This window comes from Pseudomonas glycinis, assembly GCF_054871425.1.
Map to the genome: position 1 here is coordinate 1 of NZ_JBTYHF010000012.1, position 57,671 is coordinate 57,671.

General features: G+C 60.2%; 38 protein-coding genes (1 of these 38 running past the window's edge). 19 read left to right on the forward strand and 19 right to left on the reverse strand.

Going from position 1 to position 57,671, the window contains the following annotated elements; all coding sequences use genetic code 11:
* Positions 1–389: 389 nt before the first annotated feature.
* From ACYSTU_RS24710 to ACYSTU_RS24720, 3 genes are all read left to right on the forward strand, one after another.
* Positions 390–1,511: a beta-ketoacyl-ACP synthase III gene (locus ACYSTU_RS24710; protein ID WP_016771207.1), complete on the forward strand. Its 1,122-nt coding sequence runs from the start codon at positions 390–392 to the stop codon at positions 1,509–1,511.
* A 135-nt stretch (positions 1,512–1,646) separates the two neighbouring features.
* Entirely contained in the window at positions 1,647–2,258 is a 612-nt protein-coding gene (locus tag ACYSTU_RS24715; RefSeq protein WP_041478829.1) for an RNA polymerase sigma factor, read from the forward strand.
* Entirely contained in the window at positions 2,252–2,488 is a 237-nt protein-coding gene (locus ACYSTU_RS24720; protein WP_130900119.1) for an anti-sigma factor family protein, read from the forward strand. The genes ACYSTU_RS24715 and ACYSTU_RS24720 overlap by 7 nt, the downstream gene beginning before the upstream one ends.
* A 143-nt stretch (positions 2,489–2,631) precedes the next feature.
* Here ACYSTU_RS24720 and ACYSTU_RS24725 read toward each other — a convergent pair whose 3' ends face one another.
* Complete coding sequence (locus ACYSTU_RS24725) at positions 2,632–3,954, reverse strand: putative porin (RefSeq protein ID WP_016771204.1); 1,323 nt, start codon at positions 3,952–3,954, stop codon at positions 2,632–2,634.
* Positions 3,955–4,235: 281 nt separating this feature from the next.
* Here ACYSTU_RS24725 and ACYSTU_RS24730 point away from each other — a divergent pair, with 281 nt between their 5' ends.
* Positions 4,236–5,360 (forward strand): GNAT family N-acetyltransferase, encoded by a 1,125-nt coding sequence (locus ACYSTU_RS24730; protein ID WP_499002168.1) that lies wholly within the window; start codon positions 4,236–4,238, stop codon positions 5,358–5,360.
* A 117-nt stretch (positions 5,361–5,477) separates the two neighbouring features.
* Here ACYSTU_RS24730 and ACYSTU_RS24735 read toward each other — a convergent pair whose 3' ends face one another.
* The 4 genes from ACYSTU_RS24735 to ACYSTU_RS24750 form a co-directional block, all read right to left on the reverse strand.
* A complete protein-coding gene (locus ACYSTU_RS24735; protein WP_197892145.1) occupies positions 5,478–7,310 on the reverse strand; it encodes an ABC transporter ATP-binding protein in 1,833 nt (610 codons plus the stop codon).
* Positions 7,311–7,398: 88 nt separating this feature from the next.
* Positions 7,399–7,962 (reverse strand): peptidylprolyl isomerase, encoded by a 564-nt coding sequence (locus ACYSTU_RS24740; protein ID WP_016771201.1) that lies wholly within the window; start codon positions 7,960–7,962, stop codon positions 7,399–7,401.
* Positions 7,963–7,965: 3 nt separating this feature from the next.
* The gene (locus ACYSTU_RS24745; RefSeq protein ID WP_499002172.1) at positions 7,966–8,769 is read right to left on the reverse strand and encodes an alpha/beta fold hydrolase; all 804 of its coding nucleotides are present in this window, start codon (positions 8,767–8,769) and stop codon (positions 7,966–7,968) included.
* 14 nt (positions 8,770–8,783) lie between these two features.
* Positions 8,784–9,707 carry a PA3225 family LysR-type transcriptional regulator gene (locus ACYSTU_RS24750; protein WP_016771199.1) on the reverse strand — a complete coding sequence of 308 codons (924 nt, stop codon included), beginning with the start codon at positions 9,705–9,707 and terminating at the stop codon, positions 8,784–8,786.
* Between the two features lie 49 nt (positions 9,708–9,756).
* On the opposite strand from ACYSTU_RS24750, the gene ACYSTU_RS24755 reads away from it, so the two are divergent.
* From ACYSTU_RS24755 to ACYSTU_RS24765, 3 genes are all read left to right on the forward strand, one after another.
* Positions 9,757–10,071 carry a hypothetical protein gene (locus ACYSTU_RS24755; RefSeq protein WP_016771198.1) on the forward strand — a complete coding sequence of 105 codons (315 nt, stop codon included), beginning with the start codon at positions 9,757–9,759 and terminating at the stop codon, positions 10,069–10,071.
* Between the two features lie 232 nt (positions 10,072–10,303).
* Positions 10,304–10,903: an FMN-dependent NADH-azoreductase gene (locus ACYSTU_RS24760; protein WP_024012038.1), complete on the forward strand. Its 600-nt coding sequence runs from the start codon at positions 10,304–10,306 to the stop codon at positions 10,901–10,903.
* 361 nt (positions 10,904–11,264) lie between these two features.
* Complete coding sequence (locus ACYSTU_RS24765) at positions 11,265–12,131, forward strand: carboxylate/amino acid/amine transporter (protein WP_136492163.1); 867 nt, start codon at positions 11,265–11,267, stop codon at positions 12,129–12,131.
* A 106-nt stretch (positions 12,132–12,237) separates the two neighbouring features.
* Here the strand turns inward: ACYSTU_RS24765 and ACYSTU_RS24770 are convergent, their stop codons facing one another.
* Positions 12,238–13,536: a mechanosensitive ion channel family protein gene (locus ACYSTU_RS24770; RefSeq protein ID WP_499002177.1), complete on the reverse strand. Its 1,299-nt coding sequence runs from the start codon at positions 13,534–13,536 to the stop codon at positions 12,238–12,240.
* Positions 13,537–13,727: 191 nt separating this feature from the next.
* Between ACYSTU_RS24770 and ACYSTU_RS24775 the strand changes: the two genes are divergently transcribed.
* The gene (locus tag ACYSTU_RS24775) at positions 13,728–15,068 is read left to right on the forward strand and encodes a DEAD/DEAH box helicase (RefSeq protein WP_024012040.1); all 1,341 of its coding nucleotides are present in this window, start codon (positions 13,728–13,730) and stop codon (positions 15,066–15,068) included.
* A gap of 50 nt (positions 15,069–15,118) precedes the next feature.
* Here ACYSTU_RS24775 and ACYSTU_RS24780 read toward each other — a convergent pair whose 3' ends face one another.
* Positions 15,119–15,394, reverse strand: a complete 276-nt coding sequence (locus ACYSTU_RS24780) for a hypothetical protein (RefSeq protein ID WP_016771162.1) — start codon at positions 15,392–15,394, stop codon at positions 15,119–15,121.
* A gap of 432 nt (positions 15,395–15,826) precedes the next feature.
* Here ACYSTU_RS24780 and ACYSTU_RS24785 point away from each other — a divergent pair, with 432 nt between their 5' ends.
* A complete protein-coding gene (locus ACYSTU_RS24785) occupies positions 15,827–26,626 on the forward strand; it encodes a two-partner secretion domain-containing protein (RefSeq protein WP_499002181.1) in 10,800 nt (3,599 codons plus the stop codon).
* A 64-nt stretch (positions 26,627–26,690) separates the two neighbouring features.
* Here the strand turns inward: ACYSTU_RS24785 and ACYSTU_RS24790 are convergent, their stop codons facing one another.
* Positions 26,691–27,425 carry a DUF899 domain-containing protein gene (locus ACYSTU_RS24790; RefSeq protein ID WP_499002183.1) on the reverse strand — a complete coding sequence of 245 codons (735 nt, stop codon included), beginning with the start codon at positions 27,423–27,425 and terminating at the stop codon, positions 26,691–26,693.
* Between the two features lie 172 nt (positions 27,426–27,597).
* Between ACYSTU_RS24790 and ACYSTU_RS24795 the strand changes: the two genes are divergently transcribed.
* Positions 27,598–27,990: a transcriptional regulator gene (locus tag ACYSTU_RS24795; RefSeq protein WP_422493497.1), complete on the forward strand. Its 393-nt coding sequence runs from the start codon at positions 27,598–27,600 to the stop codon at positions 27,988–27,990.
* A gap of 121 nt (positions 27,991–28,111) precedes the next feature.
* Here the strand turns inward: ACYSTU_RS24795 and ACYSTU_RS24800 are convergent, their stop codons facing one another.
* From ACYSTU_RS24800 to ACYSTU_RS24810, 3 genes are all read right to left on the reverse strand, one after another.
* Positions 28,112–28,981, reverse strand: a complete 870-nt coding sequence (locus ACYSTU_RS24800) for a DUF6279 family lipoprotein (RefSeq protein WP_499002187.1) — start codon at positions 28,979–28,981, stop codon at positions 28,112–28,114.
* 77 nt (positions 28,982–29,058) lie between these two features.
* The gene (locus ACYSTU_RS24805; RefSeq protein ID WP_016771158.1) at positions 29,059–29,775 is read right to left on the reverse strand and encodes a TorF family putative porin; all 717 of its coding nucleotides are present in this window, start codon (positions 29,773–29,775) and stop codon (positions 29,059–29,061) included.
* A gap of 203 nt (positions 29,776–29,978) precedes the next feature.
* Positions 29,979–30,167, reverse strand: coding sequence for a PFL_1563 family small protein (locus tag ACYSTU_RS24810; protein ID WP_016985943.1), 189 nt, complete (start codon positions 30,165–30,167; stop codon positions 29,979–29,981).
* A 339-nt stretch (positions 30,168–30,506) separates the two neighbouring features.
* On the opposite strand from ACYSTU_RS24810, the gene ACYSTU_RS24815 reads away from it, so the two are divergent.
* The 3 genes from ACYSTU_RS24815 to ACYSTU_RS24825 all read left to right on the forward strand — a co-directional run bounded on the left by ACYSTU_RS24815 (position 30,507) and on the right by ACYSTU_RS24825 (position 32,963).
* Entirely contained in the window at positions 30,507–31,343 is an 837-nt protein-coding gene (locus ACYSTU_RS24815; protein WP_016771157.1) for a CvfB family protein, read from the forward strand.
* A gap of 44 nt (positions 31,344–31,387) precedes the next feature.
* The gene (locus tag ACYSTU_RS24820; protein WP_024012046.1) at positions 31,388–31,780 is read left to right on the forward strand and encodes a DUF2177 family protein; all 393 of its coding nucleotides are present in this window, start codon (positions 31,388–31,390) and stop codon (positions 31,778–31,780) included.
* 253 nt (positions 31,781–32,033) lie between these two features.
* On the forward strand, positions 32,034–32,963 hold the full coding sequence (locus tag ACYSTU_RS24825) for a DMT family transporter (RefSeq protein ID WP_041478962.1): 930 nt from the start codon (positions 32,034–32,036) through the stop codon (positions 32,961–32,963).
* Here the strand turns inward: ACYSTU_RS24825 and ACYSTU_RS24830 are convergent.
* Positions 32,911–34,092 (reverse strand): MFS transporter, encoded by a 1,182-nt coding sequence (locus ACYSTU_RS24830; protein ID WP_499002190.1) that lies wholly within the window; start codon positions 34,090–34,092, stop codon positions 32,911–32,913. The genes ACYSTU_RS24825 and ACYSTU_RS24830 overlap by 53 nt on opposite strands.
* 103 nt (positions 34,093–34,195) lie before the next feature.
* On the opposite strand from ACYSTU_RS24830, the gene ptrR reads away from it, so the two are divergent.
* Positions 34,196–35,089, forward strand: a complete 894-nt coding sequence (gene ptrR, locus ACYSTU_RS24835) for a putrescine utilization regulator PtrR (RefSeq protein WP_336464561.1) — start codon at positions 34,196–34,198, stop codon at positions 35,087–35,089.
* Between the two features lie 142 nt (positions 35,090–35,231).
* Positions 35,232–35,360: a PA1414 family protein gene (locus ACYSTU_RS24840; protein WP_003184145.1), complete on the forward strand. Its 129-nt coding sequence runs from the start codon at positions 35,232–35,234 to the stop codon at positions 35,358–35,360.
* 161 nt (positions 35,361–35,521) lie between these two features.
* On the opposite strand, the gene ACYSTU_RS24845 is transcribed toward ACYSTU_RS24840, so the two are convergent.
* The 4 genes from ACYSTU_RS24845 to speB all read right to left on the reverse strand — a co-directional run bounded on the left by ACYSTU_RS24845 (position 35,522) and on the right by speB (position 39,998).
* A complete protein-coding gene (locus tag ACYSTU_RS24845) occupies positions 35,522–36,901 on the reverse strand; it encodes a sodium:solute symporter family protein (protein ID WP_110601986.1) in 1,380 nt (459 codons plus the stop codon).
* 159 nt (positions 36,902–37,060) lie between these two features.
* Positions 37,061–38,563 (reverse strand): purine-cytosine permease family protein, encoded by a 1,503-nt coding sequence (locus ACYSTU_RS24850; RefSeq protein WP_217879516.1) that lies wholly within the window; start codon positions 38,561–38,563, stop codon positions 37,061–37,063.
* Positions 38,564–38,614: 51 nt separating this feature from the next.
* Entirely contained in the window at positions 38,615–39,037 is a 423-nt protein-coding gene (locus tag ACYSTU_RS24855) for a YybH family protein (protein WP_217879517.1), read from the reverse strand.
* A 10-nt stretch (positions 39,038–39,047) separates the two neighbouring features.
* Positions 39,048–39,998 carry an agmatinase gene (gene speB / locus ACYSTU_RS24860; protein ID WP_039761035.1) on the reverse strand — a complete coding sequence of 317 codons (951 nt, stop codon included), beginning with the start codon at positions 39,996–39,998 and terminating at the stop codon, positions 39,048–39,050.
* Positions 39,999–40,341: 343 nt separating this feature from the next.
* Between speB and ACYSTU_RS24865 the strand changes: the two genes are divergently transcribed.
* Positions 40,342–41,235 (forward strand): LysR family transcriptional regulator, encoded by an 894-nt coding sequence (locus ACYSTU_RS24865; RefSeq protein WP_007956593.1) that lies wholly within the window; start codon positions 40,342–40,344, stop codon positions 41,233–41,235.
* A 6-nt stretch (positions 41,236–41,241) separates the two neighbouring features.
* Complete coding sequence (locus ACYSTU_RS24870; protein WP_499002194.1) at positions 41,242–41,838, forward strand: tRNA-uridine aminocarboxypropyltransferase; 597 nt, start codon at positions 41,242–41,244, stop codon at positions 41,836–41,838.
* Positions 41,839–41,952: 114 nt separating this feature from the next.
* Here ACYSTU_RS24870 and ACYSTU_RS24875 read toward each other — a convergent pair whose 3' ends face one another.
* From ACYSTU_RS24875 to ACYSTU_RS24885, 3 genes are all read right to left on the reverse strand, one after another.
* On the reverse strand, positions 41,953–43,314 hold the full coding sequence (locus ACYSTU_RS24875) for an HlyD family type I secretion periplasmic adaptor subunit (protein ID WP_499002196.1): 1,362 nt from the start codon (positions 43,312–43,314) through the stop codon (positions 41,953–41,955).
* A gap of 10 nt (positions 43,315–43,324) precedes the next feature.
* Positions 43,325–45,484, reverse strand: coding sequence for a type I secretion system permease/ATPase (locus ACYSTU_RS24880; protein ID WP_499002198.1), 2,160 nt, complete (start codon positions 45,482–45,484; stop codon positions 43,325–43,327).
* A gap of 161 nt (positions 45,485–45,645) precedes the next feature.
* Positions 45,646–47,004, reverse strand: coding sequence for a TolC family outer membrane protein (locus ACYSTU_RS24885; protein ID WP_016771146.1), 1,359 nt, complete (start codon positions 47,002–47,004; stop codon positions 45,646–45,648).
* A 532-nt stretch (positions 47,005–47,536) separates the two neighbouring features.
* On the opposite strand from ACYSTU_RS24885, the gene ACYSTU_RS24890 reads away from it, so the two are divergent.
* Entirely contained in the window at positions 47,537–55,384 is a 7,848-nt protein-coding gene (locus tag ACYSTU_RS24890) for a retention module-containing protein (RefSeq protein WP_499002201.1), read from the forward strand.
* A gap of 384 nt (positions 55,385–55,768) precedes the next feature.
* Positions 55,769–57,671, forward strand: the 5' portion of a protein-coding gene (locus ACYSTU_RS24895; RefSeq protein WP_499002204.1) for a hypothetical protein. Its footprint extends 32 nt past the window's final position; 1,903 of the gene's 1,935 nt are visible here — the first part of the coding sequence; it begins with the start codon at positions 55,769–55,771; its stop codon lies beyond the right edge, outside the window.

Sequence of the window (57,671 nt, forward strand, 5' to 3'; positions counted from 1 at the left end):
GACAATCCCCCTGTGGAAGCGGGCTTTGTGGCGAGGGGATTTATCCCCGTTGGGTGGCGAAGCCGCCCCAAAACCTGCAACCTCGGTTCATCAGATACCGAGCGTGGTGGGTTGGCGACTGCTTCGCAGTCGAACGGGAATAAATCCCCTCGCCACAGAGTTGAGTTCATGGAGTGAATGGCAGTTGTGCTTGAGAAAGGCGCCAAAACCTCGGGTTTATGGCAAACTTCGCCACCATAATCCGCCGTTTCGCGACCCAGAGCCTTCGGCCGTGTCGCGCTGCGGAATAAAACGATGCCAGGTTTGCGTCCCCCGGATGGGAATAGACCCTTTGCGTGTTGGTACGACGGTTCCAGCACTTTCTGCCTGAACAGATTAGAGAAACGACCATGCATAACGTCGTCATCAGCGGCACCGGCCTGTACACACCGGCCAACAGCATCTCCAACGAAGAGCTGGTGCAGTCTTTCAATACCTACGTCGCCCAGTTCAACGCCGATAACGCCGAGGCGATTGCCAGCGGTGAAGTCCAGGCCCTGACCGAATCCAGCGCCGCGTTCATCGAAAAGGCCTCGGGCATCAAGAGCCGCTTTGTCATGGACAAGGACGGCATCCTCGATCCGCAACGCATGGCCCCGCGCCTGCCCGAGCGTTCCAACGATGAATGGTCGGTGCTCTGCCAGATGGCCGTTGGCGCTGCCGAACAAGCCCTGCAACGAGCCGGCAAAACCGCCGCCGATATCGACGGCGTGATCGTTGCCTGCTCCAACCTGCAACGCGCTTACCCGGCCATCGCCATCGAAGTCCAGGAAGCGCTGGGCATTGAAGGTTTCGGTTTCGACATGAACGTGGCGTGTTCTTCGGCTACCTTCGGCATCCAGGCCGCCGCCAACAGCGTACAGCTTGGCCAGGCGCGGGCGATCCTGATGGTCAACCCGGAGGTCTGCACCGGGCACCTGAACTTCCGTGATCGCGACAGCCACTTCATCTTCGGCGATGCCGCGACTGCGGTGATCATCGAACGCGCGGATCTGGCGACCTCCCCGTACCAGTTCGACGTGGTCAGCACCAAATTGCTGACCAAGTTCTCCAACAACATCCGCAACAACTTCGGCTTCCTAAACCGCGCGGCGGAAGAGGGCATCGGTGCCCGCGACAAGCTGTTCGTGCAGGAAGGCCGCAAGGTGTTCAAGGATGTCTGCCCGATGGTCGCCGAGCTGATTGGCGAGCACCTGGAAGAGAACCAGCTCAACGTCGGCGACGTGAAGCGTTTCTGGCTGCACCAGGCCAACCTGAGCATGAATCACCTGATCGTGCGCAAGCTGCTCGGCCGCGAAGCTACCGAAGAAGAAGCCCCGGTGATTCTCGACAGCTACGCCAACACCAGCTCGGCCGGTTCGGTCATTGCCTTCCACAAATACCAGGATGATCTGGCCTCGGGTTCGCTGGCGGTGCTCAGTTCGTTTGGTGCCGGTTATTCGATCGGTAGCGTGTTGCTGCGCAAGCGCTGAAACAGGTTAATTTCCCCTTAATCGCGTCGATCTTTCCTACATTCGAAGCGGCTGAAACGCTGTAATTTTTCGGACGTCGCGGCAGGTGCACACCTGCCGCGTTCATTTTCGAAGTCCGGACAAGGGGATTGATGGATGGCGGCTGACGACACCCAACTGCTCACGCGCTTGCTGGCGGGGGAGCAAAAGGCTTTCAAGGAACTGGTCACCACCTATCAGAGCGCCATGCGCGCGGTGGCTTACGCGATTGTCGGCCAGCGTCATGTCGAGGAAGTGGTGCAGGATGCCTGGCTGTCGGTGGTGCGCCATCTGGCCAGCTTCGAAGGCCGCTCCAGCCTCAAGACCTGGTTGTTGACCATCACCGCCAATTCGGCCAAGAGTCGCTACAAGCTCAATCGCCGGGAAGTGTTGCTCGATGACTTGCCATCACCTCACGGCACCATCGGTGACGATCGATTTTCCTCGAGCGACGGTCATTGGCTGGTCGCGCCATTTGCCTGGCATCAGGACACCCCCGAAGCGCTACTCACCGAAAACGAACTGCGCGAATGCCTCGAACACACCTTGCTGAGTCTGTCCGAGTTGCAGAGCAGTGTCCTGCTGTTGCGCGAACGCCAGGGCCTGGAGCTGGAAGAGATCTGTAATCTTCTGGAGATTTCGCTCTCCAATGTCCGCGTGCTGCTGCACCGGGCACGTTTGAAGGTCTTTGCGACCGTGGAACATTTTGAGGAGACAGGAGAATGTTGACCTGCAAGGAGCAAGTGGCACGATCCAGCGATTATCTCGATGGCCAACTGAGCTTTCGCGAGACGCTGATGGTGCGTCATCACCTGTTGTTCTGCCGCAACTGCCGGCGCTTCATGCGGCAGATGCGCGTGATGCAGGCAACCCTGAAGGCGCTGCCGGAACAACCGGAAGAGGGAGTGGATGCTTTGGCTGAGCGTCTGGCGACGCAGAGGCGCGACGACAGTCCTTGAAAGAGTCAGCCCGGGGCAGCGTCAGCGAACGGATGATGGGGATCGCTGGCATTGCACCGGGCTGCAGGACATCAGCTTCGAACGACAAGTCGCAAGGGGAGCGGTGACTTGCAGCTTGTCGCTCGAAGCTTGTAGCTGTTTTCTTAGAACTTCGCTTCAGCATCCAGCTGCAGGGTGTTGGCGTCTGCATCGCGCTGGCTGCGGCTGGCGAAGTCGGCCTTGGTCAGGAAGTACGTGGCGCCGACGGCGAAGTTCTTGTCGATGTCGTAACCGACCTTGAACTTGTGCCCGCGCGAACCGGTGGTGCCGTTGGCGAAGTCGGAGTCGGTGAAGGCGCCGACCACGGCATTGCGCTGCACGTCGCGATAGTTGTAATCGAGGTTGAAGCCGAACACTTTCGACTTGGCGCCGAGCAACCATGCGGTGTCCTGATCGGTCACGGCATCGTTGTTCTTCACGTACTGGCCGTAGAACGACAGCGGCATTGGCAGGCCGCCGATGTCGATCTGGCTGAACCCTTCATACAGACGGAATTCGTTATCGGCCGAGTTGCCGTTGACTGCCAGCGCGCACGGTGTCGAGGTGCCGGTGCAGCGGCTGTCATCGTCGTTCTGGTAGGCGTAGACGCTGCCGCCGACGGTCATCTTCAGGTTGTCAGTGATGTTGAAACGGCTGCCCAACTGGCCAGCGGTCAGGCGCAGGTCGTGGCGGAATTGCACGCCGTCGCCGTCAACGTTGTCCTTGAGGTTGTAGTTACCCAGGCTGCCGAACAGTTCGGCGCTGCCGCCCAGTGGGTATTTGTAAGTAACGGCCAGACCTTCCGGGTTGATGTCGCTGTCCCAGATCACGTCGCCCATGCTTACCCATGGTTGCAGCATCTTGCCGCCGATCACGTGCAGGTTCTTGATCTGATCCGGGTGATAGTCGATGTAGCCGAGGTCGAGCCAGATCTGCTTCTTGTCGAAGTAGTTGTCCTGATCCTGGTTGGTCGAGCGCGCGTCGTCACCGCCGCCGGTGGCGATACGGATACCGGTGTCGACTTGCGGGTTGATCTCGGTATAGGCGCCCAGACGCGCACGGATGCGCTGGCGGTCCTTGTCGCGGCCGCCGTTGTTCGGCTCGCCGTCGATCTTGATGGTTTCCTGACGGATACGTACGTCGCCCTTGAACTGGGTCTTGGCCGCCCAGGCCAGTTTCTGATCGAACAGGCTCTGTTCGTTGGTCTTCTTCGCGACCGCCGCCACTTGTTCGTTGGTTTCCTGCTGCGCCTGTTGGGCGATTTGCTGAGCCTTCTGATCCTTGGCCAGTTCTGTTTGCAGCTCGATGTACTGCGCCTGGGAAATCGACCCGTTGGCCTTGAGCATGTCGAGCAGTTTGGCGTCGACTGCAGCACTGGCCGGAACGCTCATGGCCAGCAACAAGCCGCCGCACAGGGCCGCTGCAGTTTTCGTGGAAGCAAGACGCATAGCAATCTCCGAAGATGAAGGGGATGGCTGAACCATCCTGGGCACAACCGGCCTGAAGGCCGGAAAACTGTGTCCGGGTTAGAACCCGGCGCTCTAAAAACAGGCGCCAGTATCGCGATGGTTTATGACAGGGCGGTGGCACAGTGATGGCAGGTTGATGACGATGCGGATCAGGCGTGAACTATCGAGTTAGAGTGCTGTCGGCCGATTGAGCGTGTGCAACGGGGTCGCGATCAGCGATACTCCCCGGGCTTTGTCGCCAAGCTGTGGAGTGCCAGTGAATGCCGTTGCAACGCCTGCAAGACCTGTCAGAAATCGCCCCGGCAAGCTGGGATGCGCTGGTGCCGGACAACCAGCCGTTCCTGCGCCACGCCTTCCTCAGCGCGCTGGAAGACAGCGGCAGTGTCGGCCCGCATACAGGCTGGCAGCCCGAGCATTTGCTGCACATCGAAGATGATCGACTGATCGCCGCACTGCCCAGTTATCGCAAGTGGCATTCCTACGGCGAGTACGTCTTCGATCACGGCTGGGCCGACGCCTGCGCGCGTGCCGGCATCGATTACTACCCCAAACTGTTGACCGCCGTGCCCTTCAGCCCGGTCAGCGGCCCGCGCTTGCTGACGGCGAAAGTGGAGGACGGTTTCGAACTGCTGAAAAGCCTGCCCGGCTATTTGCAGATCGAAGAGCTGTCCAGCGCGCACATCAATTTCACTGATCCGTTTACCGATGCGGCGATGGCCGGGCAGCCGGGCTGGCTGCAGCGTATTGGCTGTCAATATCACTGGCAGAACCGTGAGTACCGCGACTTTCAGGACTTCCTCGACGCCCTCAGCTCTCGCAAGCGCAAGCAGATGCGCAAGGAGCGCGAGCAGGTGGCGGGGCAGGGCTTTGAGTTCGAGTGGTTGGAGGGGCGTGAGCTGGGCGAGGCGCAGTGGGATTTCGTGTACGCCTGCTATGCCAACACCTACGCGGTGCGGCGTCAGGCGCCATATCTGACGCGCGAGTTCTTCAGTCTGCTGGCTGAACGCATGCCCGAAGCGATTCGCGTGGTCTTGGCCAAACAGGGCTCACGGCCGGTGGCGATGGCGTTCAGCCTGGTCGGTGGCGACAGTTTCTACGGGCGGTATTGGGGTTGCCTGGCCGAGTTTGATCGGCTGCATTTCGAGACGTGTTTTTATCAGGGCATGGATTACGCGATCGCCCATGGCATCCAGCGTTTCGATGCCGGGGCTCAGGGCGAGCACAAGTTGATTCGCGGGTTTGAACCGGTGATCACCCATTCCTGGCACTACCTGCGCCATCCGGGGTTGAAAGCGGCGGTGAAGGATTTCCTCCAGCAAGAGCGCGCCGGGGTTCTGGCCTATGCCGAAGAGGCCCGGACAGCGTTGCCTTATCGCCAAACCTGACCATGATCGTTCCCACGCTCTGCGTGGGAATGCAGGCCGTGACGCTCCGCGTCACTGGACGCGGAGCGTCCCTTGAGGCATTCCCACGCGGAGCGTGGGAACGATCATATCGCGCGATCAATCGATACCGACAAACCCTCCGGTCTGGTGCGCCCACAACCGTGCATACAAACCACGATGGGCGAGCAGTTCGGCATGGGTGCCGCTCTCGGCGATCTTGCCGTTTTCCAGCACCACCAGACGGTCCATGCGCGCGATGGTCGAGAGGCGGTGGGCGATGGCGATCACGGTTTTGCCCTGCATCAAGGTCTCGAGGCTTTCCTGAATCGCCGCTTCGACTTCCGAATCCAGTGCCGAGGTCGCTTCGTCCATGATCAGGATCGGCGCGTCCTTGAGCAGTACCCGCGCAATCGCGATGCGCTGGCGCTGACCGCCCGACAATTTCACCCCGCGCTCGCCGACATGCGCATCGAAACCGGTACGGCCTTCAGCGTCGGACAGCAGCGGGATGAACTCATCGGCGCGAGCCTTGTGCACGGCCTCCCACAGCTCGGCATCGGTCGCATCCGGTTTGCCGTAGAGCAAGTTGTCGCGGATCGAGCGGTGCAGCAGAGAGGTGTCCTGCGTGATCATGCCGATCCGCGCACGCAGGCTTTCCTGGCCGACTTCGGCAATGTTCTGCCCATCGATCAGGATGCGCCCGCCCTCGACGTCGTACAGGCGCAGCAACAGGTTGACCAGGGTTGATTTGCCAGCGCCGGACGGGCCGATCAAACCGATTTTTTCCCCCGGTTTGATGTTCAGGTTGAGGTCGCCGATGATCCCGCGCTTCTTGCCGTAGTGAAAATCCACGTGCTCGAAACGCACTTCGCCCGAGGCCACGGCCAGCGGTTTGGCCTGCTCGCGGTCGGTGACGCTGACCGGTTGCGAGATGGTGCGCAGACCGTCCTGGACCATGCCGATGTTTTCGAAAATGCCGGTGACTACCCACATGATCCAGCCGGACATGTTGACGATACGAATCACCAGGCCGGTGGCCAGGGCGATCGCGCCGACGGTGATCAGCGACTGCGTCCACAGCCACAACGCCAGCGCCGTGGTGCCGACGATCAGCAGGCCGTTCATGGTGGTAATCGCCACGTCCATGCTGGTCACCACGCGACCGGCCATCTGCGCTTTGACGGTCTGTTCTTCGATGGCTTCCTTGGCGTAGTGCTGTTCGAAGTTGGTGTGGGCGAACAGTTTCAGCGTGGCGATGTTGGTGTAGCCGTCGACGATACGGCCCATCAGTTTCGAGCGCGCGTCGGAGGCTTCCACCGAGCGCTCCTTCACCCGCGGCACGAAGTAATACAGCGCGCCGATGTAAGCGACGATCCAGGTCAGCAACGGGATCATCAGGCGCCAGTCGGCCTCGGCGAACAGCACCAGCGAACTGATCGCATAGATCACCACGTGCCACAGCGCGTCGACCGCTTGCACGGCAGAATCGCGCAGTGAGTTGCCGGTCTGCATGATGCGCTGGGCGATGCGCCCGGCGAAGTCGTTCTGGAAGAAATTCAGGCTCTGCTTGAGCACGTAGCTGTGGTTCTGCCAGCGGATCATGCTGGTCATGCCGGGGCTCAGGGTCTGATGCACCAGCAGGTCGTGCAGGGCAAAGAAGATCGGTCGCAGCACCAGAGCGACCACCAGCATCCAGGTCAATTCGAGGGCGTGGTCGCTGAAGAAATTCGGGTTGGGCGTGCCTTGGGCCAGATCGATGATGCGGCTCAGGTAGCTGAACAACGCTACTTCGATCAACGAGGCAAACAGGCCGATGACGAGCAGGGCAGCGAAACTCGGCCAGACCTGCTTCAGGTAATAGACGTAGAAGGGCCAGACGCGGTCCGGCGGGGACGCCGTCGGGGCGTCGCGGAAGATATCGATCAGTTGTTCGAAACGGCGATAGAGCATCAGATAACCGCCCGGAATCCGGGCTCTCCTTTTATCAGTGCGAGCGGCGCAGGCTCAGCCCCACGCCGCTCGATATGCCCGGCGAAACTCAGTCGATGCGCTTGGCCGACTTGATGATCACAGGGTCGACAGGCACGTTCTGCATGCCTTGTTTGGTGGTGGTCTGCGAGTTGACGATGATGTCCACGACGTCCATGCCCTTGACCACTTTGGCGAACACCGCGTAACCGGCGTCGCGACCCGGGTCGAGGAACGCGTTGTCGGCGACGTTGATGAAGAACTGGCTGGTCGCCGAATCAGGGTTGGAAGTACGCGCCATCGACAGGGTGCCGCGAACGTTGTGCAGGCCATTGCTGGCCTCGTTCTTGATCGGCGCCTTGGTTTCTTTCTGTTGCATCTGCTGGGTGAAGCCGCCGCCCTGAGCCATGAAGCCCGGGATCACGCGGTGGAAAATGGTGTTGTTGTAGAAACCGCTGTCGACGTATTCAAGGAAGTTCTTCGTGCTGATCGGTGCCTTGACCGGGTCCAGTTCGATTTCGATCTGGCCGTTGGTGGTGTCCAGCAGCACGTGAGGCGCCTTGGCCGGGGTAGCAGCCATCAGGTTGGCGGCAAACAGTACGGAGCCGGCGGCGAGGGCGAGTTTTTTCAGCATGGGTCAGTGATCCTGAGAGTGAAGGTCGGCTGTGGCGAGAAAATCCAGCAGCGTGTGATTGAAGCGTTCGGGTTGATCGAGCGGGGTGGCATGGCGCGAGTCGTCAATGACCACCAGCCGCGCATCCGGCAACAGTTTTACATAGGTTTCCTTTAACGCCACCGGTGTGTAGTCACGGTCGGCGCTGATGACGAGCGTTGGACATGACACCCGTGAAAGTCGTTCCTGAACGCCCCAGCCCACGATCGCATCGAAGCTGGCGAGATAAGCACGTTTGTCGTTTTTTGCCCAGCGTTCGGCCATTTTCCGTCGCAGATCGGCCTGTTCCGGATTGGGGAAAAGTTTGCTGCCGAGGGCTGTGCCGATGGTTTCCAGGCTGAGCAGGCGCATCAGGCTCCAGCGTTTGAACCACTGCCAGTAGTCGTCGCGGGTGCGCAATTTGACCTGTGGCGCGCTGTTGACGATGGTCAGGCTCTTGAGCGCCTGAGGCTGATCGACGGCCAGCTGAAAGCCGATCATCCCGCCCATCGACAGCCCGACGTAGTGCACCGCGCCGAGGCGCAGGTGCTCGATCAAGGCCAGCAGGTCGGCGCTGAACCCGGCAATACTGTAGCGTTCGCGGGGTTTGTCCGAGCGCCCGTGGCCGCGAATGTCCGGGACGATCACCCGGTAGTGCGCGGCTAGCGCGGGGATCTGCATTTCCCAGTCCAGGGTGCTCGAGCCGAGCCCGTGAACCAGCAGCAACGGCGCACCGTGGCCATATTCCTCGTAGTGCAGGTTGCAACCTTCGTGCTCGAAATACGCCATCGGTGAACTCCGTGTCAGGCTTGTTCAGGTGCGGCAAACGGTGCGTCCAGCGGCAAGGTGTCGAAGGTGCGCAACAATTCGATAAGGATTTGCGTGGCCGGGCCCAGGGGTTTGTCCTTGTTCGAATACAGATAGAAACTCGAATTGCGGCTGCCGCCTCGGTCCAACGGTAGCAGCTTGAGCGAACCATCCTTGAGTTCGCGGTCGATCATGTGCCGCGGTAGCCAGGCAAAGCCCAGGCCGCTGCTGACAAAGGTCGCGGCGGTGGCGAGGCTGCCGACGGTCCAGCGCTGTTCGGCGCCGAGCCAGCCGACATCGCGCGGCTGCTGGCGGCCGGAGTCGCGGATCACCACTTGCATCTGGGTTTCCAGATCCTGAAAGCTCAGCTCGCGGTTGAGCCGATGCAGCGGGTGATCAGGGTGGGCAACGGCGACGAACTCGACATCGCTCAACTCCGCACCCAGGTAGCCGGGAATGCTCAGGCCGGTGATGGCCAGGTCCGCCACGCCTTCGAGCAGCACTTCCTCGACGCCCGACAGCACTTCCTCGCGCAGACGCACGCGGCAGCCGCGACTCTGCGGCATGAACGCGGTCAGGGCGCGGACGATCCGCGCGCTCGGGTAGGCCGCATCGACCACCAGCCGCACTTCCGCTTCCCAGCCTTGCTCCATGTGATGGGCGAGGTCTTCGAGTTGGCTGGCCTGTTTGACCAATTGCCGCGAACGGCGCAGCAATACGCCGCCGGCTTCGGTGAGCACAGCTTTGCGCCCGTCGATGCGCAGCAATGGCACACCGAGCTGATCCTGCATGCGGGCGACGGTGTAGCTCACCGACGATTGCGAACGGTGCAGGGCCTCGGCGGCCTGGGCGAATCCGCCGTGGTCGACCACGGCCTGCAACGTTCGCCATTGATCAAGGGTCACGCGGGGCGCTTTCATCAATAGCTCCTCTTGTCCTAAGCTGGCCGTCCCTCATGGAGACTGCCGAATGAAAAAATTCTGTTGTGTGGTGCTGGCGCTGCTGCCGTTGACCGCGTTTGCCTATCCGATCGATGTGCAAAAGGATCTCAATGGCATGAAGATCGACTACGAGACTTACGACACGGACAACGACATCGGCTCGATCCGCGTGGCCAACTACGGTGATGTCGACGCGACCTGCCGTGCGGTGTTCAGCAACGGCCCGGAAGCACCACGCACGCGCAGCATCGATGTGCCGGCGGGCAAGCATAAAAACGCCACGGCCAAGTTCACCCGCGAGATCATCAAGCTGCGCATCAAACTGACCTGCACCCCGAAATAACGCTATTTCCCTGTGGGAGCGAGCCTGCTCGCGAAGACGGAGTGTCATCCAGAGATGATGTGACTGACATTCCGCTTTCGCGAGCAGGCTCGCTCCCACAGGGGATATGGGTCTAGCTTATAAACGAATTTATCGATGGGTTACAGCGGATATTTGCGCTTTTTCATCGATTCAGCTCTGTTTAACCTTCACTCCATCGACTTACAACATATTCGGATGGAGGCTACACACCATGTCCCGCGTTCTGATCATCGAAAGCAGTGCCCGCCAGCAAGACTCGGTTTCCCGTCAACTGACCCAGACCTTCATCGCTCAGTGGAAAGCCGCGCACCCTGCCGATCAGATCACCGTGCGTGACCTCGCCGCGAACCCGGTGCCGCATCTGGACGCCAACTTGCTGGGTGGCTGGATGAAGCCCGCCGAACAGCGCAACGACAGCGAACAGGCGTCGCTGGACCGCTCCAACCTATTGACTGATGAGCTGCTTGCCGCCGACGTGTTGGTGCTGGCGGCACCGATGTACAACTTTGCGATCCCGAGCACGCTCAAGGCCTGGCTGGATCATGTGCTGCGCGCCGGGGTGACCTTCAAGTACACCGAAACCGGTCCGCAAGGTCTGCTCAACGGCAAGCGCGCCTTTGTCCTGACTGCTCGCGGTGGTGTGTATGCCGGTGGTCCTGCGGATCATCAGGAACCGTACCTGCGCCAGGTGATGGGTTTCATCGGCATCAACGACGTGACCTTTATCCATGCCGAGGGCATGAACCTGGGCGGTGACTTCCAGGAGAAGGGCCTGAATCAGGCCAACGCCAAACTGTCTCAGGTCGCTTGATCGGTTAATCGCCAGATAATCGCTGGATGGTCTAGTGACCTGGCGCAACCCCTTCAAGGTTCCACGCGCATCGAACCTCCCTTTGCACTTTTGCTCCTGAGTGCTGTAGCCCGATTGAACGCTTTAGCGAGATCGGGCTTTTTTTTGTCTGCGATTTTTCTGAACACTGCACATCCGAATTTCACATAAGTCCCTGTGGGAGCGGGCTTGCCCGCGATGGCGGAGTGTCAGTCGACAAATACTTGCCTGACCCTCCCTCATCGCGGGCAAGCCCGCTCCCACAGGGATTTGTGTTGTTCGAGGGTTCGCGGTCTGGCGCAAAACCCGCTATCGTCGCCGCCATTCGATTTTCGAGGCGAGCATGGGCTATCTACTTTTTGTCACGCTGATCCAGGCGTTTTCCTTCAGTCTGATCGGCGAATACCTGGCCGGGCATGTCGACAGTTACTTCGCGGTGCTGGTGCGTGTGGTGCTGGCGGGGCTGGTGTTTATACCGTTGACACGCTGGCGTTCGGTGGAGCCGGCGTTCATGCGTGGCATGTTGCTGATCGGCGCGTTGCAGTTCGGGGTGACTTACGTCTGCCTTTACCTGAGCTTCCGTGTGCTGACGGTGCCGGAGGTGTTGCTGTTCACCATTCTCACGCCGCTGCACGTGACGTTGATCGAAGACGCGCTGAACCGTCGCTTTAATCCGTGGGCATTGGTTGCTGCGCTGGTGGCCGTGGGCGGTGCGGCGGTGATTCGCTTCGACAGCATCAGTCCCGACTTTTTCATGGGCTTTCTGCTGCTGCAACTGGCCAACTTCACCTACGCCGCCGGGCAGGTCCTGTACAAGCATCTGGTGGCGAAGCATCCGAGTGACCTGCCGCATTACCGCCGCTTCGGTTATTTCTACCTCGGTGCATTGGCGGTTGTGCTGCCAGCGTTCCTGTTGTTCGGCAAGTCGAACTTTCTACCGGAAGCGCCGCTGCAATGGGGCGTGTTGCTGTTTCTCGGTCTGGTCTCGACCGCATTGGGTCTGTACTGGTGGAACAAAGGTGCATGCATGGTCAACGGCGGCACACTGGCGGTGATGAACAACCTGCATGTGCCGGTGGGATTGTTGTTGAATCTGCTGATCTGGAATCAGCATGAGGAACTGGGGAGATTGTTCCTTGGCGGGGGTGTGATTCTGGCGGCTGTGTGGATCAGTCGGTTGGGCATCCGTAAATCCCCGGCCGCCGCATAACCCCTGTGGGAGCGAGCCTGCTCGCGAAGGCGTTGGGTCAGATAAGTATGGGTCGACTGACACATTGCATTCGCGAGCAGGCTCGCTCCCACATTTGATCTTTGGGTTACATCAGGTGTTTTTCCGGCTCCGGAATACTCGCCGAGCCCAACACCGCTGGCAGCAAGCCTGCGCGCAAATCCCCGCCACTCGGCTGTTGATACAGGCTCAACCCGAACTCCGGCAGCACCGCCAGCAGGTAATCGAAAATATCCCCCTGAATCCGCTCGTAATCGGCCCACACCGTGGTGCGGGTGAAGCAGTAGATTTCCAACGGAATGCCCTGCGCGGTGGTCTGCATCTGCCGGACCATGCAGGTCATGTTCGGCTGAATCTCCGGATGACTCTTCAGATACGCCAGCGCGTAGGCGCGGAAGGTGCCGATGTTGGTCATGCGGCGGCGGTTGGCCGACATCGCCGCGACATTGCCCTGCGCTTCGTTCCAGGCCTTGAGCTCGGCTTTCTTGCGGCCCATGTAGTCGGTCAGCAGGTGCACCTGGGAGAGCTTTTCTTCCTCGTCGTCGCGGATGAAGCGCACGCCGCTGGCATCGATGAACAGGCTGCGTTTGATCCGCCGACCGCCGGACTGCTGCATGCCGCGCCAGTTCTTGAACGACTCGGACATCAGCCGCCAGGTCGGGATCGAGACGATCGTCTTGTCGAAGTTCTGCACTTTGACGGTGTGCAACGTGATGTCGACCACGTCGCCATCGGCGCCGACTTGTGGCATTTCGATCCAGTCGCCGACGCGCAGCATGTCGTTGCTGGTCAGCTGCACGCTGGCGACGAACGACAGCAGCGTGTCCTTGTAGACCAACAGAATCACCGCCGACATCGCACCCAGACCCGACAGCAGCAACAGCGGCGAGCGGTCGATCAGGGTGGCGACGATGATGATCGCGCCGAACACGTACAAAACCATTTTCGCTAGCTGGACGTAGCCTTTGATCGAGCGGGTGCGAGCGTGTTCGGTGCGGGCATAGATGTCGAGCAGGGCGTTGAGCAGGGCGCTGACCGCCAGCAGCAGGAACAGGATGGTGAACGCCAGCGCGACGTTGCCGAGAAAATTCATCGCGGTTTTGCTTAGCTCCGGCACCAGATGCAGGCCGAACTGGATCACCAGCGACGGCGTCATCTGCGCCAGTCGTTGAAACACCTTGTTGTGGCGGAAGTCGTTGATCCAGTGCAACGCCGGTTGGCGGCCGAGCATGCGGCTGGCGTGCAGGATCAGGTAACGCGCCACCCGTCCTAGCACCAGCGCAATGACCAGCAGCACCAGCAGCGCCAGTCCCGATTGCAGAAGTGGGTGCTTTTCGAGGGTGCCCCAGAGGCCTTGGGCTTTGAGCCAGAGCTGTTTGATATCCATAAGCGAAACGTTTCTTCTGTAAGACGCGAGGGCCGATTAGAGCATTTAAGACGCTGTGTATTGCAGCGAGTGACAAATCGGGCAACAAAAAAACCACTGATTGTCGGCGTTTGCACAAAGAAACTCGGCCTGAGCGCTCGAAACCGGTAACCTATGCAGCTGTTTTTTTGCATATCTTCGAGGTAGCACCCGTGTTTTCCCAATTCGCCCTGCACGAACGCCTGCTCAAAGCCGTGGCCGAGCTTAAATTTGTCGAGCCAACGCCAGTGCAAGCCGCGGCCATCCCGCTGGCGCTCCAGGGGCGTGATCTGCGGGTGACGGCGCAAACCGGTAGCGGCAAAACCGCCGCTTTCGTCCTGCCGATCCTCAATCGCCTGATCGGCCCGGCGAAGATCCGCGTCAGCATCAAGACGCTGATCCTGCTGCCGACCCGTGAACTGGCCCAGCAGACCTTGAAGGAAGTCGAACGCTTCTCGCAGTTCACTTTCATCAAGTCCGGCCTGATTACTGGCGGCGAAGACTTTAAAGTCCAGGCCGCCATGTTGCGCAAAGTGCCGGACATCCTCATCGGCACCCCGGGGCGGATGATCGAGCAACTCAATGCCGGCAACCTCGACCTGAAAGAAGTCGAAGTGCTGGTGCTCGACGAAGCCGACCGCATGCTCGACATGGGTTTCGCCGAAGACGTGCAGCGTCTGGTCGACGAGTGCCCGAACCGTCAGCAGACCATGCTGTTCTCCGCGACCACCGGCGGTTCCGGCCTGCGCGAAATGATCGCCAAGGTCCTGAACAACCCGGAGCACCTGCAGCTCAACGCGGTCAGCCAGCTCAACTCGACGACTCGTCAGCAAATCATCACCGCCGACCACAATCAGCACAAAGAGCAGATTGTGAACTGGCTGTTGGCCAACGAGACCTACCAGAAGGCCATCGTCTTCACCAACACCCGCGCCATGGCCGACCGCATCTACGGTCGCCTCGTGGCCCAGGAATACAAAGCGTTCGTGCTGCACGGCGAGAAAGACCAGAAGGATCGCAAACTGGCGATCGATCGCCTGAAGCAGGGCGGTGTGAAGATCCTCGTCGCTACCGACGTTGCTGCCCGTGGTCTGGACGTCGACGGTCTGGATCTGGTGATCAACTTCGACATGCCACGCAGCGGCGACGAATACGTACACCGCATCGGTCGTACCGGCCGCGCCGGCAACGATGGTCTGGCGATCTCGCTGATCTGCCACGGCGACTGGAACCTGATGTCGAGCATCGAGCGCTACCTGAAGCAGAGCTTCGAGCGCCGCACCATCAAGGAAGTCAAAGGCACCTACGGCGGCCCTAAAAAGGTCAAGGCTTCGGGTAAAGCGGTTGGTGTGAAGAAGAAAAAGACCGACGCCAAGGGCGACAAGAAAAAAACCGCCGCCAAGACACCAACCAAGCGCAAGAGCGTCAACCGTCCGAAGCCGGATTCTCTGGTGAGCAGCGACGGCATGGCCCCGCTCAAGCGTCGCAAGCCAGCTGAACCTGCGGCTGAGTAAGCTTTAGACCGCGCATAAAAAAACCGGACATTGTCCGGTTTTTTTTCGCCTCAACTGTCGGCCTTTTTCTCCGCCGAACCCAGCTCCTTCAAACGCTGATCGATCAACTGGCACTTGTCCGGCAGATCCGCACTGGCCGTGCCCAGATCCATTTTCTGCAACTCGGCGTTGATCTCCTTGGCTTTTGCCGGATTCTGCTCGGTGAGCTTCGAGACTTCCTTGGCCAGTTGTTCGCGTTTGATTGTCGCCTCTTCAGGCGTACAAGCCCAGACGGGCAGGGCGTAGGCGAGAGTGGCGGCGAGGGACAGCTTGATCAGGGTTTTCATGGGCAGGCCTCAGTTCCGGTTAAGGCGGGTTGAACGGTTGAGGTCTGAAGCACCGGAAAAGTTCCTTGTTGAAACGTTTGACGATTAAATCGTGTCACCAAATAGTGGTGATCTTCAGAAAAATACCGCGATCAAGCGAAAAGCCGCGTCCTAGAGCGTAATTGAAAAAAGCGTGTTGGTGACTCGTTGACGTCAGAATGATGGCACTCTACTATCAGGGTGTCACATTGATGTCAGTGTGTGTTTTCGAGGGACTGAAAGCATTTGTCGCAGACTAATTCTGCGTTCGTTTTCGCTAGCCTTGGACGTTCTGACCAAGGCGAACCCTCCCCAATTTGTCATGCGTTGTTACCGGCCGGTTCATTTATGGCCGGGTATGGATCGTTTTGTCTGTCGATTTTGCCGATCAATCCGCTGCATGAGACCCACAACATGGATGTCCGCCACCACTCCTCTATCGTGCAACCACGCCGCGACGCCCTCCAAGACGGCGTGCATTTCTGCGGGATGCCCAAGCGCGGGCTGGCGTTCCTGCTGGCCAACGTCATGTTCTGGCAACCGATGTGGGCACAGGCCGACGGCATTGTAGTGGCCAACCCGAATACGTCTTTGGATCGCGCCGGTAACGGCGTGCCGATCATCAACATTGCCACGCCCAATGCCAGCGGTCTGTCGCACAACCAGTTTCATGATTACAACGTTGGGGCCCAGGGCGTCATCCTCAACAACGGCTCGACACAGACTTCCGCCACCCAACTGGGCGGGCACATCATCGGCAACCCTAACCTGAAGAGCAGCGGTTCGGCGCAGGCGATTCTCAACGAGGTCATCAGTGGCAACCCGAGCCAATTGCGCGGCTACACCGAAGTGGCGGGGCAGGCAGCGCGGGTCATCGTCGCCAACCCGTACGGCATCACCTGCAACGGCTGCGGGTTTATCAACGCACCACGGGTGACGTTGACCACTGGTAAGCCGGTACTCGAGAACGGTCGGCTGGATCGCTTTCAGGTTGATCAAGGTTCTGTGGTCATCGAAGGTACCGGGCTTAATGCGAGCAACGTTGATCATTTCGAAATCATCACCCGCAGCGCAAAGATCAACGCGCAACTTCAGGCACAGAATTTGACGATTGTTGCCGGGCGCAACGACGTCAACGCACAAACCCTCGACGCCACCGCCCGCGCCGACGATGGCAGCGCCCAGCCGCAACTGGCCATCGACTCTGCGGCACTCGGTGGCATGTACGCCGGGGCGATCAAACTGGTCGGCACCGAGGCCGGGGTCGGGGTGAAACTCGATGGCAAACTCATCGCCAGTGGCGGTGATATTCAGCTCGATGCCAACGGTCAGTTGAGTCTGGCCGATACCTCCGCGACGGGCGCGGTCAACGTCAAAGCCGCCAGTCTCGATGCCCGCGGCCCGGTTTACGCCGGCACCAGCGCCAACATGCAAACCCAAGACAATCTGACCAACCGCCAGACCCTCGCGGCCCGCGACAGCGTCTCCCTCAGCGCCGGCGGCCAACTGACCAACACCGGTGCCATCGAAGCCGGTGTCAACGCCGATGGCAGCCGTAACACAACTGGTGATCTGAGCCTCATCGCAAAGACCCTCGACAACACCGGTAAAAGTCTGACCGCCAGCCGTAACCTGATGGTGAGCGCCGCGCAGAGCCTGAACAACCAGGGTGGCCGCCTCAGTGGGCAAACCACCGTCATCACGGCGGCAGCACTGAACAACAGTAACGGCGAGATTGCCAGCAGCGGTACCACTCGGCTCAACGCCGGTTCGGCGAACAACCGCAGCGGTCAAGTTCTTGGCGATATGGGCCTGGATATCGACCTCAGCGGTGCCATGGACAACCGAGACGGCGTGCTCGGTTCCGCAAAGTGGGTGAGTTTCAGCGCAGCCAGTCTGGATAACCGAGATGCCGGTGCGCTGGTCAGCGATGGTGGGTTGAGCGTGCGTGTCAGCGGATTGCTCGACAACCGTAACAAGGGCGAGATTACTGCCAAAGGCGCCATCGATGCGCAGACCGGTAGTCTCGACAACCGCGATGGCAAAGTCATTGGCAAAACCACCTTGGCACTGCGCAGTGATTCGGCGGATAACCGCGTCGGAACGATTCAGGCTGATCAGCAAGTGACGCTGAGTGTCGGTCAGTTCGACAACCGCGACAAAGGCAAGGTCAGCGGCAAGGCCGCGATCGCTTACTCCGGCATACGTCTGGATAACAGCGGCGGCTTGATCAGTGCTGTCGGCCCGGTCACGCTCACGATTGCCGAGGTGCAAAACGCGCTGGGGCGTATTTCCAGTCAGGGTGATCTGCTCGCCACGATTGGTCTTTTGCAACAGCAGGGCGGTGCACTGGTGGCGCAGGGCAACCTGAGCCTCACCGGCAAGACCCTCGATAACCGCAACAACGGGTTGGTGGGAACCACGAAAGCATTGACGGTGAATGTCGAAGAGATCGACAACCGCGCCGGGGAGTTCTCTGCCAGCGAGTCATTGACCATCACCGGACAGCATCTGAACAACGCCGACGCCGGCAAGGTGCTCGCTGGCAAGAACCTGACGCTGGCAGTCGCTTCCGTCAACAACCAGAACCAAGGCTTGATCAGTGTCAAAGGGGCGGCGACGCTGAAGGGCCGCGTGCTGGATAACAGCAACGGCAATTTTGACAGTCTCAACGGCTTGGACATTGCACTTGACGAAGCCTTGCTCAACGTCCAGGGCCTCGTCAGCAGCGAGGGTGCACTGACCATTCGTGCCGGTCGTATCGACAACAGTGCCGGGAGTCTGGGCAGTGCCGGTGAGCTGCTGTTGCACAGTCGTGGCGATCTGCTCAATCAAGCGGGTTCGATCAGCACTGACAGTACTTTGACCCTCAAAAGCGACCGTCTCGATAACAGCCAGAAAGGTTTGATCTCCAGCAAGGCAGGCGCCCGACTTGACAGCGGCGACTTCGATAACAGCCATAGCGGTCAGATGATCAGTGGTGCTGCGCTGGATATCAAGGCCAAACAGGTCAACAACGGCTCAGGACGAATCGCCAGCCAGCAGGCCTTGACGATGTCTGTCAGCGGGCTGGATCAGCAGGGCGGTGAACTGTTCAGCAAGGCCGATCTGACCCTTGATCTGAACCACGGCCAGTTGAACAACCAGAAAGGTCTGATCAACGCACCCGGTGCGTTGTTGCTGAAAAACCTCAACGGCGTGAACAACCAGGGCGGTGAAATTTCCAGTCAGCAAGCCTTCACGCTGGCAGCGCATGACCTCGATAACAGCAGTGGCAAACTGCTCAGCCAGCGGGATCTGACCCTGCGGATCGAGCAAGCGCTGAACAACATCAAAGGCATTATGGCCGGTGCATCACTGGACAGTCATAGCGACAGTCTCGACAACCACGAAGGCTTGATCAGCAGTCGCGGCGAGTTGTTGCTGGTCACCGACAAAACCCTTGCCAACCAGCTCGGTACAGTCATTGCCGACGGACAACTCACGCTTACTGCGCAGACTCTGGATAACGCCAGTGGCAACATCGCCGGCAAGTCCGATGCCACCGTCAACGCAAAGAGCCTGAATAACCAGAAAGGCCAGCTGATTGCCACCGGCGTCCTCGGTCTGACCGCCGAAACACTCGATAATCGCCTGGGTGGTCTTTTGGGGGCCACGCAGGCCCTGACTATCAATAGCGGCGATATAGATAATCGTGGAGGCGAAATCACCAGCCACTCGACCGTGGCGATTGCCGCCGACAAAGTCGACAACAGCGATGCCGGACAGATTTTCTCGGGTCAGGCGCTCACGCTGACAATCGATCAGCTGCGCAATCGCAACAGCGGTCTGATCAATTCCCGATCCCTGCTCGATTTGCACGGACGCGTGCTGGATAACAGCGGTGGCAATCTGTTCAGCCTGCAGCAGGCGCACCTGGATCTGAGCGGTGCATTCGACAACAGCCACGGCAAGGTCAGCAGCGAACGCCAGTTGACGGTCAAAACGGCGCAACTGAGCAACACCCAGGGCAGTTTGTCGAGCGCTGAAGATCTGACGCTCGACAGTCAGGCCGCGGTCGATAATCAGGGCGGTTCACTGGTGACCGATGGCGCGCTCAAGCTCGCCAGTACCCGTCTGGATAACAGTCACAACGGCACGATCAGCGCCAAGGGCGCGGTGACGGTCAACACCGGAATGTTTGACAATAGTCAGTCCGGGCAACTCAACAGCGCCAGCACGCTGGATCTGCAGGCCACTCTGGTCAATAACGGTGACCGAGGACGTATCGGCAGCGAAGATGCGCTGACCGCATCGGTGACCGGCCTTGACCAGCAGGGCGGCCAATTGTTCAGCAAAACCAGTCTGAGCCTGGACATGAACAATGGCCAGTTGAACAACCAGAATGGCTTTATCAACGCGCCCGGTGCCTTGCTGCTCAAACAACTGAACGGCGTCATTAATCAGGGGGGCGAGATTTCCAGCAAACAAGCCTTCACCTTGACTGCGCAAAGTCTGGATAACAGCAACGGCAAGCTGTTAAGCAGCCAGGGTCTGACGTTACGCATTGCCAATGCGCTGAATAACGTCAAAGGCGTCATCGGTGCGACGTCGATTGACGTGCGCAGCGGCAGTTTGAACAACAGCGGTGGCAGCCTGGATAGCCGAGGCAATTTTGATCTGGCCGTCGACGGCATGTTGCGCAACGATGCCAGTGGCGTGATCAACGCCGATACGGCGCTGCACATCAGCAGCGGCGATTTGAATAATGATGGCGGGATGATATTGGCGGTGGACGCCATCAAGTTAAATGCCATGGCGATGAACAACCGTAACAACGGTTTGATCAACAGCCGGGGGACTTTGTCACTGACCGGAACCACTCTGGATTCCAGCAACGGCGGCGAGGTGTCGGCCAAGGACGATATCCATCTCGCGCTGAACGCGTTGACCCAGAATAGCGGCCGGCTGCTGGGGGAAAAGGCCGTCACGGTGAACCTGGCCGGTGGTGACCTCGACAACCGCAACGGTTTGCTCACAGCCAACGGCTTGCTGACCCTTGAACGTCTGCGTGATCTCAATAACGACAGTGGCGAAATCTCCAGCAGCCTCGGATTCGACGTGGTTGCACGGACCGTGATCAACAACGCTGGCAAATTGATCAGCAGCCAGAAACTGACCGTCGACGGTACGGCTCTGGTCAACCGCAACGGCCTGATTTCAGGTTGGGAAGGTCTGATCGTCAAAGGTTCCAGCCTCGATAACCGCGCCGGTGGCACGCTCTCCAGTCGCAACGGCAATGTGCGCGTGGCACTGCAGGGCGAACTGCTCAACAGCGGTTCTGGCGCGCTGGTCAGTCATGGCACGCTGAACGTTTCGGCCGGCAGTCTGGACAATAGCGACAAAGGCATTATCAGCAGTGGCGAGGGCCAGACACTGGCAGTGGATGGAACGCTGAGTAACGCTCAGGGCGGTCTGATCGACAGCGGCGCGACACTGAATATCAACAGTGGTGCACTGAGTAACGTCGGCGGTACGGTCAATGCGCAACAGGCGATCGAGGTCAGCGCGACAGGGCTGGACAACCGTAGCGGGCAGATCGTCAGTGATGCGGCGATCAACCTCAAGCTTTCCGGACAACTGAACAACAGCGCCGGCAAACTGGCCGGCGCGGGGCCTTTGAGCATCAAAGGCGTTACCGATCTGGGCAACCGCAACGGTCAACTGATCAGCCAGAGCACGCTGGACCTGCAGACGCAGTCGCTGGACAACAGTGACAAGGGCACCCTTGCCGCCAGCGGCGATCTGACCATCAGTGCCAGTGGGGCGGTGCTCAATCATGCCGATGGCTTGATCTACAGCCAGACCGCCGGCCTGGTACTCAAGGCCAACAGTCTGAGCAACGCCAAAGGCGCGATCCAGAGCCAGAACGGTTTGACGCTTGATGTCATCGCCGACCTCGATAACCAGAGCGGCAGAATCATTGCTGAAACCGGCGCTGTCAGTGTCAACGCGGCCAGCATTGACAACCGTGGCGGCGTGCTGGCGAGCATAAAAGGCCTGTTGGAAGCACGCACTGTTGGCGTCCTGCGCAACGGCGTCGACCTGAATAACAACCGGCAGGGCGGCATCATTCAGGCGCAGGGCCTCAAACTCACCGCACTGGCCGGGTTGAGCAACAGCGGCGGGCGGATTTCGGCGCAGGCCGCGGATTTGAGCATTACCACGGCGGCGATGGATAACAGCAACGGCGGTATTTACGCAAAAAACCTGCTCAGCGTGAGTGGTAGCCGACTGGACAACAGTGTCGGTCAAATCGCTGCTAATCGTATCGATCTGGCTCTGCTCAACGATTTGAACAACCGCGGCGGTGTCATCGAAAGTGACACCATCCTGACAGTCCAGGCGGCCAGTCTGGATAACCAGACCGGCAAGCTGCGCTCGCTGAGCAACAGCGGCAAAACCGTGTTCCAGATTGGCGGACTGCTAGACAATCGCAACGGCGTAGTGGAAACCGGCAACACCGATTTGACGCTGGCCGTCGGCAGCTTTCAGAACAGCGGCGGGCAACTGCTGCATCTGGGCGAGGGCACGTTTGACATTTCCACAGCCAATGTCACCGGCGCAGGCGGCAGCATCGTCACCCGCGGCGGGCTCACACTCAATGCTGATAGCTGGAGCAACTCCAGCGTGATTCAGGCAGGCCGGCTGAACGTGAACGTCAACAATTTCAGCCAGACTGCCAGTGGTCAGATATTGGCATCCACGCACCTGCAAGGGCGCGGTGGCAACTGGAACAACGACGGCTTGATCGCCAGTGACGGCACGCTGGATGTGCAACTGACCGGCAGTTACGGCGGCAATGGCCGGGTTTCAAGCGTAGGTGACCTGACGCTTGGCGCGGCGCAACTGACTGTCAACGAGGCTGCCAGTGTGGCTGGAGGCGGTTTGACCAAGCTCAATGTGGGCGGCCCGTTGATCAATATGGGCCGGCTCACCTCCGCCGATGCAATGGAAATCAGAGCCGGTACGGTCATTAATCTCGGCACCCTGGCCAGTGCCAAAAACATGTTGATCAACGCGCAGAACCTGAGCAACAACCGCATCCGCGTCAATCAGGGTTCACTGCTGTTCAGCGGTGGTCATATGAATCTGCAGGTCGGCACCCTGACCAACACCTACAGCGACCTCTACAGCCTCGGTGACATCAATGTACTGGGTTACAACGGCGCCGACCGTGCAGGCCGGGTTGACAACCTGTCCGGGCGCATCGAGTCCACCGGCGACATGTCGCTGAAGTCGGCAGTCGTCAACAACAAGATGGAAAACTTCAGCGTCACCACCACCGAGGGCGATTCTTCGTCCATCGGTGTGCGCTGCTTCAACTGTGATTCAGCCCGGCCCAAGCACATGGAGGACGTTGATTCACACCTGGTCTGGCAGCAAACGTTCAACGTCACAGTCTCGGGGGATGCCGATGCATCCAGCATCACCGCCGGACGTAACCTGAGCGTCACCGGGTCAGAATTCATCAACTCCAACTCCACGGTGTCCGCGTCGTCCGACATCACCATCAATGTCGATACGTTCAACAACTCCGGAAGTTCGCTGGGCAGCTATTCGTCGCTCAAGTACATCACCAACAGCGCGCCCAAGCCCGAGTTGTGGGATCAGATCGTCAATTACAACAGCCACAATGACGCGGGCTACAACAAGGACATCCGTTTCTGGACGGCCGGTGGCGTAGAGTCCCAAGTGACACCCTGGATCAGAAACAACCCGCATGTTGGGGAAATCCGGACACAGTACATCGGCACGTATTCGAATGATGTGTGGGGTGGCGGCGATATCGTCTTCGGAGCCTCCCAATATGCTTCGGGTGTTCGCGTGCAGGCGCCGGCGGAAATCATCAACGCCACGCCGTTCCAGACGGTCATTACCGAGTCGGCGGGCAAGACCTACGTCCCGGCGATTGTGCAGGCCGGTGGCAACGTAGCGATCAACGCGACCAACAACATCAGTAATGGCGAGCTGAAGTCGTTCAGTGCAACCGCGGCAGGCCCGGGAAAGACAGCCGACACGCGCGCGGGGGGTGGGGCCAAACCTACCGTTATCAGCCTCAACCGCCAGTTGCCGCCAGACCTGGCGCAGCAACAAGTCAACCCGTTGGCCTCCCCCGGGTTCGCATTGCCGAGCGGGCAGAACGGCCTGTTCCGCTTGAGCGGTCAAGGTGCCAGTTCAGAAAGCGCGGCGCCGCTGCCCGGTGGTTCGCAGAACTGGGCGATTGGCGGCGCCTCGGTCACGCAGACTCTGCGTCAGGTTGATGTGCCGGGCGGCGGACGGACACTGACGTTCGACGCGATCAACCCGGTCGGCGTGACTGATCGGCAACTGAGCACAGTCGATCGTAAAAGCGCAGATCCGAGCAGCGGCCAGAGCGCCATTGATACCAGCGTTCAGTTCGGCGGCGGCCCGTCGGGCGGCACACCGAGCACTTCGCTCAAGGACAACGCCAGCCAGACACTGGCCCGGGTTCAGGGGTTGCCCGATACCCGGGCCCCTTCGAACGCGCATAAGTATCTGATTGAAACCAACCCGGTCCTGACCGAGCTTAAGCAGTTCATGAGTTCCGATTATCTGCTGGCCAACCTCGGTTACGATCCCGACCAGAGTGCCAAGCGCCTGGGCGATGGTTTGTACGAACAGCGCTTGATCCAGCAGGCGGTGGTCGAGCGCACCGGGCAGCGATTCATCGATGGTCAGACTTCCGATGAAGGCTTGTTCAAGTACCTGATGAACAATGCCATTGCCAGCAAGGATCAGCTCAATCTGTCGGTCGGGGTGACACTCACCGCCGAGCAGGTGGCGGCGCTGACCCACGACATCGTCTGGCTCGAAGAACACGAAGTGAATGGCGAGAAAGTGCTGGTGCCGGTGCTCTATCTGGCGCAGGCCAATAATCGCCTGGCGCCCAATGGCGCGTTGATCCAGGGCACCAACGTGAAACTGATTGCCGGCGAGGATCTGCATAACACCGGCACCCTGCGTGCCAGTAATAACCTGACCGCAGCCGCTGGCAATGACTTGGTCAACAGCGGCCTGATCGAGGCGGGCAACCGTCTCGATTTACTGGCTGGTAACAGCATCGTCAACCAATCGGGCGGCATCATCACCGGGCGCGATGTCAATCTGGTCGCGGTCAAGGGCGACATAATCAACGAGCGCACGGTGACCAGCAGCGGTTTTGCCTCACAGGGCTACTCGCAGCATCGTGAGTACCTCGACAATGCATCGCGCATCGAGGCCAGCAATGATCTGAAAGCCAGTGCCGGCCGCGACTTCATCAGTACCGGCAGCGCCCTGACCAGTGGGCGCGATACCGTGATCGAGGCGGGACGCGACGCGAGCATCGTATCGGCGCAAAGCAACAACTCCGCGTTTACCGGCGCCACTACCAGCAGCGTTCACCAGGTCGGTTCGACTGCAACGGCCGGTCGGAATTTGACGGTCAATGCCGGTCGGGATCTGTCGGTGATTGGCAGTCAGATCAGCGCCCAGCGTGATATCGGCATGAGCGCCGACCGTGATCTGTTGATCGCCTCGGCCGAAGAGGAATCCCACTCCTATTACAAATCGAAAAAGGTCACCGCGCAGGAAGACCACATCGATCAGATTGCCAGTTCAATCAGTGCCGGTGGCAAGGCCGGGTTCACCTCAGGTAAAGACCTGACCGTGGTGTCGAGCCGGATCACCGCAGGCGACGAAGCCTATCTGTTCGCCGGCAACGACATCAACGTGCTGGCTGCCGAGGATTATGACTATTCGCTGTACGACAAAAAGAAAAAAGGCAGTTTGGGACGCAAGGAAACCCGGCGTGACGAGGTGACCACGGTTACCCACATCGGCAGTGAAATCAGCAGTGGCGGCGATCTGACGATCGCCAGTGGCGGTGATCAGCTCTATCAGGCAGCCAGCCTGAAGGCTGGCAAGGACCTGACCATCAGCAGCGGCGGTGACCTGAGCTTCGAGAGTGTCACCGACCTGAAAAAGGAGAGCCACGAGAAAAGCAAGAGCAGTCTGGCCTGGACCTCGGCCAAAGGCGCCGGGCAGACCGATGAAAGTATTCGCCAGAGTCATTTGCTGGCGGCCGGTGACATCGTTATCAAGGCGGCCGGCGACATTCGTATCGACGTCAAGGAAGTCACCCAGAAAACCGTGGCCGATAGCATCGATGCGATGGTCAAGGCTGACCCGCAACTGGCATGGCTCAAGGACATGCAGAACCGCGGCGACATCGACTGGCGCATGATCAAGGAAGTGCATGACCAGTGGGATTACGAAAGTTCCGGCATGGGCATGGGCGCCGCGATTGCCGTGGCGATCATTGTTACGGTGTTGACGGCGGGCGCAGCGAGCGCGGCAGTCGGCGGCACTCTGGCGTCCGGTACCGGATCGACCTTCGCGGCAGCGACAGCGACCACCGCTGCCGGCGTTGGCAACGTTGCCTTGACTGCGGTGATTACCTCAATGGCCAGTACGGCGGCGGTCAGCGCCATCAACAACAAGGGCAATCTCGCTGACACACTCAAAGACGTGCTTTCGGAAGAAAACATCAAGAGTTATGTCACGGCGGCGATCATTGCCGGCGCCGGTTCCTATACCAACACTTGGGGGAAAGTGGTCGGGCCGCAGGGCAACCTGATCACTCAAAGTGTCACCGAGCGACTCAAGGCTTATGCGGTCAATACCGCACTCAAGGGGCTGCTGACTGGCGACGGCAGCGACAAGTCTTGGCTGACCATTGCCGGCACGGGGGCGCTGGCAGAAATCTATGCGTACTGGACCGGTCGTGGACCGGACATCCGCCCAGGCGAAGATCGCCCAGGTGGCCCGGAATTCACGCAGCTTGAAGATGGTCTGGTGCCTCGCGAATGGATCAATGGCGAATGGGTCGAGGGCAAGAATATTGGTCTGAATAAAGAGTGTGCATCGTTGCTGGCTGTCTGCCACGGCACTTTGATCAGTAATATTGCCAACTCGGTACCGGGGATGAATGCCTTTGCCACCTTGCATGATACTTGGATGGATAAGCTGATCATTGCCAAAGGTGGCATGGATATGACGCTGATTGAAAACCTCGGCACCATGCCCCCGGCATTGGTTGTCAACTATGGTGCGCTATATGACCAGTATCGGCCATTGATTGAACAGACCAAGCGGGAAGCCAGGCAATGACACCGTCGCCTGTAGTAGTACTCGGGCTCAGCCCGGGTACTTCCGGTTGCGGCTGCCCTGTCGATTACTGACGATGGCAGCAGTCTGATTGGTTGCCGCCTTCATACCGATCATGATGCCGAACCCATTCCATGATCTCGTCTTCATTCCTGCCCTTGGGCGTCAGATCCAGATAGTGGTAAGCGCCAACCAGCATGTCCAGACCGCGCGCGTATGTGGAATAGGTGTGGAAAATCTCGCCTTCGTCATTGCGATAAAACACGCTCAGCCCCGGCATTTCTTCCTCGGCGCTGTCGGTTTTTTCATAGTTGTAGGTAGCCTTGCCCTCGGCGACGTCTTCAGCCCGGGCGCAGACGCCGAAGTCGTAATTGAAATCGCAACCTTCTGACGAAACCCAGCCGAACTTCCAGCCCATCCGCTTTTTGAAGTCCTGAAACTCGTTGAATGGCGCATGGGAAACTGCAACCACCGCGACGTCGTGATGGGCCAGGTGCTGGTTGGCGCCGTCGATGTGGTCGCTGAGGAACGAGCAGCCCTGGCAGCCTTGCTCCCAGCCTTTGGCGAACATGAAATGGTAGATGATCAACTGGCTGTTGTTGCCAAACAGGTCGTTGAGCTTGAGCTCGCCGTTCGGCCCTTGAAAATGATAGTCCTTGTCGACTTTCACCCACGGCAGGGCGCGGCGCTCGGCGCTGAGGCGATCGCGTTCCCGGGTGAAGGCTTTTTCGCGGGCCAGATGCTGCTGACGGGCGGCGAGCCATTCTTCGCGTGATACCACCGGATGGTTTGCAACGTTCATGACGATGTCTCCTGCGGGTTGAACCGGCTGTTTCAGCCTAGTCGTTCAACGTGCGAGGTAATCGACAGCCGTCGGTCGGTCGGGTCCGGAAATACTGCTGAACGGCTGCGCAGCGCTTCGGTCACAACCTTGAACGCGGCACAAAATCACCCGCACCGGAGGTTGGATCAGGATGACGACTTATAACTGGGATTTGATTGAACGTTTGCTGCATGAAGTGCAGAACAGCGCTGGCCACAGCTTCGCTCCCCGCGCTTATGCCGAAGACTACGCGGCCGAGAAAGCCAGCGCCGGCGAGCCGATCGACAATCTCGATCACTTGAAAACCTTGGCCTGTGATTATGAAAAGATGTTGCTGGAGCGCGGATTCATCGAGCCGCGGCCGGATCACGAGGGCAGTACTGGCAACAACTTCATTCTGACCCCGCGCGGCTCCAGCCTGCTGAGCCTGATCGACAGCAGCATCCCCGGCAACGACCATCCGCGTCAGGTGCTGGATGAGCAGGAGGATGCGCTGAATGAGGTGACGTTCGATGAAGTCGCCTCGAAGGCTCAAATCGCCTGAGCCAGGGAAATCCCCCTGTGGGAGCGAGCCTGCTTGCGAATACGGTCTGTCAGTGACATTTAATCTGTCTGATATTCCGCTTTCGCGAGCAGGCTCGCTCCCACATTGGATTCCAGTGATTTCAAGGTTTGTGCGCGGCCTTCAGGCACTTGAGGTCATTGAAGTCCTTGCGCACTCCCTCGATTTTCTTCAACAAACGCTGACGCTGTTGCGGCGTGCTCTCGGCCATCAAGTCGACAAACAGCGAGCGCGCCTGGGCTTCGGTGTTGGCGTAGGCCTTGCGGTAATCCGCTGTCCATAAGCGCTCGCGGTTGACCAGAAGCGTCTCGATGCGTTGTGGGAATTCCGCGCTTTGGCGTTGCGCAACGGCGGCGCTGAACTGTTGCTGCCAGTGCGCGCGGTTGGCGATCCATTGGCTGTTCTGGTCGCCCAAGGCATTGGTCCAGGCCACGACGCGTTGTTTCTGTTTATCACTGAGCGGGCCTAGCCAATCGTTCAGGCGTTTTTCCATGCGCTCGCCGCGTTCCTTGATCTGCTGGGCCAGCGGTGGTTTCACGTATTCCTGCTGACGTTTGCGCAAATCCTTGGCAAACGCTTCGTTCATTTCTGCCACCTGTTTATCGTCCAGTCCTTGCAGCAACTCGATGGCCGAAGGGGTTATTTCCCGGGCGGTTTCGGCAATGGCCTGCTTGGCTTCGGCGGTGCGCTCCTGTAGCGCGGCGTCGCTGACCTGATTGCTCTCGACCATGGCCTGCAAACGGTCCAGCCAGTCGAGGTAACCGGGTAACTGCGTGGTGCAGTGCCAGCTCAGATGTTCCTTGAGCCGTTCGTTGAACCAATCTTTCTGCTCGCCGTTCATGTCCACGTAGTCGCTGAGCGACCACGGGATGATCACGTCGAGGTTGCGGTAGGCCAGGCCAACGCGGCTGCAAGCGCCGAGGGCGAGGGTGAAGATGAGCAGGGCGGCAATCTGTTTGAACCAGCGAGACATGGGCAAATCCTTGCGAGAGCCTGGCGTCGGAAATCTGATTCTTATGTGATGCAGGATGCGCGCGGCAGTTCAGCCGATCAATAGAACGTGCGTACGGCCTTGAGCGTGACGAGGCCGTCGCACTCGCTGTTGTGCCCGGAATAGGCCGAGCAATCACTGCCGCTGAGGCTGGAGTCGCTGTAGATCAGGTCAAGATCGACGCCCATGAACGGCCGCGACAGTTTCACCGACCAATCAGTGAAACTGCTGATATAGCCACCGTCCACCGCCGCCGGTGTATTCAACTGGTGCGTGGTGTATTTCATGCTCACGCCAATGCCGAACGGCTGATTGCCAGTGAGGTCGGCAAACAAGGTGTTGTTCTGTTTATCCGGGTCGTTGCTCAGGGCAATGCCAAAGCGACTGCCGAGCAGAGTCAGGCCACCAAAAAGCTCCTGGCTGTCGAGGGTGTCCACGCGGGGATAGCTGTAATGGATCATCCCGACTTCATAGCCGAGCACCTGATCGAACGGCTGCTTGAAGCCGACATAGGAATCGATCTCGAGGTTCTTGCCTGGGCTGATGCCCATGCTCGGCGCGTACTGGCCGAAATACACGCCGCTGTCGTGGCTCAGATCAAGGCCACCGTGGAACGAGCCGACCGCCGCCGGTTTCACCAGACCCTGGGCCATGCTGCGGCTGGGCGTGGTGCCAAGCTTGAGATCGAAGTCACCCAGTTCACCCTGAAAAACCTGCGCGTGCGCGGTCGCGCCTGACAGCAGGCTGACGAACAATAAACAGGGAAATGGGCGCATGCGTCACTCCATGAACCGCGAGCGCAGGGCGAAGGCCTGCTGAAACGCTTGATCTAGACGCGTGCAAGGATACCGGCGAATGCCCGGCATTGATGGCCGTTCGTCGATTTTCGGGAATTTTTGTTTAAAACGAAGGGGGATTGCGCGGTGCCAGTCCAGGCGCTTCAAAGCTCAAAGCGCCTCTGGACGGGGTGAAACCGGTATTACTTCTTGCCCAGGCTGATCTGCTTGGACGGGCCGAATGTCTGGCCGCTGACGCCTTTGGCAATTTGCTGGATCTCGCCGCCGGACTTGAGGAATGCTGCGATCTGATCGTTGATCGATTCGCTGGTTTCAACGGCTGGAGCTGGCTTTGCTTTGCTGGTGGATGCTTTTACACGCATGGCGGCCATTAACCTTTAGAAAAGTAACTCGGCCAGGCATCGTACAGGAATAACTTGACAATAGCTTGGTAAATATCCCCCGGATTATCCAACCGTAACGCTGCATTATTACCGGCCGTTCACTCGTAATAAGCAGCTAACCTGCTGTTTTAAATGAGAACATTTAATTGAAGTGAGGCAAATCAGCGCGGCTGTGAAGCGTCGGACCGGACTGACGAGCGGCACCCCGTAGGGCAGTGATCAAGCAAAATCAACAGGTTGACGCAGATTTTCCGCTGCGAGGATCTGTCGCCCGACGTTGGCGGCAAAAACGGGTAGAATGCCGCCCACGTATTGAGGGTTTCGGAAATGGCTTTAGTCGGGCGTTACAACAGTTTGCAAGTGGTTAAACACACTAACTTCGGTTTATATCTGGACGGCGGTGCCGACGGCGAAATTCTTTTGCCCAACCGTTATATCCCCAAAGATATTCCCAGCGAAGATGAAGACTGGCTCAACGTATTCATCTATCTGGACAGCGAAGACAAACTTCTCGCCACCACGGAAAAACCCAAAGTTCAGGTCGGCGAATTTGCCAGTCTGAAAGTGGTTGAAGTCAACAGCATCGGCGTGTTCCTCGACTGGGGCCTGCCGAAAGATCTGCTGCTGCCGTACTCGGAAGAAAAGCGCCAGATGACTGCTGGCGAATACTGCGTGGTGCACGTCTACCTCGACAAACACACGCGCCGCATCACCGCCACCGCGCGCCTCGATCGTTACCTGGACAAGACCCCGGCCACCTACAGCCCGGGGCAGGAAGTCGATCTGCTGGTAGCCGAAGCCACCGACATGGGCTTCAAGGCGATCATCAACAACAAGCACTGGGGCCTGATCCACAAGAACGAGATCTTCAAGTTCATGCGTTCGGGCATGCGCGAGAAAGGCTTCATCAAGGAAGTGCGCGCCGACGGCAAGATCAGCCTGAGCCTGCAACCGGTTGGCCAGGAAGCGGCCAGCAGCCTGAGTTCGAAGATCCTCGGCAAGTTGCGCGAGAACGACGGCACCCTGGCGGTCAGTGACAAGAGTGATCCGGCACTGATCAGCAGCCTGTTCGGCGTCAGCAAGGGCAACTTCAAGAAAGCCATCGGCTCGCTGTACAAGGAAGGCAAGATCGTCATTCACGCCGATCGCATTGAACTAACCTGAGCCTTGAGTGGCCCATGTTGCAGGCCACACAAGAGGTTGGATCGATGAAAAAGGCGCTGATCGCTTACGTCGCAACGCTGCTGACGTTTCTGCTGCTCGATGGCATCTGGCTCGGGCTGCTGATGGCGCCGACCTATCGCGAACTGCTCGGTTCGCTGATGCTGGAAAAACCGCTGCTGTTGCCCGCAGCGGTTTTTTATTGCCTGTACGTTATTGGCTGCGTGGTGTTTGTCGTGTTGCCGGCTCTGAGCTGGCAGAGGGCGGCGAAGCTGGGTGCGCTGTTGGGGCTGGTGGCCTACGGCACTTATGACCTGACCAATTGGGCGACCTTGCGCGACTGGTCGGTGCAGGTGAGTTTGATGGACTGGGCGTGGGGGACAGTGGCGACGGCGGTTGCCTGCACGGTGGGTTATTTGATGGCGAAGCGATTCACGTGAGCTGATCCGGCAGTTGTGTTGGCAATGCTGGTCTCTTCGCGAGCAGGCTCGCTCCCACGTGTTCACCGAACCCTCTGTGGGAGCGAGCCTGCTCGCGAATGACGGCGCAGCCGTCAACCATTCAGCGCTGACGCCACTGACCAACTTAATGTCTTTTCCAGACGGCTTTTTCCGCGCGACTGATTGATAATCCCCGACACTGTTTTCTGACCATTGGATGGCCTGCCATGTTGTGTGTGTTCGAGGTGTTGCGGTGAGTGCCGAGCGGCGCAATGCCGACGGTTTTGCCCTGCAAGTGATGATCGGCCTGTGCCTGATCTGGGGTGTGCAGCAAGTTCTGATCAAGTGGGCGGCAACGGACATCGCGCCAGTGATGCAAGCGGCGGGGCGCTCGGGAATTTCTGCGTTGCTGGTCGGTTTGCTGATCTGCTGGAAGGGCGGTTGGGATCAGGTCGGCAGCACCTGGCGCGGCGGCTTGCTGGCCGGTGCGCTGTTTGGTCTGGAATTCCTGTTCATCGCCGAAGGTCTGCAACTGACCACCGCCGCGCATATGTCGGTGTTCTTGTATACCGCGCCGATCTTCACCGCACTCGGCGTGCATTTCCTGCTGGCCAGCGAGCGTTTGCGCCCGTTGCAATGGCTGGGGATTCTGCTGGCGTTCATCGGCATCGCAATTGCCTTCGCCGGCGGTGTGTCGTGGGACAACCTTGATCGGCGCATGCTGCTGGGCGATGCCTTCGGCGTATTGGCCGGCGCCTGTTGGGGCGCGACCACCGTGGTGGTGCGCGCCTCGCGACTGTCGGAAGCGCCGGTGACATTGACCCTGTTCTATCAGTTGCTGGTCGGTTTCATCGGTCTGCTGTTGATCGCGTTGTTCAGCGGCCAGATCACTCACGTCAGCCTGACTACCGTGGCGGTGGCCAGTGTGCTGTTCCAAGGGCTGGTGGTGTCGTTCTTCAGCTACCTGGTGTGGTTCTGGCTGCTGCGCCGTTATCTGGCGGCCAACCTTGCGGTGTTCTCGTTCATGACGCCATTGTTCGGCGTGACCTTCGGCGTGCTGCTGCTCGGCGAACAGTTGAGCCTGAACTTCGTCATCGGCGCCGTGCTGGTGCTGCTCGGCATCACTTTCGTCAGCGCCGAACAGTGGCTGCGTCGGCGTTTGCGCAAGGCGCTGGGCCAGTAGCCTTGGCCTGCATCGCCAGCGCGCCGGCCAGCAACAGGCCGGCACCGGCGATCAGCAGCGCCGGCTGCAAGCCGCCGCTGAAATGGCTGCTCAGCGCCGCCAGCAGCGGGCCGCTCAGCTGGCCGACAGCGAAGCACGCCGTGAGCATCCCGGCGTTGCGCTGAGTGTCGTGGGGCGCCAGCTCTCGCGAACGCTGCATGACCAGTTGCATGCAGGCCAGAAACGGTGTGCCGCAGAGGATCACCCCCAACGCCAGGCCGACGCCGCTGCCCAGCAGACAGGCGAACACTCCGGCCGCTTGCAGCCACAACGTCGCCATCAGCCAGTGCCGCGTGGTCTCGGGATCATGTCGGCGCAGACTCACCAACCACACACCGATTGCCGCGCCGAGGCCAAAGCACGGCCAGAACAGATCCGCCTGCCACTGGCCGTGAAACTGCGCATTGGCCATCTGCGACAGGAACGTTGCCGGAATGATGTAGCCGATGCCGTACAGCGCATATACCAGCGCCAGCCGGGCAATGCCGCGATTCGCTGGGTTCACATGGGTTGTTGCTGGCCTCGCTACCACCGTGGGCTGCGGTAACAACCGCCAGACGCCGAGCATCATCAGCAACGCGGCGGCTGCGTAAATCAGCCACAGGGTTGCCGATGTCTGCTGCAAGCGGTGTGAGACCAGCGCCAGCAAGCCTGTGAGAAAAATCCCCAGACCCGGCCCGGCAAAAACCAGAGCACCCCAGCGCGGGCGACCCGCTGCCGCCGCCAGCGGCTGACTGAGTGAAGTGATCATCACCAGCACCCAGGCACTCGCCACGCCGGTACCAAAGCGCAGCAGCAGGTGCGACCAGAAACCGTTGGCCCAGAACGACGCCAGTGTCAGCAGCACGCACAGCCACAGCCCGCCATGCAGGCGACGCTGCACCTGCTGTGGCCGCTGGGCGAACATCGCGTCCACAGCACCGAGCAGATAGCCGAAGTAGTTGGCCGCCGCGATCAGCCCGGCGGCGGTGAGGTCGATCTGCCCTTCGCTGAGCAGGTGGGGCATCTGAGGTGTCAGGGCGAAACGGCCAATGCCCATGGCCATCATCAGGGCAACGAAACAGGCGAATAAACGTATCAGCGGCGACATGGTCGGGCTTCCTTCAAAGCAGCAATGACCGTCAGGCTAGGATCGATTGACTTTCTTTAAAATTGAATAATAGTGAGTAACTTGTTCTGTTAAGGAGAAAGCAGTGGAGTTCAGCCAACTGCGGATATTCCAGGCGGTCGCCGAGGAAGGCTCGATCACCCGCGCCGCCGAGCGCTTGCATCGTGTGCCGTCGAATCTGTCGACGCGGCTGAGACAGCTTGAGGAGCAACTGGGCGTTGAGCTGTTCGTCCGCGAACGGCAGCGCTTGCAGTTGTCGCCGGCGGGCAAGGTTTTGCTCGACTACACCGGCAAACTTTTCGCTCTGCGCGATCAGGCCAGTGCGGCCGTGATGGGTGGGCAACCGGCCGGCGACTTCGTGCTGGGCACCATGTACAGCACGGCGGCGATCCATCTGCCGGCGTTGCTGGCGCGTTATCACAAGCAATACCCGATGGTGAATTTGCAGGTGCAATCGGCACCGACCGGCGAACTGCTTGAAGGGTTGCTCACCGGCCGCCTCGACGCGGCGTTGGTCGACGGACCGCTGGAACTGGCCGGGCTCGATGGCGTGCCGTTGTGCGAGGAGCGGCTGGTGTTGATTACCGAAATCGACCATCCACCGGTGCACAGTGCGCGGGATGTCGAGGGGCGCTCGGTATTCACCTTCCGTCAGGGCTGTTCATATCGCATGCGTCTGGAGGCGTGGTTCTCTCATTACCACGCGGCGATGGGCCGGCCGATGGAGATCGAGTCGTATCAGGGCATGCTCGCCTGTGTGATTGCCGGCAGTGGTGTGGCGTTGATGGCCGAGTCGATGCTCGCCAGCCTGCCTGGACGCGAAAGCGTCGCCGTGCATCCGTTGGCCGAGCCGTTCGCGGGTGCGACAACATGGCTCATGTGGCGCAAGGGTATGGCCGGGGCCAACCTGAATGCCTGGATCGACGTGCAGCAAGCGGTCTATCCCGTGGCTTTGCATGAAGTGCGTGAAACAGCGTGAACCAATCGCAACAGATTCTGTTCAATTCAGTAACAGATCATTGCGGATTTGGCCGAGCATTGCGTAGGACTTCGGACTATTATCAGTGCGAAGCGGCCTCAGAATTCCGGCCGCTCAGCACCACCCTGAAGGGGGCATGACGATGAAAGAGAAAATCCAGAACTGGCTGCACGATTTGGGAGTTGCCCTCGGTTTGATCGAACCGCCTCTGCAACCGGTACCGATTCGCACGGACGACGAACAGCGCCGACGCCAGCCACGTCGCCGTTAATATCTGCGATCAGAGATTTCAAGATCGCAGCCGTCGGCAGTTTCTACAAAGTGTAGGAGCTGCCGAAGGCTGCGATCTTTTGCTTATCGCCAAGCGAAAAAAACGGGTGTGGCCACCGACGCCACACCCGCTGAAGAAAACATCACCTCGTTACAGTCGATTCACACCGCCGTTGCCACGGTCGCCGGGCGCGGCGAGAACAGGCTGACCAGTACAAAGCTCACAAGGCTGACACCCAGGCTGTAATAGATCGGCGAGTTCGCGTCCATGCCGTCCTTGACCATGAACACCAGCGCCGTGATAAAGCCCAGCGTCATCGCGCTGATCGCCCCGGCGGTAGTCGCACGCTTCCAGAAAATCGCGCCCATCAGCGGAATCAGCATGCCGCCGACCAAGAGGTTGTAAGCCAGGGTCAGCGCGCTGATAACGTCATTGACGACCAGAGCAATGCCCAACACCGCGATCCCCGTCAGCAGCGTAAACAGACGGCTGACCGCGACGTTGGATTGTTTGCCGCCGCGCAGTTTCGGCAGCAGGTCTTCGGTCAGGGTGGTGGACGCGGCGAGCAGGCCGGCGCTGGCGGTGGACATCATCGCCGCCAGTGCGGCAGCGATCACCAGGCCACGGATGCCGTCAGGCAGCGAGACTTTGACGATGGCGGCAAAAGCGTTGTTGACGTTGTCCAGATCCGGAATCAGTACATGCGCAGCCATGCCGATCAAGGCGCAGACCAGACCGTAAATGATGCAGTAGATCCCGGCCGAGGTGCCGGCGTACTTGGCGACTTTTTCGCTTTTGGCGGTGAACACCCGCTGCCAGATGTCCTGGCCGATCAGGATGCCGAAAAAGTAGATCATGAAGTAGGTAATGATCGTGTCCCAGCCGATGCTGGTGAAGTTGAAGCTGGCCGCCGGCAGTTGCGCGACCAATTGATCCCAGCCGCCTACGCGGTACAGGCAGATCGGCAACAACACGAACATCAGGCCCACTGTCTGGATGCCGAACTGGACGATGTCCGTCAGGGTCAGCGACCACATGCCGCCGATCGTTGAATAAGTCACCACGATACCGCCGCCCAGCAGTACGGAAATCCAGAAGGGCAGACCGAACAACACTTGCAGCACGGTGCCGATCGCCAGAATCGAGGTCACGCCGATCATCAGCGCGTAAGCGAGCATGATCGTCGCACTGGCGGTGCGCGCCATCGGGTTGTAGCGCTTCTCCAGGACCTGGGTGACGGTGAATACCTTGAGTTTCAGCAAGGGCTTGGCGAGGAACAGGTTCAGCGCGACGATGCCGCAGCCCAGTGCCGCGCACAGCCAGAATCCGGAGATGCCATGCACGTAACCCAGACGCACGGTGCCGACGGTGGACGCGCCGCCGAGAACGGTCGCCGCCATGGTGCCCATGTACAGCGACGGCCCCAGATTACGCCCGGCAACCAGATAGTCTTCGTGGGTCTTGGCCTTGCGCATGCCGTAGTAGCCGAGAATCAGCATCGCAGCGGCATAAATGAGTACGACGAATAAATCCAAAGCCATGATGGCGTGTCTCCGATTGTCTTTTTTATGGTCAAGCTAATGGGGTCTGCAAGGCTTCCTGTGGGAGCGAGCCTGCTCGCGAAGGCGGTCTGTCAGTCACATCAACGTTGGATGTGCTGAAGTCTTCGCGAGCAGGCTCGCTCCCACAGGGGGGTCGTGTCAGGCGGCCTGACGCAGTTGAGGTTTTATTGCGGCTTCACTGCGCACATCCGTTGGCCCAAACACCTCCCGAGGCTCAGGAAACAGGCGCAGCAGCGTCAGGTACACCACCGACGCCAGGCCCAATGTCACCGGCAAACTGATGTCGATGCCACCGGCCAATTCGCCCAGCGGGCCGACGAACTGCCCCGGCAGGTTGACGAAGCACAGGCCGACCAGCGCACTCGGAATCCACGCCCCCAGACCGCGCCAGTTCCAGCCGTGGTTGAACCAGTAGCGTCCGCCCTGTTCGCCGCGAGTGAACACTTGCAGGTCATCCGGGCAGTAGAAGCCGCGCCGCACCAGCAGGCCGATGATCATGATCACCATCCACGGGGTGGTGCAGGTGATGATCAGCACGGCGAAGGTCGACACGCTTTGCACCAGGTTCGCCGCAAACCGGCCGATGAAGATGAAGGCGATCGACAGCACGCCAATCAGCAAGGTCGCCTTGACCCGGGACAGCACGCGCGGGAACACGCTGGACATGTCCAGCCCGGTGCCATACAGCGACGTGGTGCCAGTGGACATGCCGCCGATCACCGCAATCAGGCACACCGGCAGGAAGAACCAGCTCGGCGAGACGGCCAGCAAGCCGCCGACATAGTTGTTCGCGGCGATGTAGTCCGGCGCCTTGATCGCGACGATAGTGGCGGTGGCGAGGCCGAACAGGAATGGGATCAACGTTGCCAGTTGTGCGGCGATCACCGCCAGCATGATCCGGCCCTTCGGCGTCTCACGCGGGATGTAGCGCGACCAGTCGCCGAGAAACGCACCGAAGGAAATCGGGTTGCTCATCGCCACCAGCGCCGCGCCGATGAATGCCGCCCAGAACCCGGCCTGACCCAGCGCCACGCTGCCGGCGTACTGGCTGTCAAATGCAGGGGCGAAGGCGAAGATGCCGAGCAGGAACAACAGGCTCGCGGCCCACACCGCGATGCGGTTGACCCACAGCATGATGCGGAAACCGTAGATGCACACGGTCAGCACCAGCAGCGCGAACAGACCGTAGGCCAGGCCCAGGGTCAGGTCGGTTTCCGGCAAATCGACGAGGCGTTTGGCGCCGCCGACCAGCGCATCACCCGAGCTCCACACTGAAAGCGAGAAGAACGCGATTGCCGTCAGCAACGACAGGAACGACCCGACAATCCGCCCGTGCACGCCGAAGTGCGCACCGGAAGACACGGCGTTGTTGGTGCCGTTGAGCGGGCCGAACAGGCCCATCGGTGCGAGGATCAGCGCACCGACCACCACACCCAGCACAATCGCCCAGACACCGGCCTGAAACGACAGGCCGAACAGCACCGGGAAACTGCCGAGCACAGCGGTGGCAAAGGTATTGGCGCCGCCGAAGATCAAGCGAAACAAGTCGCTCGGTAGGGCGTCGCGCTCATGATCCGGGATCTGTTCGACCCCGTTTGTTTCGATGCTGCTAAGGCTTTTTTCGTTGTTGTTGTTATTCATGATCTGCTCCGATCATCAGGCGCGCTCATCGTGCGTGAGCGTCACCATTGGCTAAGGGGGTGGCAGCCCTTCCGGCATTGCGGACAAATGTTCGTGACAGGCCAGCCATAGGCCTTGTTGTTCTAGGCTCGACGCTTGTCTTCTGAAAACAATCGTCTCGCGCTCCTGGCTGAAGTGTTGCTCCCCTTGCATGCGCAGCTCGGTGGCCACGTCATGGATGAAAACCGCCACGTCACCCTGCAGGCTGACAAAGGCGTTGCTCGAGGTGCACGACAGCACCTCGAAACCCTCCTCGGCGCGCCAGCGGTCCCACAACGCCTGATAGGCATCGCGCGACAGCAATGGCTGCTCGAGGGTGTAGAAAACGAAGCTGGCATCGGTGCTGAATGCGCCGAAGTAAGCTTCGCGATCGTTACGCGCAAACGCGGCGACCAACTCGGCGGCCGCGTGCAGAACCTGATCACGTGCGTGCATGACCCGACCCTCAGCGATGAACCACGCCAGGCAGTACGCAGAGCATTTCGTACAGCAGGTTGGCGGCCAGCAGCGAGGTGTTGCCGGTGGTGTCATAAGCGGGCGAGACTTCTACCAGATCGCAACCGATCAGGTCGAGGCCCTGGCAGCCACGGATGATTTCGATCGCCTGAATGGTGGTCAGGCCGCCGATTTCCGGGGTGCCGGTGCCGGGCGCCCAGGCCGGGTCGATGCCATCGATATCGAAACTCAGATACACCGGACCGCCACCGACCTTCTCGCGCACTTCCGCCATCAGCGGCGCCAGCGACTTGTGCCAGCACTCTTCGGCCTGCACCACGCGGAAGCCCTGATCGCGGCTCCAGTTGAAGTCGTCGGCGGTGTAACCCTGGGCACGCAAACCGATCTGCACCACGCGATCGCAATCGAGCAGACCTTCTTCGACGGCACGACGGAACGTGGTGCCGTGGGCGATCTTCTCGCCGAACATGTGGTCGTTGACGTCAGCGTGGGCATCGATGTGCACCAGGCCAACCTTGCCGTGCTTTTTATGGATTGCGCGCAGGATCGGCAGGGTGATGGTGTGGTCGCCACCCAGTGTCATCGGAATGACGTTGTGCTCGAGGATGTTGTCGTAGGCTTCTTCGATGATGCGCACGGCGTCGAGCAGGTTGAAGGTGTTGATCGCCACGTCACCGATGTCGGCCACCGACAGCGAGTCGAACGGCGCGGCGCCGGTGGCCATGTTGTACGGGCGGATCATCACCGATTCGGTGCGGATATCGCGCGGCCCGAAGCGGGTGCCGGGACGCAGCGAAGTGCCGATGTCCAGCGGCACGCCAACGAAGGCAGCGTCGAGGCCGGCAGCGGTCGGTACATGGGGAAGTCGGAGCATGGTGGCGATGCCGCCGAAGCGCGGCATTTCATTGCCGCCCAGTGGTTGGTGAAGAATCTTGTCCACGGGTAGGGCCTCATCGTCTTTGTTTTATTTATGCCGGCGCGCCGTGGAGCACAGGTTCGGACGCCGCTGTGGGGGCCGATCATGCGAAATGTAGTGGCGGGAAAGAATCGCTACGGGCAAAAACTTAGTTCAGATTTTTCTAAACTAATGCCAGCCAGCGACTTAGACTTCGCACCACTGGAATCTCTGAAGATCTCACTCTGTGGGAGCGAGCCTGCTCGCGAAGAGGGCATGACAGTCAACTTCGATGGCGACTGACCCGACGCCTTCGCGAGCAGGCTCGCTCCCACAATGATCTCCATCGAACTGTGTATTCGCGCGTTACCTCGTGACCGGAGCAGAAATGGCCAACGCTTTACCCGACCTGAAACTCCTGCGCATCTTCGTCAGCGTCGTGCGCCATCAGGGTTTTGCCAATGCGCAGCAGGAACTCAACCTGTCGACGTCGGCGATCAGCACTTACATGAGCCAGCTCGAAGCCGCGCTCGGCCTGGTGCTGTGCCATCGCGGGCGCGGTGGCTTCAGCCTGACCAGCAAGGGCGAGCTGTTCCATCAGGAAACCCTGCGCCTGCTCGCCGAGCTTGAAGGCTTCGAGCAATACGCCGCCGCGCTCAAGGGCGAACTGCGCGGCACGCTCAATCTCGGGGTGATCGATTCCACTGTCAGCGACAAGGCCCTGCCGTTTGCTGAAGCCATCGGCGCCTACAGTCAGGAACACCCGGCGGTGCATTTGCACCTGTCGGTGATGAGCCCTTATGAATTGCAGCTCGGCGTGCAGGACAATCGCCTCGATCTGGCGATCGGTGCGTTTTCCACGCGCATGAGCGGTCTGGTCTACATGCCGCTGTACCGCGAGCAGCACTGGCTGTATTGCAGCAGTCGCCATCCACTGTTCAACGAACGGCGCATCCCCGAGCAGGTCATCACCCAGCAACGGATGGTCGGGCGCGGTTACTGGAGTCAGGCGGAACTGGCCCGGCACGGTTTCAAACACAGTGCCGCGACCGTGGAAAGCATGGAAGCGCAGCTGATTCTGGTGCTCTCCGGCGCCTACATCGGTTACCTGCCCGAGCACTACGCGCAGGCCTGGGCCGACAAGGGTGATCTGCGCGTTCTGCTGCCGGCGACCTTCGGTTATCAGGCACCGTTTTCGATGATCATGCGCAGGGGCCGCAGCCGCGAGCCGCTGATCCAGACCTTCCGCGATTTGCTCAAAGCGCAATTGAATCAGGCGTAATCCATCATGTCCCGAGCCCAATGCCCGCGCTGCCTGCGCCCCCAGACCCATTGCCTGTGCCCGTTGATTCCACACATCGATAGCCGCACCCGAGTATTGCTGCTGCAGCATCCGAGCGAGGTCAGTCACGCGCTGAATACCGCGCGGCTGGCGGCGCTGGGGCTGAGCAATGCCGAGCTGATTGTCGGCGAGGTATTCGAGGATTTGCCGAAACTGTTGAACCGGCCGGGCTATCGGGCGCGCTTGTTGTTCCCGGCTGAGGATGCGCAGCCGTTGCAGGTTTACGCGCCAAATGATCAGCCAATGTTGCTGGTCGTCCCGGACGGCACCTGGCGCAAAGCGCGCAAGATGCTGCACCTCAATCCGCTGCTGGCAGCACTGCCACGGGTGACCCTGGCCGAGGGCGGCGTGTCGCGCTATCGCCTGCGCAAGGCGCCGGGGCCGGGGGCGCTGTCGACGATCGAGGCGATCGTGCAGGCGCTGGAAACCCTCGAAGCGCCGACGACGTTTGCGCCGTTGCTCAAGCCGTTTGAAGCGCTGATCGAAGGGCAGATTGCGGCGATGGGGGAGGAGGTTTTCCAGCGCAACCATGGCGACAGATGATCGTTCCCACGCTCTGCGTGGGAATGCATCCAGTGACGCTCTGCGTCACCGTCGTGAAGGGACGCGGAGCGTCCCGGGCGGCATTCCCACGCGGAGCGTGGGAACGATCATTGGCTAACGTTCACGCATCGCCTCGGTCCGCGCTTTCAACACCGGTTTGAGCAGGTAATCCAAGACGCTTTTCTCACCGGTGATAATGTCCACTGTCGCCACCATCCCCGGAATGATCAGCAGCGGTTTCACGTCGCCGCCCAGGTGATTCTTGTCGGTGCGCACCTGAATCAGATAGAAGCTGTTGCCCTTGTCATCGGTGATCGTATCGGCGCCGATCAGCTCGAGCTTGGCGCTCAGCCCGCCGTAAATCGTGTAGTCGTAGGCACTGAACTTGACCATGGCTTTCTGGCCCGGATGCAGGAACGCGACGTCTTGCGGGCGGACCTTGGCTTCGATCAGCAGGTTGTCTTCCAGCGGCACGATTTCGACCATGTCGCTGCCCGGCTGGACCACGCCGCCGATGGTGTTGACCTTCATCTGCTTGATCACGCCACGCACCGGCGAAGTCACCGTGGTACGGCTGACGCGGTCGTCGATGGCGATGCTCGACGCGGTGATTTTCGACAGGTCGGTGCGTTTCTCATTCAGCTCTTTGGCGGCCTCGGAGCGGAAGGTCTGCTCGGATTCGTCGATCTTGCTGCGGATCTCGGCGATGGCCGATTCGGCGCGGGGAATCGCCAGCGTGGTAGCGTTCAGCGAACCGCGAATTTCCACCGCACTGCGCCTGAGGCGGAGGATTTCCACCGGTGACACAGCGCCGGTTTTGACCAGCGGTTCCGACATGTTCATCTCTTGCTGCAGCAGCGCAAGGCTGGAGCTGAACTGGCCTTGCTTGGAGCGAAACTCCGCCAGTTCCTGGTTTTTCTGCCGCAGTTGTTCGCTGAGGGTGCGCTGTTCGCTGGCCAAGCGGCGTTGGCGTTGCTCGTAGAGTGAGCGCTCATCCTCGGCGACTTGCGGCGCCTTGGCGATCACCTCAGCGGAGAGTTTGAAGGGGCGCCCCTCGGCCTCCGCTGACAGCCGTTCAACCTGTGCGGTCAGCGCGTAACGGTCGGCCTCGCTTTCGCCCTTGTTCGAGCGAAAGCGCGTGTCATCCAGACGCAGCAGGGTGTCGCCCTTGCCGACCATCTGGCCTTCGCGAACGAAAATCTCGGTGACGATGCCGCCCTCAAGGTTCTGGATTACCTGAACCTTGCTCGACGGAATCGCCTTGCCTTCGCCCATGGTGACTTCTTCGAGCACGGCAAATTTGGCCCAGACCAGGGCGGCGATCAGCAGCGCTGCCGCCAGCCACACGGTGATCCGCGATTTGCGCGGCGAATCCTGCAATGCTGCGCCGGCGGTTTCCGGCATGAACTCGGCTTCGGCGCTTTTGCCGAAGCTGTCGAAGTAGCCGCGCTTGTTGCTATCGGAAGAAGCAGGCATGGCGTAACTCCTAGACCGCCGCCGAGCCGACACGGCCCTTGCGCAGCGCTTCGATGACTGCTTCTTTCGGGCCGTCAGCGACGACCCGGCCGTTGTCCAGCACCAGCAACCGGTCCACCAGGCTCAGCATCGAGGTGCGGTGAGTCACCAGCAGCAGGGTTTTGCCTTGCACCCAGCCATGCAGTTTCTGCCGCAGCGCATCTTCACTGCTGTTGTCCATGGCGCTGGTGGGTTCGTCGAGCAGCATGATCGGCGGATCGAGCAGTAACGCGCGCGCCAGCAACACCGCCTGGCGTTGGCCGCCGGATAGCAGTTGTCCGCGTTCGCCCACCGGTCGGTCGAAGCCTTGCGGGTGTTGCCGGGCCAGTTCGGTGACGCCAGTCAGTTCGGCGACTTCGAGCATGCGTGAATCGCTGATGTAACGCGCGCCCAAGGTCAGGTTGTCGCGCAGGCTGCCGGCCAGCAGCGGCAAGTCGTGGGCGACATAACCGATCTGCTGGCGCAGGTCAGCCACGTCCAGTTGGCGCAGGTCGAGGCCGTCGAGCAGCAGTTGGCCTTGTTCCGCTTCGTAGAAGCCCATGACCAGCCGCGCCAACGTGCTTTTGCCCGAGCCGCTGCGGCCGATGATGCCGACGCGCTCGCCGGGTTTCAGGCTGAAGCTGACCTCGCTCAGCGCCGGTGCGTTCTGGCCGTTGTATTGGAACGTCACGCCGCTGACGTCGAGGGCGCCTTGCAGTTGCGTGCGTTCCAGTGGCCGTTGTTTGCCGTCGCGTTCCTGCGGCAGGGCCATCAGCGCGTCGGTGCTTTTCATGGTCAGTTGCGCTTGCTGGTAGCGGGTGATCAGTCCGGCGATCTGGCCGAGCGGGGCGAGCACACGACTGCCAAGCATGTAAGTGGCAACCAGCGCGCCGACGCTGAGGTTGCCGGCAATGATGCTGTAGACCCCGGCCACAATCGTCGCCATCCCGGAAAACTGCTGGATGAACAGCGTGCCGTTGGTGGCCAGCGCCGACAGGTTGCGCGCGTGGCTGTCGAGGCGGGTGAGGGCGCCGTGGGTGCTTTCCCATTTGTGCTGGCGCTCGCTTTCGGCGCCGCAGGCCTTGAGGGTTTCCAGACCGCCGAGGGTTTCGATCAGCACTGCCTGACGCTCGGCGCCGAGGCTCAGGCTTTTCTGCACGGTGTCACGCAGGCGCACCTGAATCGCCATGGCGAAGATGATCGTAATCGGAAACGCCAGCAGCGGAATCACCACCAGCCAGCCGCCGAGCAGGCCGATCACTACCAGCATCAACACCACGAAGGGCAAGTCGATCAGGCTGGTCAGGGTCACGGCAGTGAGAAACTCACGCAGGCCCTGGAAGTCGTGAATGCTCTGGGCAAAGCCGCCGATGGTCGCCGGCCGCGCTTTCATCGACATGCCGGTGATGCGCTCGAACAACGTTGCCGAGAGGATCACATCGGTTTTCTTGCCGGCGGTGTCGAGCAGATGCGCACGCACCACGCGCAGCACCAGTTCAAAACCGGTGCCGATCAGCAAACCGATCGACAGCACCCACAGCGTCGAGGTCGCCTGATTGGGCACCACGCGATCGTAGGTCTGCATGACAAACAGCGGCACCATCAGGCCCAGCAGGTTGATGAGGAAACTGGCGAGGATCGCATCGCTGTACAGCCATTTCGACAGTTTGAGAGTATCGCGAAACCACGCATTTACCCGTGGCACCAGCGGCGCGCGCAGGTCTTCGAGTTCGTGACGCGGACGGGCGAACAAGGCCTGGCCGCTGTAGTGTTCGCTGAGTTCCTCGCGGCTCACCCATTGCTCGCCGCCATCGGCTTCGCTGGGCAGCAGCAGGGCTTTGCCGTCCTCGCCAAAGCGCCGCAGCACAGCGGTGCGGCCGTCGTTGAGCAGCAACAGAATCGGCAGGTTCAGCGGTGAAATGTCTTTCAGGTCACGGCGCAACAACCGCGCCTGTAATCCGGCCCGCGCGGCTGCACGGGGCAGCAGATCGAGGCTCAGGCGTTGTTTGTTCAGAGGCAGCCCGGCGCTCAGGCTGGCACGACTGACCGTGGCGCCATGCAGTTTGCAGAGGATCAGCAGACCGTCGAGTAACGGGTCGTCGAAGCTCAGGCGCGGATCGACCCCGGTGGCGCCGGGTTCCATGCTGGTCATAGTGATTGCCTCTGTTGAACGGGCTCGGTTATCGGATCGTTCCCACGCTTTGCGTGGGAATGCAGCCCGTGACGCTCCGCGTCACTGGACGCGGAGCGTCCCTTGAGGCATTCCTTTGCTGCGCGTGGGAACGATCAGGGCAAAGTCAGTTCCTGCACCGTTTATTTCAGTTCCGGCAGGCGCGCCTGGTTTTTCACTTCGGTCGTGGCAATCGCATCAGCCGGCAGCACCACGCGTTGCTTGCTCAGCAACTGGCCCATGTTCGCCAGCACGCGGTACATCGAGTATTCCTCGGTGTAGCGGATTTCGGTGTAGCGACGGTTGGCGTTGTACAGCTCGTTTTCGCTGTCGAGCAGGTCGAGCAGGGTGCGTTGGCCGAGGCCGAACTGGTCCTGATAAGCGGCGCGCACGCGTTTGGTGGTTTCGGCGTATTCGCGAGCGGTCGGCGTCTGCTTCTTGGCATTTTCCATGGCGTTCCAGGCCAGACGAATGTTCTCGTTGAGCTGACGCAGGGCGTTGTTGCGGATGTCCATCGCCTGGTTGATGTCGTGGGCATTCGCGGCCAGACGTGCCTTGTCGCTGCCGCCACGGAACAGGTTGTAGTTCATCACCACACCGACACGCCATTCGTTGTCGTGGCCTTCGTCGCCCTGCACGTTGTTGTTCGCGCCGACTGCTGCTTCGGCATCGAAGCGCGGGTAGAACGGCGACTTGGCCACTTCGTACTGGCTCTCGGCGGACTGCACGTCAGCCTGGGCCGATTTCAGGTAAGGGTTGTTGTCGACCATGCTCTGCTGCGCTTCACGCAGGTCCGGTGGCATCTCACCGCGAGTCGAGGCCGGGGTTTCCAGCTCATCGGGCATGCGTCCGACCACGCTGTAGAAATTCGATTCGGCGTCGGCCAGATCGACTTCGGCGGTGTCGAGGTTGTTCTGCGCCAGTGCACGACGGGCAACCGATTGATCGGAGTCGGCGGTGCTGCCGATGCCGCGCTCGGTGCGCAGGCCGATCTGGTCGTTGACGCGCAAGTGCGCCTGCAGGTTGTTCTTCGCCAGCGTCACCAGTTCCCGCCGCTTGAGCACTTCGAGGTAGACCTCGATGGTGCGCAGGGCCAGATCCTGTGCGGTGCCTTGCGCGTAGTAGGCGCGCGAATTGGACACGCCCTTGGTGCGCTCGACCTCGTTGGCGGTGTTGAAGCCGTCGAAGATCATCTGCCGCAAGCGCAGTTCGGACTGGGTGTAGTTGAGGATTTCGGTGTTGTGATTACCGAAGGCGCGGGTGTTGGTGTTGTCGCTGTAGCCGCGCCCGTAGGCAGCGTTCAGATCGACCGACGGATAAAACCCGCCCTTGGCCACTTTCACCTGCTCATCCGCAGACAGGCGGGCGTCCACGCGCGAAGCCAGCTCCGGGTGGGTGGCGATGGTGCTTTGAATCGCCTCAGTGAGGTTCATCGCCTGGGCTTGGGAAGTGCAAGCCATGGCCAGCAAAACCGCGCTGCAGAGGGGGGTTAGAACGCGCATGGGTGCATCTCCCTGGATCTCAATGTTGTGTTACTGTCGCCAAATATTTGACGTAAATTTAGGGTGTAAGCGTTTCACTCTTGTAACAACAGAGCTAAGAACATCCTAGAGCGTAGCTAAGAAAAAATTTTCATAAGGTTTATTCCAAAAAAAACTTATGCGGTTTTTCAAAAGCAGCACATTGTTCAGCTCGAAAGCCTTTGTTTTATGCGCTTTAGGGAGCTCGAAAAGGCTTGAGGAAAGTTCCATTCACTTTGCGAGACACTGCGAAGTACTGCTGAAGGGGAGGGACGCGTAGCGGGGAATGAGCGACAGATTTTTGTCACTCGGGTGATTCACCACCGTTACGTAGCGCTAGTGGGTCGATGGATTGAACAGGGTTGGCAAGTGCTTGATAGCGCTGACAATTCACCTCAAACCGGGCCTGCGAAACGAACTGTCGAGGGTGCGAGCGTCGCCCCCGGCAACCCGATTGAGCCATGGGCTGCTTCGCGAACCAGTGCCGACGGTGGTCGGCAGCGGAGGATTTCACATGGCAGCGCTCATTGGTACGGTCACAAAAGTCATTGGTCAGGTGTTCGCCCAGGCGAGCGACGGCATCAAGCGTCCGCTGTTCGAAGGCGATCGTTTGTACGCTGGCGATCAACTGATCACCGGCGCGGAAGGCGCGGTGGCAGTGAAACTGCAAAACGGCGAGGAATTGACCCTCGGCCGGGGCAGCAGCATCACCATGACCGGGCAATTGCTGGCCGACCAAGCGGTGCCGGTGAACGTCGACGAAGCGCAGACCCCGAGCCAGGCGCAACTGACCGATGTCGAGCAAATCCAGCAAGCCATCGCCGCCGGTGAAGACCCGAGCAAAACCGCCGAAGCCACCGCTGCCGGCCCCAACGCGCCCACCGGCAACACCGGTGAACTGGGCGGCGGGCACAGTTTCGTTCTGCTCACCGAAGTCGGCGGCCGAGTCGATCCGATCATTGGTTTCCCCACCGCTGGCTTCAACGGTATTCCCGAATTTCCCGAGTATCGTCGCGACGCGGACATCGACAATGGCGACGACACGCCAGCGCCGGTCGTGGTGCCAGCGCCACCAGTGAACAACCCGGTCATCCTCAACGGCCTCAATGGGGCGGATGGCGAACTCAACCTCAATGAAGCCAATCTGCCTGACGGTACAGCGGCCAATCCAGGCGCGCTGACGCAAAGTGGCAGCTTCACGGTCTCGGCAGCGGATGGTTTGAACAGCCTGAGCATCGGCGGCATCAACGTGATTGTTGGCGGCGTGCCGATCGGCTTTCCCCAGTCGATCACCACGCAACTGGGCAACACCCTGACCATCACCGGTTACAACGCGGCGACCGGCACGGTCAGCTACAGCTACACCCTCAACGGTAACGAAACCCACGCGGCCGGCGACGGCGTGAACAATCTCAGCGAACAGTTCACCGTGATCGCCACCGACAGCAATGGCGACAGCGCCACTGGCACGCTGGACGTGAATATCACCGACGACGTGCCCAAAGCGTTTGACGACGCCAACGGCATTGCCTCGGAAACCTTGCTGACCCTGACCGGCAACGTCCTCACCAACGACATACAAGGTGCTGACCGCGTACCCACCGGACCGGTCACGCCGGGTACTTTCACCGGTACTTACGGCACGTTGGTGCTGAACGCCGACGGCACCTACACCTACACGCTCAATACCAGCGATGCCGATTTCAAAGCCTTGACCGGCGGTGGCAACGGCACGGAAACCTTCGCCTACACGATCACTGATGCCGACGGCGATAGCAGCAGCGCCAATCTGGTTCTGCAGATCCACAACAACGACGATCCAGTCACCATCGATGGCCTGAACGTCGCCGGTGGCGAGCTGACGATCTACGAGAAAAATCTCAGCGACGGCAGCGCACCGGATGCTGGCGCACTGACGCAAAACGGCACGTTCACCATCACTGCACTGGACGGCGTCACCACGCTGACAGTCGGCGGCATCGCCGTGGTGACCAGCGGCGTCGCCGCAGGCTTCCCGCAATCGATCACCACGCCGCTGGGCAGCACGCTGACGATTACTGGTTTCAACGCTGCAACCGGTGTGGTCAGTTACAGCTACACCTTGGCTGATAACGAAGCGCATCCGAACGCCAACGGTGCGAACAATCTGCCTGAGCAGTTCGCAGTCACGGTAGTCGATGACAACGGCACCACCGCCACCGGCACGCTGGACGTGAACATCGTCGACGACCTGCCGAAAGCCAACGATGACAGCAACGGCACCGCCTCGGAAAGCCAACTGACCCTGACCGGCAATGTCCTGACCAACGACGTGCAAGGTGCCGACCGCGTAGCAACAGGTCCAGTCACACCGGGCACTTTCACTGGTACTTTCGGGACGTTGGTTCTGAACGCCGACGGCACTTACACCTACACGCTCAATACCAGCGATGCCGACTTCAAAGCCTTGACCGGCGGTGGCAACGGAGCCGAAACCTTCGCCTACACCATCACTGACGCCGACGGCGATACCAGCACTGCCAATCTGGTTCTGCAGATCCACAACAACGACGATCCAGTCACCATCGATGGCCTTAACGTCGCCGGTGGCGAGCTCACGGTTTACGAGAAAAATCTCAGCGACGGCAGCGCACCGGACGCCACCGCGCTGACACAAAGCGGCACGTTCACCATCACCGCGCTGGACGGCGTGACCACGCTGACAGTCGGCGGCATCGCCGTGGTGACCAGCGGCGTCGCCGCAGGCTTCCCGCAATCGATCATCACGCCGCTGGGCAGCACGCTGACGATTACTGGTTTCAACGCTGCAACCGGTGTGGTCAGTTACAGCTACACCTTGGCTGATAACGAAGCGCATCCGAACGCCAACGGCGCGAACAATCTGCCTGAGCAGTTCGCGGTCACGGTGGTTGATGACAACGGCACCACCGCCACCGGTACCCTCGACGTGAACATCGTCGATGACCTGCCGAAAGCCAACGACGACAGCAACGGTACCGCCTCGGAAAGCCAACTGACCCTGACCGGCAACGTCCTGGCCAACGACGTGCAAGGCGCCGACCGCGTACCGACCGGCCCAGTCACGCCGGGCACTTTCACCGGCACGTTCGGCACTTTGGTTCTGAACGCCGACGGCACTTACACCTACACGCTGAATACCAGCGATGCCGATTTCAAAGCCTTGACCGGCGGCGGTAACGGCACCGAAACCTTCGCCTACACCATCACCGATGCCGACGGCGATACCAGCACTGCCAATCTCGTATTGAACATCCACAACAACGACGATCCGGTGCTGCTCAATGGCCTCGACGTCAACGGCGGCGAACTTACCGTCTACGAAAAAAACCTCAGCGACGGCACCAGCCCCAACACCCCGGCGCTGACCCAGAACGCCACTTTCACCGTCAGCGCTCTCGATGGTCTGCAGACCCTCACAGTCGGCGGCATCGCGGTGATCACCAATGGCGTGGCCGCAGGCTTCCCGCAATCAATCGTCACCCCGCTGGGCAGCACCTTGACCATCAGCGGTTATGACCCGACGACCGGCGTGGTCAGCTACAGCTACACCCTGGCCGACAACGAAGCCCATCCAACCGCCAACGGCGCCAACAGCCTCACCGAGAACTTCGACGTGGTGGCGACGGACACCGATGGCAGCACCGCCAGCGGCCAGATCAACGTCAACATCGTCGACGATTTGCCGACCGCGCATGCGGACGCGGCTTCGGTGGCGGAGGGCGGTACTGTCAGCGGTAACGTACTCAACAACGATATCGGTGGCGCTGACGGCCCGGCGGTCACCGGTGCAGTGGTTGGCGTGCGCGCCGGTGCTGACACCTCGACTTCGGCCATCGGCGGGCTCAATTCGCAGATCAACGGCACCTACGGCTACCTCACGCTTGATGCCAACGGCAACGCCGTTTATCACAGCAATCCGAACACGGTGAACGGCCCGGGCGCGGTGGATGTGTTCACCTACACCGTGCGCGATGCCGACGGTGACGAAAGCACCACGACGATCACCATCGACGTCTACAACAGCTGCCTGAAAGCGGTCAGCGACACCGATGTCACCGTCTACGAAAAAGCCCTCGACCTGAACCAGGATGGCCAGGATCTGGCAGCGGGCAGTGTGGTCGGCAGCGATCCGAACAGCACTGGCGAAACCGCTTCCGGCACCCTGGTCGGCTCGGTCACCGGTGCGGTCGGCGCGATCAGTTATGCGCTGGTTGGCAGTGCCACCGGCAACTACGGGCAGATCGTTCTCAATGCCAATGGCACTTACACCTACACGCTCACTTCGCCAGCGACCACTACGCCGCACGCCGACGACGGCGCCAACAGCCTGAGCGAAACCTTCACCTATCAGGCCACCGATTCGCTGGGCAATGTCGTCACCAGCACGATCGTCGTGAGCATCGTCGATGACGTGCCGAAGGCGCTGAATGACAGCAATGCCGACAGCGCAACAGAAGTCCAGGTGACCCTGACCGGCAACGTCCTCGACAACGACGTGCAGGGCGCCGACCGCGTCGCCAGCGGCCCGGTAACCGCCGGTACTTTCACTGGCACTTACGGCACGCTGGTGCTCAACGCCAACGGCACTTACACCTACACGCTGGACGCCAACGACGCCGATTTCAAAAACCTCCAGGGCGGCGGCAACGGCACGGAAACCTTCGCCTACACCATCACCGATGCCGACGGCGACACCAGCACCGCCAATCTGGTGCTGAACATCCATAACAACGACGATCCGGTGTGCCTCGACGGCCTCGATGTGAAGGGCGGCGAAATCACCGTCTACGAGAAAAACCTCAGCGACGGCAGCAGCCCCAACACCTCGGCGCTGACCCAAAGCGGCAGCTTCACCGTGACTGCGCTTGATGGCCTGCAAACCCTCACGGTCGGCGGCATTGCGGTGATCAGCAATGGCGTCGCCGCCGGTTTGCCGCAATCGGTGGTCTCGCCATTGGGCAGTACGTTCACCATCACCGGTTACGACCCGGCCACCGGAGTGGTCAGCTACAGCTACACCCTGGTCGACAATGAAGCTCATCCGAACGCCAACGGTGCCAACAGCCTCAGCGAGAGCTTCGACGTGGTCGCCACTGATTCCGATGGCAGTACCGCCAGCGGTCAGATCAACGTCAACATCGTCGACGATTTGCCGACTGCCAACGCCGATACCGGCTCGGTGGCGGAGGGCGGCACGGTCAATGTCAGTGTGCTCGGCAATGACCTCAGCGGTGCCGACGGCGCCGCCACGGTGGTCGGCGTGCGCGCGGGCGGCAACACCGCGACGTCGGCCAGCGGCGGCCTGAACAGCAACATCAACGGCAACTACGGCTACCTGACCCTCGACGCGGCGGGCAACGCGGTTTACCACAGCAACCCGAACTCGGTGAGCCCGCCGGGCGCGACCGACACGTTCACCTACACCATCCGTGACAGCGATGGCGACGAAAGCACCACGACGCTAACCATCAACGTCGCCGACAGCAAACTGGTCGCCGCGGTGGATCAGGATGTCACGGTCTACGAAAAAGCCCTCGACCTGAACAAGGATGGCCAGGATCTCGCCGCCGGCACAGTCACCGGCAGCGAACCGGGCAACACCGGCGAAACCGCCAGTGGCACGCTGGTCGGTTCGGTCAGTGGTGGCAGCGGCGCGATCACGTACACCCTGGTCGGCAACGCCACCGGCAGCTACGGGCAACTGCAGCTCAACGCTGACGGCACCTACACCTACACGCTGACCTCGGCGCCGAAAACCGCGCCGAGCGCCAACGACGGGTCGAACACGCTCAGCGAAACGTTCACCTACAAAGCCACCGATGCGCTGGGCAACAGCACCACCAGCACCCTCGTGGTCAACATCGTCGACGACATACCGAAAGCCGTTGCCTCGGATCGCTCGGTAACCGCAGTGGAGATTGATTCCAACATCCTCATCGTCCTCGACATCTCCGGCAGCATGGCCGATCCCTCTGGCGTGCCGGGCCTGTCGCGGCTGGCACTGGCCAAGCAGGCCATTGGCGCCTTGCTCGACAAGTACGATGATCTGGGCGATGTGAAAGTGCAGTTGGTGACATTCAGCAGCAATGCCGCCGACCGCACCACGGTGTGGGTCGATGTCGCTACTGCCAAGACATTGCTCGCCGGCCTCAACGCCGGCGGCGGCACGAACTACGACGCCGCCGTGGCGGTGATGCAGACCGCTTTCAACACCTCCGGCAAACTCACCGGGGCACAGAACGTCGGCTACTTCTTCTCCGACGGCAAGCCCAACGAGGGCGACATCGGCACGGCTGACGAGGCCGCGCTGAAAAACTTCCTCGACGCTAACAACATCAAGAACTATGCAATCGGTCTGGGCAGTGGCGTGAGCAACGCCAACCTCGATCCGCTGGCCTACGACGGCATCAACCACACCAATACCAATGCGGTGGTGGTCACCGATCTCAATCAGCTCAACTCGGTATTGTCCGGCACCGTGCAGGGCGCGCCGGTCACCGGTTCGCTGCTGGGCGAGGGCGGTTCGTTCGGCGCCGATGGCGGTTTCATCAAGTCGATCGTGGTCGACGGCACCACCTACACCTACGATCCGAAAGCCCTCAGTGGCCAGGGTTCGTTGACTGCGAGCGGCGGCGCCAACCACGGCACTTTCAATACCGCCAACAACACCGTCAGTATCGCCACCAACAACAGCGGCACGCTGGTGGTCAACCTCGATACCGGCGAATACAGCTACACCTCGCAGAAAACCACCGCCGTGGTGATCACCGAAAACATCGGCTTCACCGTCAGCGACAACGACGGCGATCTGGCCAGCTCCACCCTGACGGTGAAAGTGATCCCCAACGCGCCACCGGTGGCGATGGACGATCACGTCATCACCAACGTGCTCTCGGGCAACATCGTGGTGCCGGGTGAGTTGCTGCTGGCCAATGACAGCGATCCGAACGGCGACACCCTCAACGCCACGCCAACCAGTTTCAACACCGGTTGGGTCTCGAAAGCGGCGGACTTCACCGGTACCGGCCTGATCGGTTTCACTGGGCAGAACAATAATGCGGCCAACCAGAACCTGGCCAACGTGCGCAGCGCCTTCAGCGCCAATGCCGCGACCATGACCGCCGTGCTGGTGGTCAGCGGTTATCTCGGCATGGTGAGCAACAGCAATGCCAACGATGAAGACCGCATCACCGTCAACCTGCGTCAGGGCGAAACCCTCAATCTGGATCACAATCTGGGTGCCGGTAAGATCAGCATGGAATATTCGCTCAATGGCGGTGCCTGGATGGCGCTGGCGGACGGCCAGACCCTCAGCGCCTCGGCGGACGGCGTCTACCAGATCCACATCACCAACATTGGAAATGGTGGCGGCAACCCGAACGCGGCGGAAAACTACCAACTGACCATGACCCTCAACTACGCCGGGGCCCATGACACTACACCGGACTACCACGGCACCTACACCGCCAACGACAACCACGGCGGCAGCGACACGGCCAACGTCAGCATCAGCTATCAGGACGGCCACACCCTGACCGGCACTGCTGGCGACGATGTGTTGGTAGCGGGCAGCGGCAACAATGTGATCAACGCCGGCGACGGCAATGACGTGCTCAGCGCAGGCTCCGGCAACAACGAAATGCACGGCGACGGCGGCAACGATTTGCTCTACAGCGGCGCGGGCAATGACCTGCTCGACGGCGGCACTGGCAGCGACACCGCCAGCTACGCCCACGCCACGGCCGCGGTCACCGTCAATCTCGGCCTGCTCGGTGCGCAAAACACCCTCGGCGCCGGTACTGACACCTTGACCGGCATCGAAAACCTGCTCGGCTCGAACTTCAACGACAGCCTCACCGGCGACGGCAACAACAACGTGATCAACGGTGGCCTCGGCAACGACTTCCTCAATGGCGGCGCTGGCGATGACTATCTGATCGGTGGCATGGGCAACAATACGCTGACGGGCGGGGCAGGGGCCGACACCTTCCAGTGGCTCAAGGGCAACAGCGGCCATGACCTGATTACCGATTTCACCCCCGGTACCGACAGGCTCGATCTGTCGCAACTGCTGCAAGGCGAAAACGCCAGCACCGCGTCGCTGGACGACTATCTGCACTTCACCGTCAGCGGCAGCGGCGCCTCGGTGATGACCAGCATCGACGTCAGCGCCATGGCCGGCGCCGCGCCGAGCCAGACCATCGACCTGGCCGGCGTCAACCTCGCCAGCCATTACGGCGTGACACCGGGGGCGGGCGGCATGGTGGCTGGGGGGCATGACACGGCGACGATCATCAGCGGCATGCTTAATGATCATTCGTTGAAGGTGGATACGGTTTGACCTGAGGTCTGAAACGACAAAACCCGCCGCCCCGGTTGTTTCGGGGGCGGCGGGTTTTGTCTGTCTGTAGAGACGTGTTGTCTTTAAGTCAGCCTTCGCGAGCAGGCTCGCTCCCACAGGGGAGTGCGGTGAAACTGTGGGAGCGAGCCTGCTCGCGAAGAGGCCGGCTTGCACAGCGCATAATTCAGCCGACCTGCACCAACTGCAGATTATCTGACACCCAATCCACCGCCCGATACCCTTCCCATGCAAATCGCCTTCCGACAAACGGTAGCAATACCTGTAATTTCTGACAGTAGGCAGGTCCATCCCTCCGGCATCTAATGAAGCCATCCCGACAGCGCTTGAACTGCGCTGTACCGCCGCTTATCGAGGAAGGCTGGAATGGCCAAGCGAAAGAACCCAGTCGGTCAGCCTGATCAGAACACCCCGGTTTCCTGGGGCAGGTCGGTCGAAGTGACGGTACCGGCCGTGCTTGATCCTGCCGATCCCAAAGGTCTTTTGCCGCTCAAAGCGCTGGGCGACGACCTGATCGTGACGTTCATGGATTTTGATCAAGGTCCGGCGCCTGACGAGTCGGATCTGGTCGAACTGGGCTTCATGTCCAAAAACGGAGCGTTCAGAAAGGTTGACGAACGCTGGTATCCGACCAATGTTCCCATTACGTTCCCGCAAGCCCTGAAGGTGCCTCGCGATTTACTGTCAGAAGGTGTCTACGAAGTCGCAATCCAGATCTCGATCTACGGAAGCAACCCGAATGAAGGCCCTCGCAAAACCCTGACCATCGACACCACGAAACCCAACTTCGGAAACAAACCGGCCGCGGCCGAGTTTCCCCCCGAGTTGAATGGCACGATCACTGAAACCTTCCTGACTCATGAGGGGGAGGTCAGTGTGCTGGTGCCTTGGTACGACGATGCCGAGGCGCTGGATCGGGCGCCGTATTACTGGACCAGCGAAGCCATTCCGCCAGACTCTGAAACAGCCATCCGCGAGCAGGAGTTCAGCGTTGAAGATATCCGCGACAAACGCTTACGCATAACTGTGTACGCGGATGAAATTCGATCGTGGGGCTCTGGCACACGTTATTTTTATTACCACCTGAGGGACAGGGCCGGAAACGAAGGCCCGAATTCCTTTCTTTCGGCTATCGAGGTTGATCTGTCGCCTGCACCGGGGGCACTGCTGCCACCCCGAGTGCCGCTGTCACCCAGGGGGCTGGTCGATCGCCAGCAAGCCCGTGACGATGTCGTAGTGGAAGTCGACGAATACGACTTTGCCGATCCCGGCCACTGGCTGGCCGTTTTCTGGGACGACACCCCGCTCACTGAAGTTCCTGTCGACCCCTCTGCCTTTCCGTTGTCGGTTCCCGTGCCATGGCCGATCCTGCAGGCCAAGGGCGATGGACCCTTGCGGGCCAAGGTCTATTACAGGATTCGCCAGGGAACAACCTATGGGTCACCCTCGCCGACCATTTCGGTGGCAGTGAACCTGACGCTGGCAGGTCAGGATCACGCCAAGGCGCCGGCATTGATCAACGAAGGTCTTGCACTGGTTGAGGTGTACGGCGAAGAGAGTCAAACCCTCAATACTTTGCTGACGGACGATTTTGGTTTGCCGGCCAGCGTGTTGCTGCCTCTGTACGACGCACCCGAACAGGGACAGTTACTGGAACTGCACTGGGGAAGCTACCCCGGCGTCGTCGCGTTTTATGAAGTGAAACCAGGCGATGCTGCCGGTAAACCCGTCAGGTTTTCCGTGCCCTGGAATGTTATCGATACCGACAAGGAGAATCCGGCATTGCCGGTTTGGTACACCACCAGCAACGGTGTGAACCAGCAACAGTCGTTACCGACCCGGGTGGCGGTATCGATAGTGGTGATCGAGGGGTTGAAGGAGGTTGTGTTTCCGCATGCGAACAGGGATGGCGTATTGCACTGTTGCAGTCGGCCCAGGCTCTGGGAGGGCGTCACGGTAAGAGTCAAATCTGACCCGCTTATCGAGCAGGGCGACACGCTGACGGTGTGCTGGCAGGGCAGCACCGGACTCAATGGCAGCGAGCCCATCAAAGGTACTTACGGTGAAATTGAAAAAGAGCTCACAACACTGCCGCCGGGCGAAGACATCGATATTGTCGTCGAGGATTACGACCGGTTGGTTGCGCCCATGGTCAACAACGGTTCTGCGCTGGTTTATTACCGGTTGAAAAAAAGCATGGGCGGTCGGGGGATATCCAAAAAGGAGTTTGTGATCATCAATCGCACCATGCCCAGTGGCGCAGTGTGTT

Coding starts and splice junctions, on each gene's coding strand:
- ACYSTU_RS24710 (WP_016771207.1), top strand. CDS start 390: ATGCATAACGTCGTCATCAGCGGCACCGGCCTGTACACACCGGCCAAC.
- ACYSTU_RS24715 (WP_041478829.1), top strand. CDS start 1,647: ATGGCGGCTGACGACACCCAACTGCTCACGCGCTTGCTGGCGGGGGAG.
- ACYSTU_RS24720 (WP_130900119.1), top strand. CDS start 2,252: ATGTTGACCTGCAAGGAGCAAGTGGCACGATCCAGCGATTATCTCGAT.
- ACYSTU_RS24725 (WP_016771204.1), bottom strand. CDS start 3,954: ATGCGTCTTGCTTCCACGAAAACTGCAGCGGCCCTGTGCGGCGGCTTG.
- ACYSTU_RS24730 (WP_499002168.1), top strand. CDS start 4,236: ATGCCGTTGCAACGCCTGCAAGACCTGTCAGAAATCGCCCCGGCAAGC.
- ACYSTU_RS24735 (WP_197892145.1), bottom strand. CDS start 7,310: ATGCTCTATCGCCGTTTCGAACAACTGATCGATATCTTCCGCGACGCC.
- ACYSTU_RS24740 (WP_016771201.1), bottom strand. CDS start 7,962: ATGCTGAAAAAACTCGCCCTCGCCGCCGGCTCCGTACTGTTTGCCGCC.
- ACYSTU_RS24745 (WP_499002172.1), bottom strand. CDS start 8,769: ATGGCGTATTTCGAGCACGAAGGTTGCAACCTGCACTACGAGGAATAT.
- ACYSTU_RS24750 (WP_016771199.1), bottom strand. CDS start 9,707: ATGAAAGCGCCCCGCGTGACCCTTGATCAATGGCGAACGTTGCAGGCC.
- ACYSTU_RS24755 (WP_016771198.1), top strand. CDS start 9,757: ATGAAAAAATTCTGTTGTGTGGTGCTGGCGCTGCTGCCGTTGACCGCG.
- ACYSTU_RS24760 (WP_024012038.1), top strand. CDS start 10,304: ATGTCCCGCGTTCTGATCATCGAAAGCAGTGCCCGCCAGCAAGACTCG.
- ACYSTU_RS24765 (WP_136492163.1), top strand. CDS start 11,265: ATGGGCTATCTACTTTTTGTCACGCTGATCCAGGCGTTTTCCTTCAGT.
- ACYSTU_RS24770 (WP_499002177.1), bottom strand. CDS start 13,536: ATGGATATCAAACAGCTCTGGCTCAAAGCCCAAGGCCTCTGGGGCACC.
- ACYSTU_RS24780 (WP_016771162.1), bottom strand. CDS start 15,394: ATGAAAACCCTGATCAAGCTGTCCCTCGCCGCCACTCTCGCCTACGCC.
- ACYSTU_RS24785 (WP_499002181.1), top strand. CDS start 15,827: ATGGATGTCCGCCACCACTCCTCTATCGTGCAACCACGCCGCGACGCC.
- ACYSTU_RS24790 (WP_499002183.1), bottom strand. CDS start 27,425: ATGAACGTTGCAAACCATCCGGTGGTATCACGCGAAGAATGGCTCGCC.
- ACYSTU_RS24795 (WP_422493497.1), top strand. CDS start 27,598: ATGACGACTTATAACTGGGATTTGATTGAACGTTTGCTGCATGAAGTG.
- ACYSTU_RS24800 (WP_499002187.1), bottom strand. CDS start 28,981: ATGTCTCGCTGGTTCAAACAGATTGCCGCCCTGCTCATCTTCACCCTC.
- ACYSTU_RS24805 (WP_016771158.1), bottom strand. CDS start 29,775: ATGCGCCCATTTCCCTGTTTATTGTTCGTCAGCCTGCTGTCAGGCGCG.
- ACYSTU_RS24810 (WP_016985943.1), bottom strand. CDS start 30,167: ATGGCCGCCATGCGTGTAAAAGCATCCACCAGCAAAGCAAAGCCAGCT.
- ACYSTU_RS24815 (WP_016771157.1), top strand. CDS start 30,507: ATGGCTTTAGTCGGGCGTTACAACAGTTTGCAAGTGGTTAAACACACT.
- ACYSTU_RS24820 (WP_024012046.1), top strand. CDS start 31,388: ATGAAAAAGGCGCTGATCGCTTACGTCGCAACGCTGCTGACGTTTCTG.
- ACYSTU_RS24830 (WP_499002190.1), bottom strand. CDS start 34,092: ATGTCGCCGCTGATACGTTTATTCGCCTGTTTCGTTGCCCTGATGATG.
- ACYSTU_RS24840 (WP_003184145.1), top strand. CDS start 35,232: ATGAAAGAGAAAATCCAGAACTGGCTGCACGATTTGGGAGTTGCCCTC.
- ACYSTU_RS24845 (WP_110601986.1), bottom strand. CDS start 36,901: ATGGCTTTGGATTTATTCGTCGTACTCATTTATGCCGCTGCGATGCTG.
- ACYSTU_RS24850 (WP_217879516.1), bottom strand. CDS start 38,563: ATGAATAACAACAACAACGAAAAAAGCCTTAGCAGCATCGAAACAAAC.
- ACYSTU_RS24855 (WP_217879517.1), bottom strand. CDS start 39,037: ATGCACGCACGTGATCAGGTTCTGCACGCGGCCGCCGAGTTGGTCGCC.
- ACYSTU_RS24865 (WP_007956593.1), top strand. CDS start 40,342: ATGGCCAACGCTTTACCCGACCTGAAACTCCTGCGCATCTTCGTCAGC.
- ACYSTU_RS24870 (WP_499002194.1), top strand. CDS start 41,242: ATGTCCCGAGCCCAATGCCCGCGCTGCCTGCGCCCCCAGACCCATTGC.
- ACYSTU_RS24875 (WP_499002196.1), bottom strand. CDS start 43,314: ATGCCTGCTTCTTCCGATAGCAACAAGCGCGGCTACTTCGACAGCTTC.
- ACYSTU_RS24880 (WP_499002198.1), bottom strand. CDS start 45,484: ATGACCAGCATGGAACCCGGCGCCACCGGGGTCGATCCGCGCCTGAGC.
- ACYSTU_RS24885 (WP_016771146.1), bottom strand. CDS start 47,004: ATGCGCGTTCTAACCCCCCTCTGCAGCGCGGTTTTGCTGGCCATGGCT.
- ACYSTU_RS24890 (WP_499002201.1), top strand. CDS start 47,537: ATGGCAGCGCTCATTGGTACGGTCACAAAAGTCATTGGTCAGGTGTTC.